General features: G+C 61.0%; 53 protein-coding genes and 1 tRNA gene (2 of these 54 running past the window's edge). 44 read left to right on the top strand and 10 right to left on the bottom strand.

What is annotated here, in order from left to right:
* The 3 genes in view from IDH44_RS05660 to IDH44_RS05650 are tightly spaced (at most 23 nt apart) and all read left to right on the top strand, a layout consistent with a single transcriptional unit that may run on beyond the window.
* A protein-coding gene (locus tag IDH44_RS05660) for a hypothetical protein (RefSeq protein WP_190915521.1) crosses the window boundary here: on the top strand, positions 1-200 show its 3' end. 235 nt of this gene lie to the left of the window's left edge; 200 of the gene's 435 nt are visible here — the last part of the coding sequence; its start codon lies off the left edge, out of view; the stop codon is at positions 198-200.
* 23 nt (positions 201-223) lie between these two features.
* Positions 224-1,180 (top strand): sugar kinase, encoded by a 957-nt coding sequence (locus IDH44_RS05655; protein ID WP_190915519.1) that lies wholly within the window; start codon positions 224-226, stop codon positions 1,178-1,180.
* Position 1,181: 1 nt separating this feature from the next.
* Entirely contained in the window at positions 1,182-1,973 is a 792-nt protein-coding gene (locus IDH44_RS05650; protein WP_317890121.1) for a DeoR/GlpR family DNA-binding transcription regulator, read from the top strand.
* Positions 1,974-2,086: 113 nt separating this feature from the next.
* Here the strand turns inward: IDH44_RS05650 and nagA are convergent, their stop codons facing one another.
* Positions 2,087-3,280, bottom strand: a complete 1,194-nt coding sequence (nagA, locus tag IDH44_RS05645) for an N-acetylglucosamine-6-phosphate deacetylase (protein WP_190915517.1) — start codon at positions 3,278-3,280, stop codon at positions 2,087-2,089.
* Positions 3,246-4,007, bottom strand: coding sequence for a glucosamine-6-phosphate deaminase (gene nagB / locus IDH44_RS05640; protein WP_190915515.1), 762 nt, complete (start codon positions 4,005-4,007; stop codon positions 3,246-3,248). Before nagB ends, nagA begins: the two co-directional genes overlap by 35 nt.
* Before the next feature lie 171 nt (positions 4,008-4,178).
* Between nagB and IDH44_RS05635 the strand changes: the two genes are divergently transcribed.
* Both IDH44_RS05635 and IDH44_RS05630 read left to right on the top strand, forming a co-directional pair.
* Positions 4,179-4,925 carry a class I SAM-dependent methyltransferase gene (locus tag IDH44_RS05635; protein WP_223869387.1) on the top strand — a complete coding sequence of 249 codons (747 nt, stop codon included), beginning with the start codon at positions 4,179-4,181 and terminating at the stop codon, positions 4,923-4,925.
* A complete protein-coding gene (locus IDH44_RS05630; protein ID WP_223869386.1) occupies positions 4,922-5,920 on the top strand; it encodes an MBL fold metallo-hydrolase in 999 nt (332 codons plus the stop codon). The genes IDH44_RS05635 and IDH44_RS05630 overlap by 4 nt, the downstream gene beginning before the upstream one ends.
* A gap of 426 nt (positions 5,921-6,346) precedes the next feature.
* Here IDH44_RS05630 and IDH44_RS05625 read toward each other — a convergent pair whose 3' ends face one another.
* The gene (locus IDH44_RS05625; RefSeq protein ID WP_190915513.1) at positions 6,347-6,886 is read right to left on the bottom strand and encodes a phosphatidylglycerophosphatase A family protein; all 540 of its coding nucleotides are present in this window, start codon (positions 6,884-6,886) and stop codon (positions 6,347-6,349) included.
* A gap of 132 nt (positions 6,887-7,018) precedes the next feature.
* On the opposite strand from IDH44_RS05625, the gene IDH44_RS05620 reads away from it, so the two are divergent.
* From IDH44_RS05620 to IDH44_RS05610, 3 genes are all read left to right on the top strand, one after another.
* Complete coding sequence (locus IDH44_RS05620; RefSeq protein WP_190915511.1) at positions 7,019-8,074, top strand: GerMN domain-containing protein; 1,056 nt, start codon at positions 7,019-7,021, stop codon at positions 8,072-8,074.
* 110 nt (positions 8,075-8,184) lie between these two features.
* Positions 8,185-8,931 carry a ribonuclease PH gene (gene rph / locus IDH44_RS05615; protein WP_190915509.1) on the top strand — a complete coding sequence of 249 codons (747 nt, stop codon included), beginning with the start codon at positions 8,185-8,187 and terminating at the stop codon, positions 8,929-8,931.
* Positions 8,928-9,593, top strand: coding sequence for a non-canonical purine NTP pyrophosphatase (locus IDH44_RS05610; RefSeq protein WP_190915507.1), 666 nt, complete (start codon positions 8,928-8,930; stop codon positions 9,591-9,593). Before rph ends, IDH44_RS05610 begins: the two co-directional genes overlap by 4 nt.
* A gap of 132 nt (positions 9,594-9,725) precedes the next feature.
* Here IDH44_RS05610 and asnB read toward each other — a convergent pair whose 3' ends face one another.
* Complete coding sequence (gene asnB / locus IDH44_RS05605; RefSeq protein WP_190915505.1) at positions 9,726-11,567, bottom strand: asparagine synthase (glutamine-hydrolyzing); 1,842 nt, start codon at positions 11,565-11,567, stop codon at positions 9,726-9,728.
* Between the two features lie 148 nt (positions 11,568-11,715).
* Here asnB and IDH44_RS05600 point away from each other — a divergent pair, with 148 nt between their 5' ends.
* Positions 11,716-12,054, top strand: a complete 339-nt coding sequence (locus IDH44_RS05600; protein ID WP_190915503.1) for a hypothetical protein — start codon at positions 11,716-11,718, stop codon at positions 12,052-12,054.
* A 15-nt stretch (positions 12,055-12,069) separates the two neighbouring features.
* Positions 12,070-12,396: a hypothetical protein gene (locus tag IDH44_RS05595; protein ID WP_190915501.1), complete on the top strand. Its 327-nt coding sequence runs from the start codon at positions 12,070-12,072 to the stop codon at positions 12,394-12,396.
* A gap of 16 nt (positions 12,397-12,412) precedes the next feature.
* On the opposite strand, the gene IDH44_RS05590 is transcribed toward IDH44_RS05595, so the two are convergent.
* Complete coding sequence (locus IDH44_RS05590; RefSeq protein ID WP_190915499.1) at positions 12,413-13,312, bottom strand: YihY/virulence factor BrkB family protein; 900 nt, start codon at positions 13,310-13,312, stop codon at positions 12,413-12,415.
* Positions 13,313-13,476: 164 nt separating this feature from the next.
* On the bottom strand, positions 13,477-14,445 hold the full coding sequence (locus tag IDH44_RS05585) for an MraY family glycosyltransferase (protein ID WP_190915600.1): 969 nt from the start codon (positions 14,443-14,445) through the stop codon (positions 13,477-13,479).
* A gap of 219 nt (positions 14,446-14,664) precedes the next feature.
* Between IDH44_RS05585 and IDH44_RS05580 the strand changes: the two genes are divergently transcribed.
* From IDH44_RS05580 to IDH44_RS05570, 3 genes are read left to right on the top strand one after another with little or no spacing between them, the layout of a single operon-like run.
* Positions 14,665-15,132 carry an Lrp/AsnC family transcriptional regulator gene (locus tag IDH44_RS05580; RefSeq protein ID WP_190915497.1) on the top strand — a complete coding sequence of 156 codons (468 nt, stop codon included), beginning with the start codon at positions 14,665-14,667 and terminating at the stop codon, positions 15,130-15,132.
* 16 nt (positions 15,133-15,148) lie between these two features.
* Positions 15,149-15,814, top strand: a complete 666-nt coding sequence (locus IDH44_RS05575) for a chromate transporter (protein ID WP_190915495.1) — start codon at positions 15,149-15,151, stop codon at positions 15,812-15,814.
* The gene (locus IDH44_RS05570) at positions 15,802-16,332 is read left to right on the top strand and encodes a chromate transporter (protein ID WP_190915493.1); all 531 of its coding nucleotides are present in this window, start codon (positions 15,802-15,804) and stop codon (positions 16,330-16,332) included. Before IDH44_RS05575 ends, IDH44_RS05570 begins: the two co-directional genes overlap by 13 nt.
* A gap of 3 nt (positions 16,333-16,335) precedes the next feature.
* On the opposite strand, the gene IDH44_RS05565 is transcribed toward IDH44_RS05570, so the two are convergent.
* From IDH44_RS05565 to IDH44_RS05555, 3 genes are all read right to left on the bottom strand, one after another.
* A complete protein-coding gene (locus IDH44_RS05565; RefSeq protein WP_190915599.1) occupies positions 16,336-17,286 on the bottom strand; it encodes an ABC transporter permease in 951 nt (316 codons plus the stop codon).
* Positions 17,287-17,324: 38 nt separating this feature from the next.
* Positions 17,325-18,848, bottom strand: a complete 1,524-nt coding sequence (locus IDH44_RS05560) for a sugar ABC transporter ATP-binding protein (RefSeq protein WP_190915491.1) — start codon at positions 18,846-18,848, stop codon at positions 17,325-17,327.
* A 96-nt stretch (positions 18,849-18,944) separates the two neighbouring features.
* Complete coding sequence (locus IDH44_RS05555) at positions 18,945-20,096, bottom strand: sugar ABC transporter substrate-binding protein (protein WP_190915489.1); 1,152 nt, start codon at positions 20,094-20,096, stop codon at positions 18,945-18,947.
* A gap of 222 nt (positions 20,097-20,318) precedes the next feature.
* On the opposite strand from IDH44_RS05555, the gene IDH44_RS05550 reads away from it, so the two are divergent.
* From IDH44_RS05550 to hemB, 19 genes are all read left to right on the top strand, one after another.
* A tRNA-Arg gene (locus IDH44_RS05550) sits at positions 20,319-20,395 on the top strand.
* Between the two features lie 196 nt (positions 20,396-20,591).
* Entirely contained in the window at positions 20,592-21,524 is a 933-nt protein-coding gene (locus tag IDH44_RS05545; protein ID WP_223869384.1) for a hypothetical protein, read from the top strand.
* A gap of 86 nt (positions 21,525-21,610) precedes the next feature.
* On the top strand, positions 21,611-22,912 hold the full coding sequence (gene tig / locus IDH44_RS05540) for a trigger factor (protein ID WP_190915487.1): 1,302 nt from the start codon (positions 21,611-21,613) through the stop codon (positions 22,910-22,912).
* Between the two features lie 244 nt (positions 22,913-23,156).
* Positions 23,157-23,744, top strand: coding sequence for an ATP-dependent Clp endopeptidase proteolytic subunit ClpP (gene clpP / locus IDH44_RS05535; RefSeq protein ID WP_190915485.1), 588 nt, complete (start codon positions 23,157-23,159; stop codon positions 23,742-23,744).
* Positions 23,745-23,769: 25 nt separating this feature from the next.
* The gene (gene clpX / locus IDH44_RS05530; protein WP_190915483.1) at positions 23,770-25,023 is read left to right on the top strand and encodes an ATP-dependent protease ATP-binding subunit ClpX; all 1,254 of its coding nucleotides are present in this window, start codon (positions 23,770-23,772) and stop codon (positions 25,021-25,023) included.
* Positions 25,024-25,128: 105 nt separating this feature from the next.
* Positions 25,129-26,235 (top strand): flavodoxin-dependent (E)-4-hydroxy-3-methylbut-2-enyl-diphosphate synthase, encoded by a 1,107-nt coding sequence (gene ispG, locus IDH44_RS05525; RefSeq protein ID WP_190915481.1) that lies wholly within the window; start codon positions 25,129-25,131, stop codon positions 26,233-26,235.
* A gap of 161 nt (positions 26,236-26,396) precedes the next feature.
* A complete protein-coding gene (gene lonB, locus IDH44_RS05520) occupies positions 26,397-28,103 on the top strand; it encodes an ATP-dependent protease LonB (RefSeq protein WP_190915479.1) in 1,707 nt (568 codons plus the stop codon).
* 35 nt (positions 28,104-28,138) lie between these two features.
* Positions 28,139-30,478: an endopeptidase La gene (lon, locus tag IDH44_RS05515; protein WP_190915477.1), complete on the top strand. Its 2,340-nt coding sequence runs from the start codon at positions 28,139-28,141 to the stop codon at positions 30,476-30,478.
* Between the two features lie 19 nt (positions 30,479-30,497).
* On the top strand, positions 30,498-31,085 hold the full coding sequence (yihA, locus tag IDH44_RS05510; protein WP_190915475.1) for a ribosome biogenesis GTP-binding protein YihA/YsxC: 588 nt from the start codon (positions 30,498-30,500) through the stop codon (positions 31,083-31,085).
* A 196-nt stretch (positions 31,086-31,281) separates the two neighbouring features.
* A complete protein-coding gene (locus tag IDH44_RS05505) occupies positions 31,282-31,917 on the top strand; it encodes a non-ribosomal peptide synthetase module (protein WP_317890120.1) in 636 nt (211 codons plus the stop codon).
* Positions 31,918-32,008: 91 nt separating this feature from the next.
* Positions 32,009-33,628: a helix-turn-helix domain-containing protein gene (locus IDH44_RS05500; RefSeq protein WP_190915473.1), complete on the top strand. Its 1,620-nt coding sequence runs from the start codon at positions 32,009-32,011 to the stop codon at positions 33,626-33,628.
* 98 nt (positions 33,629-33,726) lie between these two features.
* The gene (locus IDH44_RS05495; protein WP_190915471.1) at positions 33,727-34,770 is read left to right on the top strand and encodes an ABC transporter substrate-binding protein; all 1,044 of its coding nucleotides are present in this window, start codon (positions 33,727-33,729) and stop codon (positions 34,768-34,770) included.
* 219 nt (positions 34,771-34,989) lie between these two features.
* Positions 34,990-35,388, top strand: coding sequence for an adenosylmethionine decarboxylase (gene speD / locus IDH44_RS05490; RefSeq protein ID WP_190915469.1), 399 nt, complete (start codon positions 34,990-34,992; stop codon positions 35,386-35,388).
* 236 nt (positions 35,389-35,624) lie between these two features.
* Positions 35,625-37,010, top strand: coding sequence for a glutamyl-tRNA reductase (gene hemA / locus IDH44_RS05485; protein ID WP_190915467.1), 1,386 nt, complete (start codon positions 35,625-35,627; stop codon positions 37,008-37,010).
* A gap of 52 nt (positions 37,011-37,062) precedes the next feature.
* Positions 37,063-37,884, top strand: coding sequence for a cytochrome C assembly family protein (locus IDH44_RS05480; protein ID WP_190915464.1), 822 nt, complete (start codon positions 37,063-37,065; stop codon positions 37,882-37,884).
* A gap of 188 nt (positions 37,885-38,072) precedes the next feature.
* On the top strand, positions 38,073-38,723 hold the full coding sequence (locus tag IDH44_RS05475; protein ID WP_190915462.1) for a precorrin-2 dehydrogenase/sirohydrochlorin ferrochelatase family protein: 651 nt from the start codon (positions 38,073-38,075) through the stop codon (positions 38,721-38,723).
* Between the two features lie 2 nt (positions 38,724-38,725).
* On the top strand, positions 38,726-39,670 hold the full coding sequence (gene hemC / locus IDH44_RS05470) for a hydroxymethylbilane synthase (RefSeq protein ID WP_190915461.1): 945 nt from the start codon (positions 38,726-38,728) through the stop codon (positions 39,668-39,670).
* A 4-nt stretch (positions 39,671-39,674) separates the two neighbouring features.
* Positions 39,675-41,234: a uroporphyrinogen-III C-methyltransferase gene (gene cobA, locus IDH44_RS05465; RefSeq protein ID WP_190915458.1), complete on the top strand. Its 1,560-nt coding sequence runs from the start codon at positions 39,675-39,677 to the stop codon at positions 41,232-41,234.
* A complete protein-coding gene (hemB, locus tag IDH44_RS05460; RefSeq protein ID WP_190915456.1) occupies positions 41,234-42,232 on the top strand; it encodes a porphobilinogen synthase in 999 nt (332 codons plus the stop codon). The genes cobA and hemB overlap by 1 nt, the downstream gene beginning before the upstream one ends.
* On the opposite strand, the gene IDH44_RS05455 is transcribed toward hemB, so the two are convergent.
* The gene (locus IDH44_RS05455) at positions 42,229-42,903 is read right to left on the bottom strand and encodes a Crp/Fnr family transcriptional regulator (RefSeq protein ID WP_190915454.1); all 675 of its coding nucleotides are present in this window, start codon (positions 42,901-42,903) and stop codon (positions 42,229-42,231) included. The genes hemB and IDH44_RS05455 overlap by 4 nt on opposite strands.
* Before the next feature lie 85 nt (positions 42,904-42,988).
* Between IDH44_RS05455 and hemL the strand changes: the two genes are divergently transcribed.
* The 12 genes from hemL to mreC all read left to right on the top strand — a co-directional run.
* Positions 42,989-44,293 carry a glutamate-1-semialdehyde 2,1-aminomutase gene (gene hemL / locus IDH44_RS05450; RefSeq protein WP_190915452.1) on the top strand — a complete coding sequence of 435 codons (1,305 nt, stop codon included), beginning with the start codon at positions 42,989-42,991 and terminating at the stop codon, positions 44,291-44,293.
* A gap of 24 nt (positions 44,294-44,317) precedes the next feature.
* Positions 44,318-45,217 carry an RluA family pseudouridine synthase gene (locus tag IDH44_RS05445; protein WP_190915450.1) on the top strand — a complete coding sequence of 300 codons (900 nt, stop codon included), beginning with the start codon at positions 44,318-44,320 and terminating at the stop codon, positions 45,215-45,217.
* A gap of 113 nt (positions 45,218-45,330) precedes the next feature.
* The gene (locus tag IDH44_RS05440) at positions 45,331-46,737 is read left to right on the top strand and encodes a LysM peptidoglycan-binding domain-containing protein (protein WP_190915448.1); all 1,407 of its coding nucleotides are present in this window, start codon (positions 45,331-45,333) and stop codon (positions 46,735-46,737) included.
* Between the two features lie 444 nt (positions 46,738-47,181).
* Positions 47,182-49,842, top strand: a complete 2,661-nt coding sequence (locus tag IDH44_RS05435) for a valine--tRNA ligase (protein ID WP_190915446.1) — start codon at positions 47,182-47,184, stop codon at positions 49,840-49,842.
* A gap of 30 nt (positions 49,843-49,872) precedes the next feature.
* Positions 49,873-51,246, top strand: a complete 1,374-nt coding sequence (locus tag IDH44_RS05430) for a bifunctional folylpolyglutamate synthase/dihydrofolate synthase (RefSeq protein WP_190915444.1) — start codon at positions 49,873-49,875, stop codon at positions 51,244-51,246.
* Positions 51,247-51,253: 7 nt separating this feature from the next.
* Positions 51,254-52,666 (top strand): UDP-N-acetylmuramate--L-alanine ligase, encoded by a 1,413-nt coding sequence (gene murC, locus IDH44_RS05425; RefSeq protein ID WP_190915443.1) that lies wholly within the window; start codon positions 51,254-51,256, stop codon positions 52,664-52,666.
* A 140-nt stretch (positions 52,667-52,806) separates the two neighbouring features.
* Positions 52,807-54,276: an SPOR domain-containing protein gene (locus IDH44_RS05420; protein ID WP_190915440.1), complete on the top strand. Its 1,470-nt coding sequence runs from the start codon at positions 52,807-52,809 to the stop codon at positions 54,274-54,276.
* Between the two features lie 117 nt (positions 54,277-54,393).
* The gene (locus IDH44_RS05415) at positions 54,394-54,639 is read left to right on the top strand and encodes a DUF4321 domain-containing protein (protein WP_317890119.1); all 246 of its coding nucleotides are present in this window, start codon (positions 54,394-54,396) and stop codon (positions 54,637-54,639) included.
* Positions 54,640-54,667: 28 nt separating this feature from the next.
* Positions 54,668-55,285, top strand: coding sequence for a Maf family protein (locus IDH44_RS05410; RefSeq protein ID WP_190915591.1), 618 nt, complete (start codon positions 54,668-54,670; stop codon positions 55,283-55,285).
* Positions 55,286-55,351: 66 nt separating this feature from the next.
* On the top strand, positions 55,352-56,041 hold the full coding sequence (gene radC / locus IDH44_RS05405; RefSeq protein ID WP_190915438.1) for a RadC family protein: 690 nt from the start codon (positions 55,352-55,354) through the stop codon (positions 56,039-56,041).
* A 64-nt stretch (positions 56,042-56,105) separates the two neighbouring features.
* Positions 56,106-57,137 carry a rod shape-determining protein gene (locus tag IDH44_RS05400; RefSeq protein WP_190915436.1) on the top strand — a complete coding sequence of 344 codons (1,032 nt, stop codon included), beginning with the start codon at positions 56,106-56,108 and terminating at the stop codon, positions 57,135-57,137.
* Between the two features lie 117 nt (positions 57,138-57,254).
* Positions 57,255-57,671, top strand: the beginning of a protein-coding gene (gene mreC, locus IDH44_RS05395; RefSeq protein WP_190915434.1) for a rod shape-determining protein MreC. It continues 501 nt past the right edge of the window; the window shows 417 of its 918 coding nt (coding positions 1-417); its start codon is at positions 57,255-57,257; its stop codon lies beyond the right edge, outside the window.

Genomic DNA, 57,671 nt, shown 5'->3' with positions numbered 1-57,671 from the left:
TCATCGTCTTGTTCCTGGCGATCGCAGCCGTGGCGGGAATCATGACGAAGCCGATCAAGCGGATCTCGTCCTCCATCGAGTCGGGTCAGAGTGCGAGCGCGGATATTCGCAAGGCGCAGACGATGAGCGTCATCGTGCTGGTGCTGTATCTGGTCATTCTGTATCTGATGAAGTATCCGATGTTCAAAGACATTGCGTAATGCGTGGCAAGGGGGATGTGTAGATGGATAGGCAATCACCGGACCTGGTCACCTTCGGCGAGACGATGGCGCTGTTCATGCCGGCGAACGCGCGCAGCCTGGACCAAATGGGCACCGTCGTGCAAGGCTTCGGCGGGGCCGAGAGCAACGTCGCGATCGGCGTAGCCCGGCTGGGCGGATCGGTCGGCTGGTTCGGGGCGCTCGGGCGCGATCCGTTCGGCACGATGATCTACAAGACGCTGCGCGGCGAAGGCGTCGACGTCTCGCGCGCGCGACTCGTCGAAGGCGAGGAGACCGGCGTCATGTTCCGCGAGCAGGTGGCGGGACGATTGGCGGTGCATTACCGCCGCAAGCACTCCGCCGCGAGCCGCATGGGGCCGGAGGAGCTGGACGCCGATTATATCCGCGGGGCGAAGCTGCTGCATGTGACCGGCATCACGGCAGCGCTAGGCGAGCGCGCGCTGGAGGCGGTGCGTCAGGCGGTGGCGATCGCCAAGGCAGCCGGCGTCAAGGTCGTGCTCGATCCGAATCTGCGGCTCAAGCTGTGGAGCGCGGAGGAGGCGGCGCGGGTGCTGCTGCCGCTGGCGGAGCAGGCGGATTATTTCATGCCCGGCTGGGACGAGCTGCAGCTGTTGTACGGCACCGAGGACTTTGACGAGGCGGCGGCCCGGCTCGGCCGGCTGCAGGCGGTCTCGGTCGTCAAGGGTGTCGGCGAGCGCACGGTGATCGTGGAGGGCGAACGGCGCAGCGAGGTGCCGTTCTATCCGGCCGAGCGCATCGTGGATACGGTCGGAGCCGGCGACGGCTTTTGCGCTGGCTTCCTCGCCGGCGTGCTGCGCGGCATGTCGGCGGTCGAGGCGGTGCGGCTCGCGAGCGTGTGCGGCTCGCTGGTCATCCAGTCGCACGGCGACTGGGAGGCGCTGCCCGATTGGCAGACGGCCAGCAGCCGGCTGAGCGGCCAGGCTGCCGTGGAGCGCTAGCGTGGCCGGCGCACAGCTGTCCAAGGGACAGCGGCGGCGCAGCGAGCTGATGACGCTGCTCAAGCAGCAGGGGCGCATCACGATCGGCGAGATCGTGGAGCGCTTCGGCTGCTCGGAGGCGACCGCGCGGCGCGATCTCGAGGCGATGGAGAAGACCGAGACGCTCATCCGCACGATCGGCGGCGCCATGTACGACGGCATGAACACGGCGCGCGACCTGCCCTTCGACGAGAAGACCGGACTGTCCTATCTGGAGAAGGAGCGCATCGCGGCCAGTGCGGCATCGCTCGTCGAGGAGGGCGATGTGGTCGGCCTCTCCGGCGGGACGACCAACTACCTGATCGCCAAGCTGCTCAAAGCGCGCAAGGGCATCACGGTGGTCACCAATGCGGTCAATATCGCGCTGGAGCTGGCCGGCAGCGACATCCAGGTCGTCGTCACCGGCGGCATCATGCGGCACAACAGCTACGAGCTGTGCGGCCCGCTCGGCGAGGCGATGGTCGGTCACCTGCACATCGGCAAAATGTTCATCGGCATCGACGGCATCTCCGCCGCCGGCGGCATCACCACGTATTCCGAGCAGGAAGCGCATATCGCCAAGGTGCTGATCGCGCGCTCTCGTCATACGTATGCTGTCTTCGACCACACGAAGGTCGGGCGAACCTCGCTGTTCTCGATTGCCCCTCTGCGCGAGCTGCACGGGCTTGTAACCGACGCAGCGCTGCCGGAGGAGCTGTCCGGCGCAGCGGCGAGCGCGGGCATCGAGGTACAGCTTGCACTGGCGGAGCGCTAGCCCGCCGGAGCAGAGCAGGGAGCAAATAGACGCAAAACAAGGGCAGTACGACAGGCCATCCATCATTCGATGACTTGTCGTACTGCCCTTTTCGTCTACGCGGTCTGCTGCGCTCAGCCTTCCGTGACGGACCGGCCGCCGACCCACGTCCGCCGCACCTCAAGCTCGGGGCTCGCCCAGACGAGGTCGGCGCGCTTGCCGACCGCGATGCTGCCCGTATGTCCGTCGATGCCGAGGCGACGCGCCGGGTTGCCGCTGGCCATCCGGCTCGCGTCCGGCAGCGATACGCCCACGACGCGATGCATGTAGCGAATCGCACCGATCATCGTCAGCGTGCTGCCGGCCAGGTTGCCGCCCTGAGTCAGGCGAGCCTCGCCTGAGCGGACGGTGACGTCCAATCCGCCGAGCGCGTACTGGCCGTCGCCGAGGCCGGCCGCCGACATCGCATCGGTGATCAGCACGAGCTGCTCGGGCGGCTTGACGCGGGCGAGCAGGGCGATCACAGCCGGATGGACGTGCAGCCCGTCCGCGATCAGCTCGGCGCAGATCGCATCGGTCGTCAACACGGCACCGGCCGTGCCGGGCTGCCGGTGATGCAGCGGCGTCATGGCGTTGAAGGTATGGACCGCCTGGCTGAGCCCGTGCCGGACGGCCTCGACGATCGTGTCGTAGTCGGCGTCGGTGTGACCGGCGGCGGCGATGATACCCGCCTCGTGCAGCGCGGCGACGAACGGCAGCGCGCCCTCGGCCTCCGGTGCCAGCGTCACCTGACGGATCAAGTCCGGCCATTGCCGCTGCCATTGTGCGAGCCATTGCGGCCGGGGCGGCGAGATATGGGCCGGATTCTGGGCGCCGGGCCAGCGCGGACTGATGAACGGTCCTTCGAGATGGACGCCCAGCAGCTGCGCGTAAGGCATCTCCGCCTCGCGGTAACGGGCGGCGCAGTCCAGGACGGCTTCGATGTCCGCTTGCGGGGCCGTCATCGTCGTCGCCAGCATGCCGGTCGTGCCGTGTCCGGCATGATAGCGGGTGATGGTGTCGTACGCTTGGGGCGTCGCATCCATGAAGTCGGCGCCGTGGCCGCCGTGCACATGCATATCGATGAAGCCGGGCAGCAGATAGCCGCCCTCGCCGTCGATGACGACGTCGGCTGCGTCGGCGAAGGCGGCAACCTCCGGCGTGCCGACGTGCTCGTGAATGGCGGCGATGACGCCGTCTTGGACAGTCAGCGCGCCGAGCGAGATGATGCATTCTTCTGCGACAAGGTTCAGGTTATGAATATGCCAGGTACGGGGATGAGAGGTCATGGTCTTGCAGCTCCTTTCCGGCTGCGCGATCGAGCAGCACCGTCACGGCGGCATGCGTCTGCAGCAGCGAGGCGGGGCAGGACGTCGTAATCGGCCCCGTCAGCGCCTCTCGCACGATGGCGGCCTTGTCCGCGCCGCGTACGACGAGCAGGATCGACTTGGCGCGCAAGATCGAGCCGATACCCATCGTAATGGCGCGCTGCGGCACATCCGCCGACCGCTCAAAAAAACGCGCGTTGGCTTGTAAGGTCTCCTCTTGCAATTGTACGACATGGGTGCCGCTTCGCAAAGCCTGGGCAGGCTCGTTGAAGCCGATATGGCCGTTGTGCCCGATGCCGAGCAGTTGAAGGTCGACCGGGGCAGCGGCGAGCATCCGGTCGTACTGCCGGCATTCGGCTTCCAGATCGTCGGCCATGCCGTCGGGCAGATGGACCTGTTCGCGCGCGATGTCGATATGGTCAAAAAAGCGGGTGTTCATATAATAAGCATAGCTCTGGTCGTGCTCCGGCGGCAAGCCGACATATTCGTCCAGGTTGAAGGTCGTGGCGTGCTTGAAGGATACCGCTCCGCTCTTGAATTGGTGCAGCAGCGCCTGGTAGATGCCGGTCGGCGTCGAACCGGTAGCGAGCCCCAGCACCGGCTGAGCTGTACCGCGGACGGTATCGATGATCAGCGACGCAGCCGCTTGATCGAGCTCATGCTGATGATCAAAAATATGAATGTTCATTGCGTGTCGCTCTCCCTTCCCATTGCGGGTCTTTTCTTCATTATACGCTCTTTTTGATTGGTTAACAATTTAATTTGAATTTTTCGATCACAAAAAAGAAATTAAAAATCATTTTTGCATTTTTGAATGATAGCTCCTATACTTTTTTTATAGTTTGGCGGGAGGGAATGTATGGTGGGGGAATGGTTTGAAAAAAGCTTTGGCTGCGATTATCCGGTCATTTATCGGCATCGGGACTGGGAGGCGGCGGCGCAGGAGGTCGAAGCGATGGCGAGCTGGCTGCGCCTGCGCGCCGGCGCGGCGGTGCTGGACGTCGGCTGCGGGATGGGCCGGCACGCGCTGGCGCTCGCTGCGGCAGGCTATCGCGTCACCGGGGTGGATCTGTCGGAGGAGCTGCTGAACGAAGCCAGAAAGCACGATTCAGAAAAAGCGGTTGCATGGATGCGCGGCGACATGCGCGCGCTGCCTTTGCCGGCGGCGAGTATGGAGGCGACAGTCAATTTTTTTACGTCCTTCGGTTATTTCGAGCCCGAGACGGACAATGCCCATGTGCTGCGCGAGCTGAAACGGGTGCTAAGGCCGCAAGGACGATGCCTGATCGATTTTTTGAATCCGGGCGACGTCGCTTCGCGGCTCGTGCCCTATTCGGAGCGCGTCGACGCGCTGACCGGCTGGACGATTCGGGAGCACCGCCGCATCGAGGACGGCTGGGTGAAGAAGGAGATTGCGCTCGAGCGGCCCGGCGCGCCTGTCCGGCATTATTCGGAGCGGGTGCGGCTCTATGATCTGGACTGGTTCGAGCAGGCCATGGCGGGGGCGGGGCTCGTGCTAGACGAGGTGCGCGGCGATTATGACGGGCGCGTCTACGATCCCGCTACCTCGCGAAGAATGATCCTGATCGGCACGGTGCGCGGATGACGCGGCACGCGCAGACGATGGAGGCGATCGAACTGGGCAGCGGCTGGCTGCAGGTCAAGGTGCCGCTGCCGATGACGCTGCGCTGGGTGAACAGCTATCTGATTCCGTATGCAGGCAGCTATACCTTGGTCGACCCGGGCCTGCACACGGAGCAGGCGGAGCGGGAGTGGGAGGCGCTGCTGGCCAGGCACGGCATCGGCTATGGCGCGATCCGGCAGATCGTGCTGACGCATCAGCATCCCGATCACTACGGCCTGGCAGGCTGGTTCCAGCAGCGCTGCGGGGCGCCGGTAAGGATGTCGCGCCGCGCCCATCGCTATGCCCGGCGGCTGTGGCGTTCGGACAGCGGATTTGCGGCGGAGCTGCGGGCGCTGTTCGGCTTGCACGGCATGCCGGAAGAGGAGCTGGCCGCGATTGAACGGCATCTGGCGAGCTTCTTGCCGCTCGTCGAGCCGCAGCCGCAGGTCACGTATGTCGAGGCCGGCGAGGAGCTGCTGATCGGCGGCCTCCTCTGGCAGGCGATCGATACGCCCGGTCATGCCGACGGCCATCTGTGCCTGTACGAGCCCCAGGGCCGGCGCATGCTGTGCGGCGATCAGGTGCTGCCCCAGATTACGCCGAATATCAGCCTTGTGCCTGGCGAGCCGGACGATCCGCTGCAGGCGTTCCTGGCGAGTCTGGAGCGGCTGCTGCAATACCCCGTCGCCATGGCCTTCCCGGGACATCGCGACCCGTTTCCGGACTTTGCGACTCGCATCCTCGAGCTGCAGGCGCATCATCGCCGCCGTCTGGACCGGCTCGCGCAGTGGCTGACGACACCGGCGACGGGCTATGCGCTGTGTATGCGTCTATTCGGTGAACGGGCGACAGACAGCGCGCACAACTTGCGGTTCGCGATGGCCGAGACGCTGGCCCACTTGCAGCGTCTCGTCTATGACGGTCGAGCCGTGCTCAGACGAGGCGACGACGGGGTGCTGCGCTACGTCGGCGTCTGAGCGCGTCTAGTTGCTCGCTGGCCCGCTAAGGCTCTGGGACTTCGAAAATCGGGGCAACGGTTCGAAGGGGAGAGCTGAGCTCCCGGCGCGCGGGGGGGCCGCGGCGGCAGGACGACGGTCTCGGACGATCATTCGGCCAGTCCGGCTGTCAGCTTCCCGCTGTCAGCTTCCCTCCGGAGGCTGCCTGATTACGGGCTTTCCGTTGCGGAAGCTCTGATCGGCGGCTTTATGCGGCCATCCCTATGGTTGGCAGATTTACGCTGCAAGCGCAGCTTGCTGCAGGTTCACACTGTGAGCGCAACTGTTCACACTGCGAGCACAGTGCAGCCTGCTCTAACGGACGTGGGAGCCGCTTAGTGGGGATAAGGGGCCAGAAATGTACCGGTCTGAGCAGCGGTCGAATTAGCGGCCTGATGTGCCGGAATGCTAGTCCAGCGGCGGATCGGTCACGCCTTCCCGCTCGGCCTGCTTGCGGTGCGCGATGCGGCTGCTCGCCGACGCGGCGATGGCGCCGACGATGTCGTCGAGGAAGGTATGGATCGGTTTGTCCGCTTTTTCATTAAGCTTTTTCAGAATACCGGGCTTGAGCTTGTCGACATAGCCGAAGTTGGTCAGCCCGATGCTGCCGTATACGTTGACGATGGACAAGGCCAGTATCTCGTCGCAGCCGTAAAGGCCTTCGTCGTGCTTGATCATATCCTGCAGCGGCGGCAGCAGCTTGCCTTCTTCCGCCAGGATATCGAGCTGGATGCCGGTCAGCACTGCATTTTGCACCTCGCGCTTGGAGAGGACGGCGTCGACGTTCTCCTCGCATTCCTCGATGGTGAGCTCCGGGAAGTAATCCTTCTGCAGGAACAGCGCCAGATGCGCGATCTCGCGCTTGGTCACGCCCCGCTGCTGAAGCCATTGCTCGGTCGCTTGAGCGACCTTCTGACTGTTGAGACTGTACGCACTCGGGTTGGACATGGAATATGCACCTCTCCTGCTTCGTAGATAGTCGGACAAATCCTGGTCTAAATTACGGACGGGCTCGTATACATAGTACTACAAAACCGAAGCTGTACCAAATGGGTACGATTCGACAGGGAGGTACATGACATGATCCATGCAGCACGGGTTCGCAAGGCGGCGATCGCCGCAATGATGGCAGCAACACTGACGGCTGCGACAGGGTGCGGCGTATTCGGGCAGCAGACGTCGCAGCAGATCGATCCGCCGAGGGCGCAGCCGCCGGGGATCGGCGGCGAGCTCGACCAGGAGACGGTAGCCGTGCCGGACAATGCGGCGCAGGTGACGCTCTATCTGAGCGACCGCAACGGCTATATCGCGCCGGTCACGCTGCTGGCGCCGAAGGAGCAGGGCGCAAGTCTCGAGCAAACGGCGCTGGAAATGCTCGTCCGCGACTCCGATTATACCTCGCAGCTGCCCGACGGCTTCGAGGCGGTGCTGCCGACCGGCACGGAGGTGAACAGCGTGACGGTCGATCCCGAGCGCGAGCTGGCGATTGTCGATCTGTCGGCGCTCTTTACCGGCTACAATGTGCAGGACGAGCGCCGCATCGTCGAATCGCTCACCTGGACCTTGACCGGATTCCCCGGAATTGAAGGTGTCGAGCTGTGGAGCGAGGGCGTGCAGCTGACGGAGATGCCGGTAGACGGCTTCCCGCTCGAGGAGCCGTTGTCGCGCGCCGTCGGCATCAACCTCGAACGGTCGCTCGGCGTGGACGTCAGCCGCTCGATGCCGGTCACGCTGTACTTCTCGGCGGTGTCGCCGCTGGATGAGCAGTACTATGTGCCGGTAACTCGGCTGGTCGAGCGCGCGGACGACGCGGCGCGCGCGGCTCTGGAGCAGCTGGTCGCCGGGCCGGCCCCGCTCACCCCGCTCAGCGGCGTGATGACGCCGGATGTCGAGGTCGCGGAGGTGACGCTGGAGAACGGCGTCGCGACAGTCAATCTCCAGGACGACGCGTATTCGCCGCAGCAGCCGATGCCGGCGGAGATGCTGCAGTCGGTCATCCTCTCGGTGTCGGATATGACGGGCGCGGAGCAGGTCATGATCCAGATCAACGGCCAATCGGACGTCCTGGATACGAATCAGCGCTCCTACAGCGAGCCGGTCGCCCGTCCCGAGGCGATCAACGCGCTCAAGTCGTAATCCCTCCCGTCCCGGCGCGCGTGGACGCGGCGTGATTTTTGCAAGGGACTCTGGTAGAATAATGGGGACCACTTGCAAAAATTCATGCTTAATGGGAGGCCATCAACGCAATGCGAACCGAAGGAAGACTGTCCAACCAGCTCAGACCCGTCAAGATGACGCTGGATACGAATAAATACGCGGAAGGGTCCGTATGGATCGAGATGGGCGATACGAGGGTGATCTGCACCGCCACCGTCGACGAGCGCGTCCCGCCCTTCTTGAAGGGGCAGGGCAAGGGCTGGATCAACGCCGAGTATGCGATGCTGCCGCGCGCCACGCATTCGCGCAATCCGCGCGAGTCGGTGCGCGGCAAGCTGACCGGCCGCACGATGGAAATTCAGCGCCTCATCGGGCGCGCGCTGCGCTCTGTCGTCGATCTGCAGGCGCTCGGCGAGCGCACGATCATGATCGATTGCGACGTCATCCAGGCCGACGGCGGCACGCGCACGACCTCGATCACCGGCGCCTTCGTGGCGATGGCGTTAGCCGTACATAAGCTTAGCCGCAACGTCAAATTTGCCCGCTATCCGATTACCGATTATCTCGCCTCGGTCAGCGTCGGCGTCCTGCAGGGCGACGTGCTGCTCGATCTGAACTACGAGGAAGATTCCAAGGCCAAGGTCGACATGAACGTCGTCATGACCGGGTCGGGGAAATTCGTCGAGGTGCAGGGCACCGGCGAGGACGCGCCGTTCAGCCGGGCGGAGCTCGGCAGCCTGCTGGAGCATGCGGAAGGCGGCATCGCGGCGCTGATCGAAGCGCAGAAGGAAGCGCTCGGCGCGGCGGGGACCCGGATCGGAGCGCAGCGGGCATGAGCCGGCCGGCGGACGTGATTGTCATCGCGACCGGCAACCGGGGCAAGGTCGCCGAGTTCGCCCATGCCTTCGGCGAGCTCGGCATCGGCGTGCGCAGTCTGATCGACTACCCTGGCCTGGAGCCCGCGGAAGAGACGGGCGATACCTTCGCCGCCAACGCGCTGCTCAAGGCGCAAGCGGTGGCGCGAGCGCTCGGCGTCCCGGCGCTGGCGGACGATTCGGGGCTATGCGTCGATGCGCTCGGCGGCGCTCCGGGCGTCTACTCGGCACGCTATGCCGGCGAGGGAGCCGGCGACAGTGCGAACAACGCCAAGCTGCTGGCGACGCTGGCGGAGGGAACGCAGTCGCACGAAGAGGCAGCCGCCTATGCGGCTGCCGGCGGTTACGCTCTTCCGGACGGGGTGCGCGCGCTCAGCCGGGCCCGCTTCGTATGCGCGCTCGCGCTGTACGATCCGGCTAGCGGCAAGGTGACGGCAGTCGAGGGCGCGGCGCCCGGCGTCATCCTCGACCGCCCGCTGGGCGACGGCGGCTTCGGCTACGATCCGCTGTTCTGGGTGCCGCAGCTGGGCTGCACGATGGCGCAGCTGACCAAGCCGCAAAAGCAGGCGATCAGCCACCGCGGCGCGGCGCTCGGGCGTCTGCTGCCGCTGCTGCGTGACTGACAGGCGGGCCGCAGCGGGCACTCCCGGGTGCTTGCGAACAGAGAGACTTGCCCTTGGCCTGCCGCTCGTCAGGCGCTTGGCACGACGAGCCTGCGCGAGGGCGGCAGCCACACCGGCAGCCACACCGCCGCCTCAGCGGACGTAGACGCGGTGTGTGCCGAGCCATTCGTTCATCTGCAGCAGGTACGCGAACAGCTGCGGCCCGGACATGAGCTGGCCGAACCATGGCAGCGGCGAGGACTGATCGGCCTGCAGCAGCTCGCGGATCTTCGCGACGTTGACGAGCGGCAGCAGCGGCGAGGCCGGATTGTCCAGCACCTCCTGGAGTCGGCCTCGTACGGCGCCGAGGTAGTTCGGGTTATGCGTCTTCGGGTAAGGGCTTTTTTTGCGCGTCAGCACGTCGCTGGGCAGCACGCCGCGCAGCGCCTTGCGCAGGATTCCCTTCTCGCGATCGCCGGCGGTCTTGATCGCCCAGGGTATATTCCATACATATTCCACCAGCCGATGATCGCAGAACGGCACGCGTACCTCAAGACCGACCGCCATGCTCATCCGGTCCTTGCGATCGAGCAAGGTCGGCATGAAGCGCGTGATGTTGAGATAGGACATGATTCGCATGCGTCGTTGCTGCGGCGTCTCGCCGTCCAGGTGCGGAACTTCCTTGACAGCGTCCGTATAGCGGTCCCCGATGTAATCAAGCGGCTTCACCCACGAGGCCAGATCGGGTGAGAGCAGCTCGGCGCGCATCGGCGAAGCCAGAGCCCACGGGAACGTGTCGGCATTGAGCGCTTCTTCGCGATGGAACCACGGATAGCCGCCGAATAGTTCGTCCGCGGCCTCGCCGGAAACGGCGACGGTGGCGCCTTTTTTAATTTCGCGGCAAAACAGATAAAGCGATCCGTCGATGTCGGCCATGCCTGGCAGATCGCGGGCGGCGACAGCCGCGCTGAGCGAGTCGACGAGCTCAGGCGTGTCGAATTCGACGGGGTGGTGAACCGTGCCCAGGTGCTGGTGCATGCGCTTGATCCATACCGCGTCGGCATTGGGCTGGAAGGCATTGGAACGAAAATGCTTGTCGTTGTCGGCATAGTCGACCGAATACGTATGCACGGCGCCCTGGCCGGTGCGGGAATAGTAGCGTACCGCCAGCGTTGTCAGCGCACTGGAGTCAAGTCCGCCGGAGAGCAGCGTGCACACGGGCACGTCGGAGACGAGCTGGCGCTCGACTGTATCGGCGAGGAGTTCGCCGACCCGCTTCGCCGTCTGCTCCACGTCGTCGGGATGCGGGCGGCTCTCCAGCTGCCAGTAGGTCCGAACGCGCGCCCCGTTGCGGTCGACCATCATGCAGCGGCCCGGCCGCAGCTCCGCAATTTGCTTGTATACCCCTTGGCCCGGCGTGCGCGCCGGACCGATTACGAACAGCTCAGCCAATCCCTCGGCCCCGATCTCAGGCGGGCAATCGGGATGGGCCAGCAGTGCTTTCGGCTCGGAGCCGAACAGGAATTTGCCCCCGACCGTGCTATAAAAAAGCGGCTTGACCCCGAGCCGGTCCCGTGCCAAAAACAGTTGCTCCCGCACATTATCCCACACCGCGAAGGCAAAGATGCCGTTGAGCCGATCCAAGCAATCCATGCCCCACTCCATATAAGCTTGCAGCAGCACTTCGGTGTCGCAGCTCGTCGTGAACCGCGTCCCACGGCTTTCCAGCTCGCGTCTCAGCTCGGGCGCATTGTACAGCTCGCCATTGTAGACGATGATATAGGGTTGCTCGCCGCGCATCCGTACCATCGGCTGCGCGCCATGCTCCGGGTCGATGACGCTCAGGCGGCGATGACCGAGCGCGCAGTGCGTCGTGATCCAGGTGCCGGAGGCGTCCGGCCCGCGCGGCGCAAGCGTCTCGGTCATCTGCTCCAGCGTGGCGCTCTGCATGGTGAGGTCGGAGGTCCAGTCGATCCATCCGGTAATTCCGCACATGCTGCTTCATTCCTCTCTGTCGAATATTGCAGGGCGTTATACCCGGGTCTCAGAGATATATGCACCGGGCGGGAATAAAATGTCTGCCCGGAGGGGGATGCTATGCGGAAGAGCCGGGTAGCGGCTTGGACGAGGAGGCGAGCAGGACGTGGACGATACGCAGGCGAAGGCAGCACGCAAAACGTATTACGTATCCGTCGGCGCAGGGCAAATTCTTGAGGATCCGGAGGCGGCATCGTACGAGCTGATCATTCGGGCCAACGAAGAAGAATTGAATCGGCTGCAGGAGCTGTTCGAGGAGCTCTCCAGCTGGGATGAGGCAGAGACGTGGCATTTTTCGCTGCATCCGTTCGGGAGCGCGACGCAGCAGCAGATGTCCTCGACGACGCAATTTTTCATTGAAAAAATCTACAACTTGCTGCACGAGCTTGGAACGGATGAGACAAGGGCGCATATTGAATCGATGCATCTGAATGTGCGTGGATAGGGGAGGGCGAGCGGCGTGACGATCGGCAAGGCTGAAGTGCGGCGAGTCCTCAAGCTTGACGGCGTGCTGTGCGCGGAGGTCGAGGTGGCGACCGGCGACCGTCAGGGGCGCACGATGCTCGCCCGGATATGCAGGGGCGACGAGCAGGATTTCGTGCTGCGGCAGGTAGTGCATAACGATGCGGATTACACGGCGGACTGGTACGACAACAACTTGCACCAGGCCTATGCGGCCGTCGAGGCAAGTCATATCGAAGAGGAGGTCGGCATGAGCGGCAAGCAATTCCTGCAGACGATTCTGGCCGACCCTTCTGTGCGCGTCGAACTGAATAGGCTCATTTAGAACCCAAGCCCGTCGTTTACTCGACGGGCTTGTTTTTTCTGAAAAATGGCAGATCGAGGGCGAAGGCCTTGCTGCTCTGCTTGCGCTTGCCCTCGCGGATGAAGGCGAGCGCCGCATTGATTTCGCCGCCGAGCAGAATGATGATGGAGCTTAAGTACAGCCAGATCAACAGCACGATAATGCCGCCGATGCTGCCGTACGTCTTGGAGTAATTGCCGAACTGGCTCACATAGAACGAGAACGCAAGCGAGGTGACGATCCAGCCCAGCGTCGCAAACAGCGAGCCGGGCAATACGTCCCGGAAGGTCAAAAATCGGTTGGGCGTAATTTTGTACAGCAGCATGAACACCCCGACCATAATCAGCAGCGGTATGATATATTGGGCGATCGTCCAGACCGGATCGAAGCCGGACGGATAATTGAGCAAGCGAAACACTTGCTCGCCAATGACTTGTCCGAAAATAAGCATTAGCATGGATGTGATGATGATCAGCGCCAGCACGACGGTCGACAGCAGCGAGATGCCGCGAACCTTCCAGAACGGTCGGTTTTCTTCCTCGTCGTACGCTTTGTTCAGTCCTTTGATAATGGCGTTGATGCCGTTGGAGGCGGCCCAAAACGTGGCGAGCATGCCGACGCTCAGCAAGGTGCCGCTGCCGTTCTCGCGTACTTCATCGAGGATCGTGGTCACCATCGTCGCGGAATCGGCGGGCATAAAGCTGGCTATCGCATCGATGACCTCTTGCTCCGATACCTGCGTGTAGCCGATCACGGTGACGAGGAAGATGAGAAATGGAAAAAAAGCGAGAATCAAATAATACGTCAGTTGCGCACCGAGCGCAGGAACCTCGTCATCCTGGAAGCGGCTATACAGCTCTTGTACGAAATCGCCGAACGAAACGCGGCTTTTTGTCATGGTCTTCCCCCCTGCTCTTGGATCTGCTATTCCTATAGTATGCGACAGTTTATAAAGGGTATAACCGAAACAAAGGGGGCTTGAATCGCGGCTTGGCCGCTGCGGGGCAAACAAAGCAAACAGCCCCGGTCCCGCAAGGTCGGGACCGGGGCCTGCCCCCGCAATCATACCTCCAACAGCAGCAGCACAATCGAGGAGAGGCTCAGACAAGCGCTGATCAGGCAGAGGAAGGCGACGACCTGCTTGGTCGTCAAGCCTGCTCGCAGCAGCCGGTAATGGGCTTGGCTTGCGTCGGCCTGATAGATCGACTTGCCCTGCAAAAAGCGTCTGGCGACGACGAACAGATTGTCGAAGATCGGCACCCCGAGCGCCAGAATCGGGATGAACAGCGACAGGACGGTGGCCTGCTTGAACGCGCCGTCGAGGGCGATGACCGCCAGGACAAAGCCCAGGAAGGTTGCGCCCGCATCGCCCATAAACACCTTGGCCGGCGGCTTGTTAAAGCGCAAGTAAGCGAGCGTGACGCCGACCAGCGCCGCCGCCATGATCGCGGAGCCGCTCTGGCCCATCGCCAGAGCGACGATGAACAGCGTCGCGCCGGAGATTGCCGAGAGCGCGCCTGCAAGGCCGTCCATGCCGTCCGAGAAATTGATGACGGTCGTTACGCCAAATATCCACAGGATCGTCAGCGTGAATTGCAGCCACACCGGCAGCATCACGTACTGCTCGGTGAACGGGTTGAAGAAGCCGCTGAACTTGATGCCCGCCGCATAGACGAGCACGGCGGCCGACACCTGCACGAGCAATTTCGGCAAGGCGGGGAAATCCTTGCCCTTGGTCTTGAACCAGTCGTCGAGCGTGCCGATCGACAAAAGCAGCACGCCGCCGCCGAAGAGTGCGGCCGTCTCCCACGATAAATCGCGGGCAATCAGCACATAAGCGGCAAAAAAACCGACAAATATCGCATAGCTGGCGGTGAGCGGAATCGGCTCGCGGTGCAGCTTGCGCTCTACGCCGGCTCTGGGCTTGTCCACAAAATCAAGACGAAAGGCGAGCCGGCTAAGCGGGGGGATCAGCACGTATACGACGGCAAAAGCAATGAGCAAGGTCAAAAGGTAAAGAATTGTTCTCACCACCAAAGGAAGATGAAATCTGGAATTTCGCTTTTTTTCGCTAAGCTTAATTATAATAAAGAGTCCGTCCATTGTCGAATTAAAAAACCTACAGGAATCAAGGAGGATGGTTGTTTTCGAAAATAAATCAAAATTTAATTTTTAATTGCAAATCGAAAGAGAAATGATATAATTTATTTCGAATTGAACGAATACGGAATGGAAGGGATTCGAAGGAATATGGAAAATGGAGGAAATCCCGTGCTGGATGACATTGATCGCCGACTGCTCAGCGCATTGAATGCCAACAGCCGGACTTCTTACACCGAGCTTGCCAAGGAGGTCGGGCTCTCGCGCGTAGCGGTGCAGGGGCGCGTAACGGCGCTGCAGGAGAGCGGCGTGATCGAACGATTTGCCTGCATCATCAATCCGGAGAAGCTGGGCATTACGGTGTCCGCGTTTTTTAACGTGGAAGCGGAGCCTGCCAGCCTGATGGAGATCGCGGATCGGCTGGCGGAGGAGCCCGAGGTGACGAGCCTCTACCATATGTCCGGTCCGAGCAAGCTGCATATGCATGGTTTGTTTGCCGGCAACAAGGAGATGGAGGCGTTCCTCCAGCATCGCTTGTACAACTTGCCGGGCGTGCGGAGCGTGGACTGCCAAGTGCTGATCAAGCGCTACAAAAGCCGCATGGGGATGCGGCTATAAGAAAGGATGGACCTACATGGGAGAAGAAGCGGGCGGAGCGCTGACCGCAAAAGAGGCAAAGCCGATTGAAAAAACTGCGGCGGCAGTGCGGTACAAGGAGCTGTGCATTGCGCTATTGCGCACCGGGCTGGTCGGTTACGGCGGAGGGCCAGCGACGATTCCGCTCATTCGCCATGAGGCGGTGACCCGCTTCAAGTGGATGGACGACGACGAATTCGGCGAGGTACTGGCGATTGCCAATACGCTGCCGGGACCGATCGCGACCAAGCTGGCGGCGTATCTCGGGTACCGGCTGTGCGGCTGGCCCGGCGGCGCAGTGGGGGTGGCGGCGCATATTGTGCCGACGGGAGCGGCGATGATCGGTCTGTATGCGTTCATGGCGTTTTTTCAATCGTCCCCGATTATTCAGGGCATGATCGCCGGCGTCGTGCCGGTGGTCGCGGTCATGCTCGGGGTCATGGCCTATGAATTCGGAGAGAAGGCGGTGAAGGGACTTGGCTTGTGGCTGGGCGTCGGGCTTTTTGCCGGTGCGTTCGCCTTGCTGCAGCTCGCGGGTCTGCACCCGGCGATTGTCATTTTTGCCTATTTGGTCTACGGCGCGTTCCATCATCGGGTCAAGGCGCGCTGGAAAGCGCGTCCCAGGCGGCCCGATCGCGAGGGGGGACTGCCATGGAATGGGTAGAGCTTTTTATCCGCTTTATGCTGGCGAATATTTTCGGCTACGGCGGCGGACCGGCTTCGATCCCGCTCATGTATCGCGAGGTCGTCGACCATGCCGGCTGGATGAGCAGCACGGAGTTCTCGAATATGCTGGCGCTCGGCAACGCCCTTCCCGGACCGATCGCCACCAAGATCGCGGCATTCGTCGGCTATGACGTCGGCGGCTGGCTCGGCGCGACGGCAGCGCTGCTCGGGACGGTCGCACCGTCGGCGATCGCGCTCATCCTGCTGCTCAAGCTGCTGCAGCGCTACAAGCAATCGTCTTCGGTGAAGGGGATGACGCTGCTCGTGCAGCCGGTCATTGCGGTGATGATGCTAATGGTGACGTGGACCAGCCTGCGCGAGTCGGTGCTTACGATCGGGTTCTGGCAGTTTGCCGGAATCGCGGCGGCGGCGCTTTATTTGATGAAATTTCGCGGCATCCATCCGGCGCTGCTGATCGTGGCGGCCTTTGTATACGGCGGGATCTTTTTGTCCTAGTCTCTAGCGGCTGCGTCGGTAATACGTGAGCGCCAGCGCCAATGCAAGCACCGAGCCTTTGACGATGTCCATTGCATAATAGGAGACGGACAGCATGACAAGGCCGTTCTGCAGCAGACCGATCAATACCGCGCCGGCGAATGTGCCGAGCGCATTCGGCTTGCCCGCCCCCAGCACGGAATAGCCGATAAAGGCCGCCGCTACCGCGTCCATGAGATAGGGGGCGCCGGAGCTGACCTCCGCACTCAGAATGCGGGCGCCGAGCATCATGCCGCCAATGCCGGCGAACAGGGCCGACAGCAGATAGGCCATTAACCGATAGCGCGACACGGCAATGCCGGATAGCTCGGCCGCTTCGCGATTGCCGCCGATCATATACAGATAGCGGCCCTGCTTGGTATAGGTCAAGCCGACATGGACGAGCACGACGATGACGAGCATGATGACGATGATCCAGGGCACCTTGCCGAGCGTGCCGAAGAGGGTGGGAATGACGCCTTCGGCGTAGCTGCCGTCGGACATGATCATATTTTGCGAGACTGTGGCGCCGCGCGTATACGTCATCGCCACGCCCTGGAAGACGAACATCGTGGCGAGCGTCATGAGCATGTCCTGAATTCTGAAGTTAATGACGAGCAGGGCGTTCACCAGCCCGACCAGAAGACAGAAAAATATTGTAACGGCTACGGCAACGCCAAGTCCCTGACCGTGCCAGACGAACATCGAGATCACGATGGCGTTGCCGATCGAAGCGGTGGAGCCGATCGAGAGGTCAAAGCCGCCCGCCGCCAGCGAAATCGTCAAGCCAATGGCGATAATGGTCACAACCGCAATAGAACGAAAGATGTTGATCATATTGTCTCCGGTCAGGAATCTGTCCGTAGACAGGCTAAATACAGCGACAATCAAAACGATGGTGATCAATGTGCCGTAGTTGTATAAAAAGTGCAGCATCCGGCTGCCGAAGCCGGGCTTAGCCGCAGTTGCCGTCTTCACGTTGCTCCGCCTCCTGTGCTGTAGAACAGCAGTTCTTCTTCTGTCGTCGCCGCTGTTTCCAGCTCCTTGACGATTTTTCCGTCGTACATGACATAGACGCGATCGGTGATGCCGACGATCTCGGATAGCTCACTGGTGGCGTACAGCACGCACTTGCCGCGTTGGGCCAGCTCGTCCACGAGCTGGAAAATGTCTCGCTTCGCTCCGACATCGACGCCTTTGGTCGGCTCGTCGAATAGATACACCGCCGCGTCGGCGAGCAGCCATTTGCCGATTGCGATTTTTTGCTGGTTGCCGCCGGACAGATTGCCGGCCCTGGTCTGCGCGCTCGGTGTCTTGATGCCGAGACGACCGATCATGGCTTCGGCCGCACGGCGCTCCCGCCCGCGTCGTATCCAGCTCCCGACCAGGCTGTAGCGACCGAGTGTGGGGACTGTCAGATTGGCCCCGACCGACTCTTGGACCAGGATGCCTTCTTTGCGCCGTTCCTCGGGGACGAGGGCAAAGCCTCGGCGCACTGCTTGATAGGGCGTTCGGGCGCGCGCTGACGCTCGCCCGTCGAGGACGACCTCGCCCATCGCGGTGCGAGAGGCGCCGAACAACGCCCGGCATAGCTCGGTCTTGCCGGCGCCGACGAGTCCGGCGAGACCGACAATTTCGCCTTTGCGAATCGAGAGATCGATTGCGTCGAGCCGTCCGGGGTCCCGCAGCTGACGCACCTCGAGGAGCGGCTCTCCGATTCGCCTGCTGGACCGGGGGAACTGCAGCTCCATGCGGGCGCCCAGCATATGCTCCACGATCTCTTCCTGGCGCAGCGCCTGCAGACGCTCGCGCAGCACGAAGCGGCCGTCCCGCATGATCGTAATGTCGTCGCAGATGTCATACAGCTCGGGCAGCCGGTGCGAGATAAAAATGATGCCGACGCCGCTTGCCTTCAGCTCGCGTACGAGTCGAAACAGCTCGGCCGTCTCTGCGCTGCTCAGCGGGGCTGTCGGCTCGTCGAGCACAAGATAGCGGCATTCGAGGGAGGCTGCGCGGGCAATGAGCACCATTTGCTTCTCGGCCAAGGTAAGGTCCTGAACAAGCTTGCGCGAATCGACCCGGACCTGCAGCCGGTCGAGCTGCTGCTGCGCGCTGCGATGCAGCGTGCGCCAGCGCACGAGATGACGGCCCTTCATGTCGTGAACGAGCTGCTCGAGCATCAGGTTTTCGCCGACGCTCAGGCTGGGAATCAGCGCAGTGTCTACTTCTTGATAGACGACCTGGATCCCAAGCGTCTTGGCATTGCGAGGCGAGCGAATTGCCGCGGCAGCGCCATCGATCTTGATCGTTCCGGTGTAATGATCGTAAGCGCCGCCCAATATTTTCATCAGGGTTGATTTGCCGGCGCCGTTGGCGCCGATCAGCGCGTGGACACGGCCGCGCTCGGCGCAAAAATGCATGTCCTTCAGCGCCTGCACACCCGGAAAAGCGATCGAGATGTCCTGCATTTCCAGCTTGCCGGGCTGCTTCTCCGTCATCGCTCATTCTTCCTTTCATTTAAAATCGACAAGGCGCTCCCTCCCCGGGGGGAAAGGAACGCCTGCCGTGCCATACGGGCTTGCCGTGCGGTGGCTTTATTTTTCGTTTGCTTCTTTCAGCGCTATCATCCAATCTTCCTCGAATGCATCCGATATGCCCCAACCGGGAATCAGCTCGGCGAGGTTGATCATGTTGACAGGCTCGTCCGATTGCGCCAACTGCTCGCGCGTAATGAGCGACGGTTCAAGATTGTACGTGGCGGGCGTCTCCTCGCCGGCAATTTTTTTGGCCAGCAGGCGGACATTGACGGCGCCGATCATTTTCGGGTCGACGGCGGCGGTGGCTTCCCAGGAGCTGTTCTCCTCTTGCATGAGCTGCAGGTCGAGGCCCGAGACGTCGATGCCGTAAATTTTGATTTCATTGCGATTCGCTTCTGCAATCGCCCGTGCCGCTCCTTGCGCAAAAAAGTCCCACGTAGCGAAAATGGCGTCAATTTCGCCCTTCGGATACTTCGTCAGCATTGCGGCCACGGCGTTCTGGGTCTGTACGCTGGTGTCTTCGGCGGCGACTCCGAAGCGGGCCAGCTCCGTGATGCCGGGATGCTCGGCCAATACTTGCTGATACACGGCGTTGCGTCGCACCATCGGCGGGAAGCCGTCGACCCATAGATACAGAATGTTGGCGTCTTCGCCCTGTTCCTCGACCAGCTTGTCCAAGGCGAGCTGCGCGAGCTGCTCGTCGTTCTGGGAGGTCATGGTCACGCCTTCGATAGTGCCGATCTCGGCGGCCGAGTCGAACGTGACGACCGGAATGCCTTTATCGACGAAGTTTTGCACGCCTTCGACCGAAGCCTGGTCGTCGCCGTGGGAAATGATGACGCCATCGTAGTCGCCGTCGGCGGCTTGCGCGATAGCGTCGTGAAATTCGGCAGCGTTGCCGCTGGCGGCAAAGGTGTCGACTTTGAAGCCGAGCGCTTCGCCTTCCTGCTTGGCTCCGGCCAAAAATTGCGCGGTATGATCATCGCCGCCGATTTTCCGGATCACCATAATTTTTATTTCGTCCTTGTCGGCAATGGCGACAGGCAGATCGAGCTCGCTGGCGGTCGAGGATTCGGAGTGGCCTGCCGCGTTGTCGTCATTGCCGGAACCTTTGTCGTTTCCGCCGTTGTTGGCCGCTTGACCGCAGCCGGCTACGAGCAGGACCAGAGCAAGCAGCAACAGCACTACTGTTTTTGAAGTCCTTTGCATGGTGTGTTTCTCTCCTTTTTTCTGTCTATCTTTAATCATAAGTTATCCTATAGGAATTTGTCATAATCGTCAATCTCAATTTTCTCATTCGACAACATTCGACCCTTGCTATTCTAGCATAGCGTTCATTTACATTCCATCGCTATTTTCGACTGCCAATCCGGGATTGCTTTTTTAAAAGCGGCGTGGTAAAATGGCCTAGGTTTTTCGATTTGATGATTGGTCCCAGTAGCTCAGTTGGATAGAGCAACGGCCTTCTAAGCCGTCGGTCGGGGGTTCGAATCCCTCCTGGGACGCCAAGTCGACTTTACATAAGGCCTGGAGCAGCCATGATTGAAGCCGCCAGAGTCCCTGTTCGTACGGGATCGGCGGCTTTTTGCGGCAAACGGCAAGGCGATTTTTGCTTTGGCTGACGCTGTGCTATAATCAGAGCGTACATAAGCAAGCTCAATAACCGCAAATGGCAGGTCCGGCGGGACAAAAGGGCGGTGAACCATGATGACAACGACCAATACGCCACACGATAAAGCCGGCAAAGAGAATGTATACCTATTCCCCAAAATGCTGGATCATTATCAGGTACAGCTCACTCGCATGCTGGAAGCCGAACGCTACGGCGATGCGCGCGACTTGCTGCGCTTCCTGTTGCAATGCCAAGGTGAAGAGCAGCGGCATTACGAAGAATGGGAAAATCTGTTGAATTGGCTCGACATGGCCTTTCCTTCATCGGACGGCGGCCGGGACGAAGAAGCCGCGGATGAAAACGAACTGCGGCGGCAGGCGCTCGATCCGGGCGAGCAGGACGAATCATACGTCCAGCAAGTGCTATATATAATGAAGCATCATCCGATGATCGATCAGCAGTTGCTCGCGCTGGAACGCGCCGCCTTGCTCCGGCACCCGGAGGTGGACGGCGAGCTGCTCGGCTGGCTGTCCGAGACGGAGCTGCACCCTGTGCTTCAGTTCAAAGTGCTGCAATGCCTGCGCAAGCGCGGCGTATCCGGACGGGTGAAGCTGCAGCGGCTCGGCGAAGAAAGCGAACTGGAGATCGAGCTTACGCCGCTGGGCTTGGAGGACTTCCCGGCGCCGGTGCAGCGGATCGTCGAGCGCGTGGAGCAGGTAACCGAGCCGATCGATCCTACGCTGCCGCATTTTGCGCGCGAGCTCTGGAAGGAATGCTTGCAATTTTTGTATGGCACGACGACTTATGGCTGGATGCTGCACGACGACGAGGAATCGATTGATTGCTTCGCCGCGTCGCTGCACTTGACGCTGCTGCTCGTCGTCCACGGCACAGCCAATGACGACGAAGTCCGCGATGCTTACGGCATTACGGACGCGCTTCGTTTTCGTTACGAGCAGGCGAGCCGCGTGCTGCGACAGGTCGCGGATGCGAGCCGGGGCAAGGAGGACGACTCCGAGCCTTGAAAATCAAATCGATGTTGTTTATAATGGAATGGTTTATGATCGGAAAATAAGTGCGGACACGTATTTTTGGAGGGGAAAAGCATAAAATGAAAGCAACATGGGAAAAGATAGAACAGAACGTCGGCACGCTCGACGTTGAGGTGGAAGAGTCGCGCGTCAAGGACGCGCTGGATCAAGCGTTCAAAAAAGTCATGCCGAAGGTCAATGTGCCCGGCTTCCGCAAAGGAAAAGTGCCGCGCGGCATTTTCGAATCGCGTTTCGGCGTCGAGAGCCTGTATCAGGACGCCATCGACATTTTGCTGCCGGACGCCTATTCCGCGGCTGTCAGCGAGACGGGCATCCAGCCGGTAGACCGTCCGGAGATCGATGTCGAGCAATTCGCCAAGAACGAACCGTTCAAATTCAAAGCAAAGGTCACGGTCAAGCCGGAAGTGGAGCTGGGCGAGTACAAAGGTCTCGAAGTTCCCGCAGCAGAGGCCGAAGTGACCGACGAGGAGCTGCAAGCCGAGCTCGAGCGTCTGCAGGAACGTCATGCCGAGCTCGTCGTCATCGAAGAAGGCGAGGCGGCCAAAGGCGATACGACGATCATCGATTTCGAAGGCTTCGTCGACGGCGAAGCGTTCGAGGGCGGCCAAGCGGAGCGCTACACGCTCGAACTCGGTTCGGGCTCGTTCATCCCGGGCTTCGAGGAGCAGTTGATCGGCATGAATATCGGCGACTTCAAGGACGTGGAAGTGAACTTCCCGGAGGAATACCACGCCGAGAATCTGGCCGGCAAGCCGGCAGTATTCAAGGTCAAGCTGCATGAAATCAAACGGAAAAGCCTGCCCGAGCTGGACGACGAGTTCGCCAAGGACGTCAGCGAATTCGACACGCTCGAGGAGTACAAGGAAGATCTGAAGGCCAATCTGAAGGAGCGCAAGCTCAAGGAAGCCGAGCAGGCGCGCGAATCGGCAGTCATCGAAAAAGCGGCCGAAGCTGCCCAGGTCGAAATTCCGGAGGCGATGATCGCCTCAGAGACGGATTACATGCTGAAGGACTTCGAAAATCGTCTGAGCCAGCAAGGCATGAACCTGGAGCTCTACTATCAATTCTCCGGTCAGGACGAGGCGGCGCTGCGCGGACAGATGCGCGCAGACGCGGAGAAGCGCGTACGCAACAACCTCGTGCTGGAGCAGATCGCCAAGGCGGAAGGGATCGAGGTATCCGAGGACGAGCTGAGCGAAGAGCTGGAGAACATGTCCAAAATGTACAACCGTCCGGCAGAGGAACTGCGCACCATCTTCACCGGCAACGGCAATCTCGCCAACCTCAAGGAAGATCTTGCGCTTCGCAAAACGATCAAGTTTTTGATGGAGCACAGCAAGACGGCTACCGAAGTCTCCTAGCCGAGCTTGCTGCAGGGCGCAATGGATACTGCCGTCCTTTGGCGGCGGCGCAAGTTTCGTTCCGCCAAATTTGCTCGCTTTGAACATAACGACAAGGCACGTGCTTTCCGTACGTGCCTTCTTTTGAAACGCGTTATACATAATTTGCAAGCCGGCGCGCAGCGCCTTCGGAAAAATGACATTGCATCCCGAACATGTTAAAATGGAGGGGCACGCAAGTCAATAAAGAAAAGAGGTTGGTCGCATGAATCTAGTGCCGATCGTAGTCGAGCAAAGCAGTCGCGGGGAGCGCTCGTACGATATTTATTCCCGCCTCCTCAAGGATCGGATTATCTTTTTGGGCAGCGCCATCGATGACGAAGTTGCCAACGTCATTATCGCGCAGCTGCTGTTTCTGGCGGCCGACGACCCGGAGAAGGATATCCACTTGTACATTAACTCACCCGGCGGATCCGTAACGGCCGGAATGGGCATATTCGATACGATGCAGTTCATCAAGCCGGACGTATCGACCATCTGTGTCGGCATGGCGGCCAGTATGGGCTCGTTGCTGCTGACGGCGGGCGCCAAGGGCAAGCGGTTCGCGCTGCCCAACAGCGAGGTCATGATTCACCAGCCGCTCGGCGGGGTAAGAGGACAGGCGGCTGATATCAAGATCCACGCCGACTGGATTCTAAAGACGAAGCAGAAGCTGAACCAGATCTATGTGGACACGACTGGCCAGCCTTATGAAAAAATCGACCGCGATACCGATCGCGACTATTTTATGAGCGCGGAAGAGGCGCATGCTTATGGCTTGATCGACCGTGTGGTGACATCGCCAGAGGGTTAACCATTTCCAGTAAAGAGGTGATTGCATGTTTAAATTCAACGACGAGAAGGGCCAGTTGAAATGCTCGTTCTGCGGCAAGTCGCAGGACCAGGTCCGCAAGCTCGTTGCCGGTCCCGGCGTATATATTTGCGATGAATGCATCGAGCTGTGCACGGAAATCGTCGAAGAGGAGCTCGGCCAAGAAGAAGAGCTCGATCTGAAGGATATTCCGAAGCCGCAGGAAATCCGCCAGATTCTCGATTCCTATGTCATTGGACAGGAGCAGGCGAAAAAATCGCTTTCCGTAGCGGTTTACAACCACTACAAGCGTATTAACTCGCAAAGCAAGGTTGAGGATGTGGAGTTGCAAAAAAGCAATATTTTGCTGGTCGGTCCGACCGGATCGGGCAAAACGCTGCTTGCGCAAACGATGGCCCGTATTTTGAATGTTCCGTTTGCCATCGCCGACGCCACTTCGTTGACCGAGGCCGGCTATGTCGGCGAGGATGTCGAGAACATCCTGCTGAAGCTCATTCAGGCTGCCGATTACGATGTTGAAAAGGCTGAGCGCGGCATTATTTACATCGACGAGATCGACAAGGTCGCGCGCAAATCGGAAAATCCTTCGATCACCCGCGATGTATCCGGTGAGGGCGTGCAGCAGGCGCTGCTGAAAATTTTGGAGGGAACAGTTGCCTCCGTACCGCCGCAGGGCGGACGAAAGCATCCGCATCAGGAATTCATTCAGATCGACACGACGAACATATTGTTTATTTGCGGCGGCGCGTTCGACGGTCTGGAGCAGCTGATCAAGCGCAGAATCGGCAAAAAGGTGATCGGCTTCCACACCGGCGAAGGTCAGAAAGATCTGAAAAGCGGCGAATACCTTTCGCTCGTGCTGCCCGAGGACCTGCTCAAATTCGGTCTGATTCCCGAATTCGTCGGCCGTCTGCCGGTCATCTCGACGCTGGAGCCGCTCGACGAACAAGCACTGATTCGTATCTTGTCCGAGCCCAAAAACGCACTGGTCAAACAATACCAGAAGCTGTTGGAGATGGATAACATCAAGCTCGACTTCGAAGCTGGCGCGCTCGAGGCAATCGCGGAAGAAGCGATCAAGCGCAATACCGGCGCCCGCGGTCTGCGGGCGATCATCGAAGGCGTCATGCTCGACGTCATGTACGAGGTGCCTTCGCGCGACGACGTCAATACCTGTCTCATCACGCGCCAGGTGATCGAGGAGCGCATCATGCCGGAGCTGACGAGCAAAAAAGGCAAGAAAAAAGAGGAGAGCGCCTAATCCGGCGCGATCCGTTAGACATCATTTCGCCATTGTTCCACCCTTTGCTGCGGATTTGCTGCCCGCTCGCGGGTGGACTTTGGCGTTCATGGGAGAGATCAGCGAATGTACTTGCGTAAAGATACCGTGCCGGTGAAGGTCGGGGACTTGACGATCGGCGGCAGCGACGAGGTCATCATTCAGAGCATGTGTACGACCAAGACGGCCGACGTCGAGGCGACGGTAGCTGAAATCCTGCGTCTGGAGGAAGCCGGCTGCCAGATCGTACGAGTGACGGTCAACAACATGGAGGCGGCCGAAGCGATCAAGGCGATCAAGGCACGTATCCACATTCCGCTTGTCGCGGACATTCACTTCGACTATCGTCTGGCGTTGGCAGCCATCGAGAACGGTGTGGACAAGGTGCGGATCAATCCCGGCAACATTGGCCGGCGCTCCAAGGTGGAAGAGGTCGTCAAGGCCTGCAAGGCCAAGGGCATTCCGATTCGCATCGGGGTCAACGCCGGCTCGCTTGAGAATCATTTGCTCGAAAAGTACGGCTATCCGACGCCGGAAGCGATGGTCGAAAGCGCGCTGTTCCATATCGGCATTTTGGAGGAGCTCGATTTTTACGATATTATCGTCTCGCTCAAGGCATCGGACGTGCCGATGGCAATCGCGGCATACAGCATGGCCGCCGAGGTCATCCGCTACCCGCTCCATCTGGGCATTACGGAGGCCGGCACCTTGAATACCGGCACGATCAAAAGCTCGGCAGGCATCGGAGCGCTGTTGTCGATGGGGATCGGCAGCACGGTGCGGATCAGCCTGAGCGCCGATCCGGTCGAGGAGGTCAAGGTCGCGCGGGAGCTATTGAAGACATTCGGACTGATCACCAACGCCGCGACGCTCATCTCCTGTCCGACCTGCGGACGTCTCGATATCGACCTGTTCTCCATCGCCAACGAGGTCGAGGCGTACATCGCAAACGTCAAGGTGCCGATCAAGGTGTCCGTACTGGGCTGCGCGGTTAACGGACCGGGCGAGGCCCGCGAGGCCGATATCGGCATCGCCGGGGCGCGCGGCGAAGGCATGCTCTTCCGTTATGGCGAGATGATTCGCAAGGTGCCCGAGGCCGAGATGCTCAGCGAGCTCAAAAAAGAGATCGACGAGATCGTGCGCGTCTACGAGGCGACCGGCGAGATCCCCGGGCGCAAGCACCAGGCGGTATAAGCCGTCCCAATAAAGAGTCCTTGCTTGTGCAAGGACTCTTTGCGTCCAAGCGGCCTTTTAGAGCGGTCGCCATTGTTCCAAGCGGCACGGTTAACCTTTCCGGCACAAGGCAATACTACCAATTATCAGAATAAGGTAGGGTGTCGGGAGGAGTGGCAAATATGAATTTGACAATGATTGTGATGGTCGTGCAGGTCTTTTTTGCAATTGTGATCGGGCTGTACTTCTGGAACATGCTGCGCGGACAGAAGACGAACCGCACGGCGGTGGACAAGGAATCGCGCAAGGAAATGGATAAGCTGCGCAAGCTGCGCTCGGTGTCGCTGACCAAGCCGCTGGCGGAAAAAACGCGTCCCCAGGCGATGCAGGACATTATCGGTCAGGTGGATGGCTTGCGCGCGCTCAAGGCGGCGCTGTGCAGCGCCAATCCGCAGCATGTCATCATTTACGGACCGCCAGGCGTCGGCAAGACTGCGGCTGCGCGTGTTGTATTGGAGGAAGCCAAAAAAAATGCGGCTTCGCCATTTAGCCAAGAGGCGAAATTTACGGAAATCGATGCGACTACGGCGCGCTTTGACGAACGAGGCATTGCCGACCCGCTGATCGGCTCGGTGCATGACCCGATTTACCAAGGGGCCGGAGCGATGGGCGTGGCGGGTATCCCGCAGCCCAAGCCGGGCGCGGTCACCAAGGCGCATGGCGGCATGTTGTTCATCGACGAGATCGGCGAGCTCCATCCGGTGCAGATGAACAAGCTTCTCAAGGTGTTGGAGGATCGCAAAGTATTTTTGGAGAGCGCCTACTACACCTCGGAGGACAACAACATTCCGGGGTACATTCATGATATTTTTCAAAACGGTCTGCCCGCGGATTTTCGACTGGTCGGGGCGACGACGCGTTCGCCGCAGGAGATCCCGCCGGCGATCCGTTCGCGCTGCATGGAGATTTATTTCCGGCCGCTGCTGGCCTCCGAGATCGAACAGATTGCTTCGCATGCCGTGCGCAAAATCGGCTTCAAGCCTTGCCCCGCCGCTGTCGAGGTCGTGGCGCGCTATGCGACCAATGGTCGCGAGGCGGTCAACGTCGTCCAGCTCGCGGCCGGTCTGGCGATGTCGGAGGAGCGCGACGAGATGACGGGCGCCGACATCGAGTGGGTCGTCAACAGCAGCCAGATCCCGCCCCGTCCGGATCGCAAGGTGCCGACGGCGCCGCAGGTGGGCTTCGTCAACGGCCTCGCGGTATACGGTCCCAATATGGGAACGCTGCTGGAGATCGAGGTAAGCGCCATTCGCGTCGCAACGGGGACTGGCCGCTTCACGATCACCGGCGTCGTCGACGAGGAAGAGCTCGGCGGAGGCCAGCGCACGCTGCGCCGCAAGAGCATGGCCAAGGGCTCGGTCGAAAATGTGTTGACCGTGCTGCGGCGGCTCGGCTTTGCTCCGGACCGCTATGACTTGCATATCAACTTTCCGGGCGGGACGCCGATCGACGGGCCGTCGGCGGGCGTGGCGATGGCCACGGCGATCGCCTCGGCCATTCGCGGCGAGACGATCGACCATACGCTGGCGATGACGGGGGAGGTTGGCATACACGGCAAAATCAAACCCGTCGGCGGCGTGCTGGCCAAGGTCGAAGCCGCGTTGCAGGCCGGCGCCCGCCGCGTGCTGATTCCGCAAGACAACTGGCAAGCGATTTTTGCAGATCTGAAAGGGGTGGACGTGCAGCCGGTCGAACGGATCGAGGATGTGCTGCGCATCGCGCTTCCGGCTTGCGATCTGGAGGCGCTGAGCGCAGAGGCGGCGGCGATTCGCAGCGACGTTTTTGCCCGCTCCGGCGTATCCTATTTGCAGGCGGATTCCGCAGAATGATAAAATAGACCCATAGAGACAACGGAGGTGCTGGTATGGGACCAGGAAAATGGAAGGCGAAACGCTTGCCCCTGCTGCCACTGAGAGGGCTTCTGGTATATCCCAGCATGGTCCTTCATCTGGACGTCGGACGAGAGAAGTCGGTGCGGGCGCTGGAGCGGTCGATGGTCGAAGACCATATGATTCTGCTCTGCTCGCAGTCCGAGGTAGATATCGAAGAGCCTAGCCGGGAGGACATCTACCGGCTAGGTACGATTGCCAGGGTGAGACAGATGCTGAAGCTGCCCAACGGCACGATCCGCGTGCTGGTGGAGGGGGTCATGCGCGCAGAGGTTCAAGAGTATCTGCCGAACGAGCAATTCTACGAGGTGAACGTCAAGGAGCTGCCCGAGGAAGAGTCGGACGACCCGGAGACCGATGCGCTCATGCGCTCGGTACTCAGTCAATTCGAGCATTATATCAATCTCTCCAAAAAGGTCACGCCGGAGACGCTGGCGGCGGTATCCGATATCGACGAGCCGGGCAGACTGGCCGACGTCATCACCAGCCATCTGTCGCTGAAGATCAAGGATAAGCAGGATATCCTGGAGACGGTCCAGGTGCGCCCCCGTCTGGAGCGGCTGCTCGACATTCTCAACAACGAGCGCGAAGTGTTGGAGCTGGAGCGCAAAATCAATCAACGCGTCAAAAAGCAGATGGAAAAGACGCAAAAGGAATATTACTTGCGGGAGCAAATGAAGGCCATCCAGAAGGAACTCGGCGAAAAAGAAGGGCGTGCCGGCGAGATCGAAGAACTGCGCGCCCAGCTCGGGGAAAAGGGCGTCCCGGACGCCGTGAAGGAAAAGGTCGAGAAGGAAATCGACCGGCTGGAGAAAATGCCCTCCACGTCGGCCGAAGGCGGCATCATCCGCAATTATATCGATTGGCTGCTCGCGCTGCCTTGGCAAAAGCAAACCGACGACAACCTGGACATCGCGCGCGCGGAAGATATTCTGAACGAGGATCATTACGGTCTGGAGAAGCCGAAGGAACGCATCCTGGAGTATCTCGCGGTGCAAAAGCTCGTGCAAAAACTGAAGGGTCCAATTCTCTGTCTTGTCGGACCGCCCGGCGTCGGCAAGACGTCCATGGCACGCTCGATCGCTCGCTCGCTGGGGCGCTCGTTCGTCCGCGTATCGCTCGGCGGCGTGCGCGACGAGGCTGAGATTCGCGGCCATCGCCGCACGTACGTCGGCGCCATGCCCGGTCGTATCATCCAGGGGATGAAGACTGCCGGTACGACGAATCCGGTCTTCTTGCTCGATGAGATCGACAAGATGGCGATGGATTTTCGCGGCGATCCGGCTTCGGCGCTGCTCGAGGTGCTCGATCCCGAGCAGAACAATACGTTCAGCGATCATTTCGTCGAAGTGCCCTACGATCTGTCCAACGTCATGTTCATCACGACGGCGAATGTGGTCCACAACATTCCGCGTCCGCTGCTGGACCGGATGGAGGTGCTGCAGATCCCGGGCTATACCGAGCTGGAGAAGATGCAGATCGCCCAGCGCTATCTCATTCCCAAGCAGCGCCGGGAGCACGGGCTCGAGGAAGAGCAGCTGCGCATCGGCGAGCCCGCCTCGCTGCAGATTATTCGCGAGTACACGCGCGAATCCGGCGTGCGCGGACTCGAGCAACAGGTGGCGGCGGTCTGCCGCAAGGCGGCCAAGGAGATGGTCGCCAGGCCCGATACCGGGGCGATCGAGGTCGACGCGGAGCTGCTCAAGTCGTGGCTCGGTCCGGCCAGGTTTCGCTACGGCATGGCCGAGGTCGAGGATCAGATCGGCGCCGTAACGGGGCTGGCATGGACGGAGGTCGGCGGGGACACGCTCGTTATCGAGGTGACCGTCATGCCCGGCAGCGGCAAGCTGACGCTGACTGGCAAGCTCGGCGATGTGATGAAGGAATCCGCGCAAGCGGCCTTCAGCTACACGCGTTCGCGTGCCGTCGAACTGAAGATCGATCCGCAATTTCATGAGAAAAACGACATCCATATCCACATTCCGGAGGGCGCCATTCCCAAGGACGGCCCTTCCGCAGGCATCACGATGGCGACGGCGCTGATCTCCGCCTTGACCAACCGCTTCGTCAACAAGGAAGTCGCAATGACCGGCGAGATCACGCTGCGCGGCCGTGTGCTGCCGATCGGCGGGCTGAAGGAAAAATCGCTGGCCGCCCACCGCGCCGGAATTCGGACAATTGTGATGCCCAAGGAGAACGAACGCGATCTGCGCGATATCCCGGACAGCGTGCGCGAGGAGCTCGCTTTTATTCCGGTGGCGCATATGGACGAGGTACTGCGTCACGCCTTGACGACGGCAGCCGAGGTGCATTGAAGGTAGCATTGGAGGAACCATGAAAATTACAGCAGCCGAGTTTATTATTAGCGCGGTGCAGCCGCATCAGTTTCCGGAAGACGCCTTGCCAGAGATTGCGCTGGCAGGGCGCTCCAACGTCGGCAAATCGTCGCTGATCAACAAAATGATCAACCGCAAAAATCTCGCCCGCACGAGCTCGCAGCCGGGCAAAACGCAGCAATTGAACTATTACCGAATCAATAACGAATTTTATTTTGTCGACTTTCCCGGCTATGGCTACGCCAAGGTGTCCAAGGAAGAACGGCGCAAGTGGGGCGTCATGATCGAGTCGTTCCTCAAAACGCGGGAACCGCTGCAGCTTGTACTGCAGATCGTCGATATCCGGCATGCGCCGTCGACGGACGATCAAATGATGTACGGCTGGTTGAAGCATTACGGCCTGCCGGTCTGCATCGTGGCGACCAAAGCGGATAAGATTCCGCGCAGCAAATGGGACAGACACGTCAAGGTTGTGAAGGAGACGCTCGAGGCCGACCGCTCGGATCCGTTCGTCTTGTTTTCATCCGATACGGGAATGGGTAAGGATGAGCTATGGGGACAGTTGCTGCAAAAAATACGCGGATAAGTGAGCAAGTGCCCGAACATCGCATTGAATTGCGAGCATCCAGCATGTTGCCGACGCTGGAGCATGGAATGCGGCGGAATTTTCGCAAATATGCTGGAAAATCGCGTTCGGTGAGCAGGAATTAAACGCAATGATGGCGTATACTATTACGTAGGCAGATTTATTTCATCATTGGGGTAAGGAATACGAGGTCGGAGTGACGCGTTTTACGGTCAAGTTTAAAGAATTGAGGGAGATTTGTATGGCTCAGCGGATAGCCACCGAATACGTAAAAGCCTGTCTGCGATTAACGGAAGAAGAGATGTCCAGATTTGTTCGATTCTTTGGCGATCAGCATGTGCGCCTTCAGGTACGTGTCCTGGAAGGCGGCAACCAGGAGCTGGTGCTCGAGGATGAGGCAGGGAAGGAAGAGGTCCGTCTTACGTTCGAACGTCAGAAAGATGTCTACGTAGGTGTGCTTTCCTGTCGGCTGGTGCATCCGAAGCTGACGAATGCGCTGCGGAAGGCCATGTCCATGTTCAAGGGCGACGCCATTGTCAACCGCATATATCCGAGTTATACGATGATCTATTATTATACCGGCGGCGCAGTGCGCAAAATTGTCGAGCAGTCCCGAGGCGCAGCCCGAGTGGTCTTCGAATTAAAGGACACCATCGGCGAGCTGGAACGGAGATTTAGGAGCACTGGAGTCGAGCAAGACATTGTCCGGATTAAGCAGGCGATTAACGAACTGCTTGATCTGCGCAATCAGACGCAGCATGCACGAGAGCTGGCAGCCATCGACGATCGGCTGCGCAAGCATGCCCAAGCGTTGTTTGTTTTAGAAGCCTGATGGGTCCAGCTTAGGATTGAGCCGCGAATGCGGCTCTTTTTCTTATGCAGACAATGGAGGTCGCCCCGCCTCGGAAAGGGAAGTGCTAACCATGAGAGAGTCACGAAATAAGACGGCGGTGCATCACCTTTTTTCCGAGCTGGTTCATTATTGCATTTTGGAAGAGCTTCATTTGCCGGAGCGGACGGATCATACTGTCGTGGTCATCGCCGGCGGTATGGGAACGGTAACTGTGCAGGGCCGTAAAAATCCGATTTCCGCGGGCAGCTGTTATTATGCCTGGCCAGGCATGCATCTTCAAATTCAGCCTTTTTTCAACGAGGTATCGGCTTATGCATTTCATTTTGATCGTGTCGAACGGCGAAGCAATGCCGGTGGACAAGAGCGGGGCTACATGATGCGTCCCGACGGCGCCGCTCCGTGGGGCGAACTGACGCCACGGGAGCCCGAGCGACTAATCCGGCTTACGGTCGAATTGGCCCGGATTATGTTGGCGGAAGGGGCGGTGACAGACGTCGAGCGCGAGCGTATGTTTTCCGAATGGTTGTTCGAACTGCTGCGTCCGGCGGCGGACGTTCAGCGTCAGGGCGAACAGGGTGAGCAAGCGGTTCGTCGAATCGTGGGCTTTGTGGAGACGCATTATCATCTTGAGTTAAGGCGGGATGAATTGGCAGAGATTGCGGGACTCAGTCCCGAGTATTTTTCCGTCGTATTCAAGCAAGTGAGCGGCAAGAGTCTTACTGACTACGTGACCGAGTTGCGAATCAGGCATATGAAAGAACGCCTTTTGTTTGGCGAATCACGGCTCGGCGAGCTGGCGAGAGAAGCGGGGTACAAGGACGAATTTTACGCCAGCCGTCGCTTCAAGCAGGAGGTCGGACGATCTCCGAAGCAGTACAGTCAGACGGACAAACGTATCGTCTCGTTGAACCCGCATTTGACAATGCACTTGCTGGCACTGGGCGTGATTCCGGCTGCAACGCTCGCCTATCCCTGGGGATTCGGCAACGACTACGACGCCATGCTTAACCGTGGCAAGTGCGAGGTTCGGGATTGGGCGGACGGTTTCTCCTATGCGGAGCTAGCGAGTCTGCGACCGGAAATGATTGTGACGATTGACAATATAGAGCCCGATCTGCTGCGCGACTTTCGGCGGCTAGCTCCGACCCTGGTCGTGCCTTGGTATCTTCGGGATTGGCGCGGGCATTTTGAGACTTTAGCTTCTGCCGTAAGGCGGAGGGAGCGCAGACGCGAGTGGTTGACGGCTTTCGAGCGGCGGCGAGCGGAATTGGTTCGTTTCCGCTCTGCGCAGGGAGCCGGGGGGCGGGAGACCTGGACGGTCATCAATATCCGCGCGCACGACAATGTGTTGCTGTATTTGAAGCGCGGTATGGGTACCCAGGTCGTGTACGGCGAATTGGGAGGGCATGCGCCTGCACCCGTACACAAGGCGGTCGGGGACCGTTCGTCGCTGGCCGTGGCGCTCAATGATATCCTGCCTGCGTACGAGGCCGATCGCCTCATCGTGGCTGTGGCGCCCGCTCGGGAAGCCAGACAGACGGCACAGGCATTGCTCGACAGTCCGGCATGTCGCGGCTATCAGGCGCGGGGCGGGCGCGTTTTTTTGGCGGAGATGAGCCGTTGGCATGGGTACGACCCGATCTCGATATCATGGCAGCTCGAAGACCTGCGGAAATGGCTGGTCTTATAATAATCCAAACAATACCTTACGAGAGCCTATGGCGACGAACCCTATTTTACTGATAAGCTTTTTACTGAAAATGAGAATCACTATCAGGAGGGGTTTGAGTGAGGAATTTCTTGATCGTATTGCTGACGTCGCTTGCACTCGCACTCGTGCTGTCGGCTTGCGGAAGCGGCGATACGCCGCCGGAATCAGGAGGCGGCGCGGCGCAGGAGAATCATATTGAGCAGATCGCGCCTTCGGCGGACAATGATGATTTGCATCAAGCGGAGCATTCGGACGACGCTGCGGGAGAACCGGAAATGCGGGAATTCGAGCATGGCAAGGGCGTGAGCCGTATCCCGGTGCATCCGGAGCGAATCGTAGCCATTCAATATACCGGAGCCATGTTGGCGCTCGGAGTCAAGCCCGTCGGAGCGGACAACGAATGGGCCCAATACCCGCTGTTGCGCGACGAATGGACGGACATTCCCCATGTTGGAGACCCGTGGACCGGACTGAATCTGGAGAAAATCGTAGCGCTGGAGCCGGACCTGATCGTCACGCATGTGGAGGACACGTACGAGGAGCTATCCAAGATTGCTCCGACGCTATGGATTCCGTGGTTGACGTATGATCCGCCCCAGCAAATCGAACTGTTCGGCGAAATTCTTGGCAGGCAAGAGGAAGCTGCGGCCTGGCTTGAGCGTTTCGAGCACAAAGTGATGCAGACCAAAGCCGAGGTCGAAACGATTATCGATCCTGAAGAGACAGTCGCTATTGTCAATATTCGCCCACAAAATTTGTTTGTTTACGGAAACAAGGCAATGGGCGGCTATGTCATATACGAGCTCCTGGGGCTCAAGGCGCCGCCGCTTATTCGCCGGGAGGTGTTGGACAAGGGGTTGGGGCAGCTTGAAATTTCGCTGGAGTTGTTGCCGACCTATGCGGACGCCAATCGCCTTTTCGTCTCGGTGCTGGAGCAGGAAGGCGGCGCAGAGCGGGCGGAGGAGATCCGCGCCGGCGGTGTTTGGCAAGCTTTGCCGGCGGCGCGGGACAAGCGGATTTCGAGCCTGGATTGGAACACTTTTTTTACGACCGATCCGATCTCAACCATGAAGCAGTTGGATGCCTTTGTCGAATTGCTGCGGGCGCGACAGCCGGATTGACCGGCGAAAGGCGCAAATTTAACATTAAGAATTCAAAAAAACTGTTGCATTTCTGCGCGATAGATGTTATTTTTAGTTTCGTTGAAATGAATAATAGGAACCAGGATTCACTCAGGACATGGAATGTTGCGAGAGACTATTCCCTCGGGTAGTGAATGACGTAGGTCCTAGCGGATGAAATTTTTACACATTTTATTCCTAGGAAGGGGGAACCGAAAGATGGAATATTCAACTTTCGGAAGACACGTGGCTGTTGATACTTGGGGAGTGGATTTTGATCTCCTGAACAGCTCGGAATCATTGCAAGCCCACATGGTGGAGGCTGCCGAAGCGAGCGGTGCTACTGTCCTCTCCGTGCAAGCCAAGCAGTTTGAACCGCAAGGCGCGACGGTACTCGTATTGCTGTCGGAGAGCCATCTCTCCATCCATACGTATCCCGAGAAAGGTTTTGCCGCACTGGACTGTTACACCTGCGGCGAGACGGTGGATCCGCAGTTGGCCATTGATTACATGCTGTCGGTGCTGAAGCCGACGACCGCGCATGCGAAGAAGTTGATTCGCGGCTTGGGCGAGCTCAAGGTTGAAGAACCGACGATGAAGCACGCGGAGCTAGTCTAGTACCGCGCTGCGATAACGACAATGAAAAAATGACTGGCCATGGAGCGTTCCATGGCCTTTCTTTTCATGTTTGGACGGACAAGCGCAAAAAATGTCAAAGCGGCGTATAGCAGCTGCAGGTTTGGGCGCACACTAATTCGGGATTGTTTTCATAATTTTCATATTTGAAACCGAATTGCAGGATTGTCTATGCTATAATGATTGAAGAATACAAACAAGAGGCAGGTGAAACGCGCATGCACATCATTGCAGTCGGGCTGAATCATCGCACGGCACCGGTCGAGGTCCGCGAACGCTTTACGTTTGCCGAGCAGGATCTTCCGCTCGCCATCGAGCAGCTTAAGCAGACGACCAGCATTTTGGAATGTGTCATTGTCGCGACCTGTAACCGGACGGAATTTTACGCGGTTGTGGACCGCCATCAACTGTGCGGGCATTACATTCGCAGCTTCATGGAGCAATGGTTTCATTTACCGCGCGAACAATTTACGAATCACCTGTACATGTACGAGGATGATGGCGCCATCGAGCATCTGATGCGTGTAGCGAGCGGTCTGGACTCCATGGTCATCGGCGAGACGCAGATTCTGGGACAGGTGCGCGACGCATTTTTGCTCGCCCAGCAGCATCGCACGACAGGTACGATTTTTAACATGCTGTTCAAGCAAGCGGTGACGCTGGCCAAGCGAGCGCATTCCGAAACGATGATCGGCGAATCCGCGGTATCGGTCAGCTATGCGGCCGTCGAGCTTGGCAAGCGCATTTTTGGTCAATTCGCCAACAAGTCGGTCATGATCCTCGGCGCAGGCAAAATGAGCGAGCTCACCGCGAAGCACATCTATGCGGGCGGCGCCAAGCGCGTCATCGTCGTCAATCGGACCTACGAACGCGCGGTCATGCTGGCGGACAAATTCAACGGCGTGCCGTGGTCGATGGAAGAGGCCGTGCGTCAGCTGCACGAGGTCGACATCGTCATTAGCTCTACCGGTGCAGAAGGCTATGTGCTGAGCCGCGAGCAGGTGGAGCAGGCGATGTACCGGCGCAAATCGCGCCCGTTGTTCCTGATCGATATTGCCGTGCCGCGCGATCTCGATCCGGCCATCGGCGCGGTCAACAACGCTTTTTTGTACGATATCGACGATCTTGAAGGCATCGTGGAGAGCAACCTGGAGCAGCGTCGCAAGGAAGCGGCCAAAATTGAAACGATGATCGCAGGCGAGCTGGCCGCATTCAAGCAATGGTACAAGACGCTCGGCGTCATCCCGTTGATCCGTACGCTCCAAGACAAGGCTGCTACCGTGCATCAGGATACGATGGCGAGCCTGCTCAACAAGCTGCCCGAGCTCAGCGAGCACGAGCAGAAGGTCATTCGCAAGCTGACCAAAAGCATTGTCAATCAACTGCTGCACGATCCGATTCTGCGCATCAAGGAAATGGCGGACGACAAGCATTCCAAGGAAGCGATGGACATGTTTGTGAAGCTGTTTGCGCTCGAGGAGCCGCTGGCGCAAGCGGCCGAGACCGAACGGTCGGCCAAGCCCGCGGCGCAGCCGCCCAGAACAGAAGCCGGCCGCGAACGCCCGCATACCGTGGTAAGCGGGGCTGCGCCCGTACACATTTGAGCCGATTGCTTGAGAGATTGGCCTTTGGCGCGAAGGAATTGGGGAGGCCGCCATGCATCTGCAAACGATTCTTTATCACATGATGATTTATATCTACGCCCTGAGCCTGCTGTTTTATTTCTCCGATGTCGTCGACGCGAGCGGGAGAGCAAAACGGACCGGCACAGGGCTGCTTATTTTCGTATGGATCATGCAGACCGGCCTGCTCGTGCAGCGCATGATTATGGATATGAGCGCTAACGTGGTCACGCTCTTCGATTATTTGTTTTTCGTCTCCTGGCTGCTCGTGACGGTATCGCTTGTCATGAGCCGCTTTTTTCGAATTGAGTTCCTGGTTTTTTTTGTCAACGTGTTCGGCTTTGCGATTGTGACCTTGAATCTGTTTAGCCGCCCGGACGCACAGATCCAACTGGCGACTTGGGCGTTGGTGCGCGAGCTGCTCTATGTACATATCAGCTTGATTGCTTGTGCCTACGTGGTGCTCGCCATCGGCGCTATTTTTTCGGCCATGTACCTGTTCCTGCACCAGCAACTCAAGCGCAAGCACTGGAGCAAGCCGATGCGGCGCTTGCCAAGCCTGGAGTCGATTGACCGCTACGCCTTTCGCTGCGTGCTAATCGGCACTCCGCTATTGATTCTGTCGCTGGCGGTTGCCATCACGTCGATTCTGGTCGAGGGCCGGGCTTTGTTGCTGCTCGACTGGAAAGTATTCACGACGATGATCGGCGTCGGCGTCTACGTCGCCTACTTGCTGAGGCGGACCTTGCTGCTGCAGACGGGGCGTCCGACCGCGATCTGGAATTTGATTGCGTTTTCGGTGCTGGTCGTCAATCTGTTTTTGAATTCGCTCTCCCGGTTTCATGATTGGTCCTAGAAGTGTGGTGAAAAAGTGAGCCGCCGTGTCCGAAATACGTTTCCGACCGCCGTTCCTCCCCAATTTCTTAACTGTAACCACTCAGAGGAAGAAATTGAGGAGCAAAAGGGCGGACGCTTTGCTTCTCCAACGCATTTTCGGCCACTCTGGCACTTTATCACCGCACTTCTTAAGAGGGGGTATAACAGTTGCCGGACTATTATCCGATGATGCTGGATGTGCGCGGGGCCCGCTGCGTCGTGGTAGGGGGCGGCGCGGTGGCCGCGCGCAAGGTTCGCGGATTGCTGGCGGCCGGGGCGTCCGTGCATCTGATCGCACCGGAGCTGGGGGCGCCGCTAGCGGATCTGCTGCGGCAAGGGTCTGTGACCGCTTCGCAAAGGGAATACCAGAGAGGAGATCTGGCAGGGGCCGGGCTCGTTTTTGCGGCGACTGCCGATGCCGCGGTCAACGCCGCCGTGGCGAAGGACGCCAGAGGCGCGGGCCTCTGGGTCAACGTGGCCGATGACGGCCCGGCTGGCAGCTTCGTCACACCCGCGGTCGTGCGGCATGGACCGCTCGTGCTGGCCGTCACGACAGGCGGCGCCAGCCCGGCGCTGGCCGCGCGCATTGCCGGAGAGCTGGAGACGCGCTACGGCGCAGCTTACGGCTGCTTCGCGCGCTGGCTGGGAGAACTGCGCGCCCATGTGCGCATGACGGACATGCCGGAGCAGGAACGCCGCCGCCTGCTGCGCGAAGCGCTGGACGCACCGCCGGAGCTATGGCGGGACATGCCCGAGGACGAGACGACCTGGATGCGCGTCATCGAACGCTTGCAGGATGGTCTGAACAGGAGGATATAACTATGGACAAGCAACCCAAACGCACCATCGTCGTCGGCTCGCGCCAAAGCGCGCTGGCGCTTACCCAGACCGAGCAGGTCATCGCCGATCTGAAAAAGCTCAGCGAGGCGCACGGGCTGAACCTGGACTTTGAAATTCGCAAAATCGTCACAAAAGGCGACCGGATCGTCGATGTCACCTTGTCGAAGGTAGGGGGAAAAGGGCTGTTCGTCAAGGAAATCGAGCAGGCGCTGCTGGATGAGACGATCGACTGCGCCGTGCACAGCATGAAGGATATGCCCTATGAACTGCCGGAGGGGCTGACGAACGGCGCGGTGCCGCCGCGCAAGGACGCGCGCGACTGCCTGATCACGAGAGGGAATGTCGGGTTCGCCGAGCTGCCGCAAGGGGCCAAGGTCGGAACGAGCTCGCTGCGCCGCTCCAGCCAGCTCAAGCACGCGCGCCCGGACCTGCAGGTCCACTGGATTCGCGGCAATATCGATACCCGCATGCGCAAGCTGGAGACCGAGGGCTTCGACGCCATCGTGCTTGCCGCCGCCGGGCTCGAGCGTATGGGCTGGGTCGAGCGAATCTCCGAATACGTCTCGGAGGAGCTCTGCGTGCCGGCTGTCGGGCAGGGCGCTCTGGGCATCGAATGCCGCGAAGCGGACACGCGGCTGCGCGAGCTGCTGGCGCTGTACAACGATCCGATCGCCGAACGCGCGGTGCGGGCCGAGCGCAGCTATCTCGGGTCGCTGAACGGCGGCTGCCAGATTCCGATCGGCGCGTATGCGACCGTAGGCGAGGACGGCAAGCTCGAGCTGACGGGGATCGTCGGCTCGCCGGACGGCGCGCAGCTGCTCAAGGAGCGGGGCGAAGGCGACGACCCCGAAGCGCTCGGGCGCAGCGTGGCCGAGCGCCTCATCGCGCGCGGCGCGGATCGCATATTGGCCGAAGTAAGGGGATGAGAGAGTGGACAAGGGGATCGTATATCTCGTAGGGGCCGGACCCGGCGACCCGAAGCTGATCACGCTGCGCGGGCTGGAATGCATCCAGGCCTGTGACGTCATTGTGTACGACCGGCTGGCCAGCCCGCGGCTGCTTCGCTATCTCAAGCCGGGCGCGGAGCGCATCTATGTCGGCAAGCTGCCGGACCGGCACACGATGAAGCAGGAGGAAATCAACCGGCTGCTGGCTGATTTGGCGCTGCAAGGCAAGGTCGTCACGCGGCTCAAGGGCGGGGACCCGACGATCTTCGGCCGCGTCGGCGAGGAAGCCGAGCTGCTGCATGTCCACGACATTCCCTACGAGATCGTGCCGGGCATTACCTCGGCCATTGCCGTACCGGCCTACGCGGGCATTCCGGTCACGCATCGCGAGCTCGCCTCGTCGCTCTCGATCATCACCGGACACGAGAGCCCCGATAAGCTGGACCGGTCGATTCACTGGGACAAGGTGACGAATGCGACGGGCACCCTGATCTTCCTCATGGGCGTAGCCAAAATCGGCTATATCACACAGCAGCTGATGAAGTACGGCAAGCCGGCCGCGACGCCGGTCGCGCTCATCCGCTGGGGGACCCGCGTGGAGCAGGAGACGCTGACCGGGACGCTCGAGACGATCGAAGCACAAGTGCTGGCCGCCGATTTTCGGCCGCCGGCCGTTATTGTCGTCGGCGAAGTCGTGCGCCAGCGCGCGCAATTGGCCTGGTACGAGCGCAAGCCGCTGTTCGGCACGCGCGTGCTCGTCACGCGCGCCCGCACCCAGGCGAGCGAGCTCGTCCAGCGCATTGAGCAACTGGGCGGCGAGCCGCTCGAATATCCGGTGATCGAGACGCGCGCGCCTGCCGATGCCGCGAGCGCCGCTGCCATCGAGGCGGGGCTGCGCGAGCGGCGCGCCTACGATTGGCTGATTTTCACCAGCGTCAACGGTGTCGAGTACTTCTTCCGCTGGCTCGGACGGCTCGGTCTCGATATCCGCCGCTTCCACGCGGCGGCTGTGGCGGCGGTCGGACCGGCTACGGCAGAGGCGCTGCAGCTGCGCGGCGTGCTCGCCGAGGTGCTGCCGGGCCGATACGACGCGGAGGGGCTGCTGGAGGCGCTCGGCGATCGTCTGACTCCGGGACAGCGCGTGCTGCTGCCGCGCGGCGACCGCGCGCGCGCGGTGCTGCCCGATACGCTGCGCGCCCGCGGCCTGGAGGTCGTAGATCTGCATGTGTACGAGACGGTACTGGCCGAGCATCAGGACGAGGATGCGCTGCAGATGCTGGAGCGCGGAGAGGTCCATCTGGTCACCTTCACGAGCTCCTCGACGGTGACCAATCTGCTGGAGCTGCTGCGTCGCCAAGGCGCTTCCGACCCGGCTGCGCCGCTCCGCGCGGCCGCAATCGCCAGCATCGGGCCGGTGACGACGAAGACGGCGCTGGAGGCCGGACTTCAGGTAGATGTGGAAGCGGCAGAAGCGACGATTGACGGACTGATTCATGCGATGATCGGGCATGTGGCCCGCACGAGAACAAAGGAGGAAGCCTGATGAAATTCCCTGTCGTACGCCATCGACGGCTGCGCCGCACGGCTGCGCTGCGCAGCATGGTGCGGGAGACGCAGCTGGACACCCTCGATTTGATCGCGCCGATTTTTGTGACCGAAGGCCATGACGTAAAGGAAGAGATCGCCTCGATGCCGGGCGTCTATCACCTGTCGCTGGATCGGCTGGAGGATGAGATTCGCGAGATCACGGAGCTCGGCCTGGGCGCGGTGCTGCTGTTCGGCGTGCCGGACAGCAAGGACGCGGTCGGCTCCACGGCCTACGCGGAGGACGGCATCGTGCAGCGGGCCACGCGCGCGATCAAGGCGCAGGCGCCGGACCTGCTCGTGGTGGCGGATACTTGCCTCTGCCAGTTCACCGATCACGGCCACTGCGGCGTCGTGCATCAGGATCCGGGAGGCGGCGGAGCGGTCATCGACAATGACGAGTCGCTCGCGCTGCTGGCGAAGACGGCGGTGTCGCAGGCGCGGGCGGGCGCGGATATCATCGCGCCGTCGAACATGATGGACGGATTCGTGCATGCCCTGCGGCAAGGGCTGGACGAGGCCGGCTACACGCATATTCCGATCATGTCCTACGCGGTCAAGTACGCTTCGGCATTCTACGGTCCGTTCCGCGACGCCGCTCATTCGACGCCCCAATTCGGCGATCGTCGCACCTATCAGATGGACCCGGGTAACCTTCGGGAGGCGCTGCGCGAAGCCCGCGCCGACGCCGAGGAAGGCGCCGACATGCTGATGGTCAAGCCGGCGATGGCTTATCTGGACGTGCTGCGGACGCTGCGCGAGCATTTCGAGCTGCCGCTGGTGGCGTACAACGTTAGCGCGGAGTACGCGATGATCAAGGCAGGCGCGAGCAACGGCTGGCTCGACGAAGAGGCGGTGGCGATGGAGCTGCTGCTGGGCATGAAGCGCGCGGGAGCGGATTTGATCATTACGTACTTTGCCAAGGATGCGGCCCGCTGGATGCGCCGGCGCTGCTAGTTCGCTTGCTGCGCCGATGCGAGACGGGCCAGGTCGAGGACGACGCCCGCGCGGTCGATCAGGAGGATGCCCTTCGCTTGGCAGTCCCGCACGACCTGGCGGAGGGCCGACTCGGGCACGCCGGCCATCTGCGCCAGCTCGTCGAAGTTAAGCGGCAGCGACATGGTGATGCGTGCGCCGCTGCGCGCGCCGTAGCGGTTCATCAGGCGAATCAGACTTTTGATGACGCGGGTGCGTGCGTCGAGGAAGGTCAGGTCGGAGACGTGCTCGTTCGTATCCCGGAGGCGCCGGCACAGCTCGGCCATGATGCCCCGGGCGATGTCGAAGTGCTCCTTGAGCAGGCGGTGAAAGCTGTCCTCCGTGATCGCCAGCAGCGTGCAGTCCTCCAGAGTCTGAGCCGACGCTGAGCGGGGAAGACCGTCGATGAGCGACAGCTCGCCGAAGCTGTCGCCTGCCCGAATAAGGGCGATCATCTTTTCGGCGCCGTCGACGCGGGTGAAGATTTTGACGGAGCCCTTAAGCACGATATAGAAGGTAGCGCCGTGGTCTTTTTCATAGAACAGCATAGTGCCGGCTCTGTGTACGGATTGCCGGGCAATTGACAGGATGTGCTGCAATTGGGCGTCGGTCAGACGCTCGAACAGCGCATTCATTTTCAACAGCTCGATCATGAGGACTCGCTCCTTGTCCATATGGCAATGTTTGACTGTAGTGTATCATAACGATTCGACAATAAACAGATGGATGTGATGAAAAATGACGCAGCAACACCATGAACGGCGTGAGACCGCCAAATCCCGGGAAGCGTTCGCCCGGGCGAAGCAGCTCATCCCCGGGGGCGTAAATTCCCCCGTTCGCGCCTTCAAATCGGTCGGCCTGACCCCGGTCTATGTGGCGCGCGGCGAAGGGGCGCATATCGACGACATCGACGGCAACCGCTATCTGGACTATGTCCTGTCCTGGGGACCGCTCATCGCCGGGCACGCGCATCCGGAAGTGGTCGCAGCCGTGCAGCGCACTGCGGCCGATGGCACGAGCTTCGGCGCGCCGACCGAGCTGGAGACGCAGATGGCGGAGCTCGTCGTGGAGCGGATGCCGTCGGTGGAGATCGTGCGCATGGTCAACTCCGGCACGGAGGCGACGATGAGCGCGCTGCGGCTGGCGCGGGGGTACACGAGCCGCACCAAAATCGTCAAGTTCGAGGGCTCGTACCACGGCCATGCCGACAGTCTGCTGATTAAGGCAGGCTCGGGCGTGGCCACGCTCGGTCTGCCGGACAGTCCCGGCGTACCGGCGCAGGTGGCGGAGCATACGATTACGGTGCCTTACAACGATCTGGAGGCGGTCAAGGCGGTGTTCGAGCAGCTCGGCGAGCAGATTGCGTGCGTCATCGTCGAGCCGGTGGCGGGCAATATGGGCGTCGTGCCGCCGCTGCCGGGCTTCCTGCAGGGCCTGCGCGATGTGACCGCCCAATATGGCAGCCTGCTCGTGTTCGATGAGGTCATGACGGGCTTTCGCGTCGGCTACGCCAGCGCCCAGGGGCTGTACGGCATCACGCCGGATCTGACCTGCATGGGCAAGGTGATCGGCGGCGGCCTGCCGGTCGGCGCCTATGGCGGACGCCGCGAGATTATGGAACAGATGGCGCCGTCCGGACCGATCTACCAAGCGGGTACGCTGTCCGGCAATCCGATCGCGATGGCCGCGGGCTACACGACCCTGAAGCTGATGACGCCGGAGGCGTACGAACGATTGGAACGGCTCGCGGCAGCGCTTCAGCTCGGCCTGGAGAACAATGCCCGCAAGCACGGCGTACCGTGCACTTTCAACCGCGTCGGCTCGATGCTGTGTCCGTTTTTTACCGAGCAGCACGTGATCAACTACGCCTCGGCCAAGACGGCGGATCTGGAGCGCTTCAAGGCGTATTTCGCCACTATGCTTGAGCTTGGTGTCAACATTGCGCCGTCGCAGTTCGAAGGGATGTTCGTCTCTACGGCGCATACCGAGGCGGACATTGCCCATACGATCGCCGTGCACGACGAAGCGCTGCGCCGGCTATAACCGCGCGAACAGGAGGCGTCCGCAATGGAGACCACCGAAGCAAGACGCAAAGGCGAATGGCTGGAGCTCCGCGTCAGCCGGACGCCGGAGTCGGCGCATGCGGCGCGCCTGACGCTGCTGGCGGCGGGGGAGCTGCCGGGCAAATGGCTGAATCGGCTGTATGCCGCCGGCGGGATTCGCGTCGGCGAGGGCTGCATCGGCCTGCGTGTTTTTGCGGACAGCGAGCTCTCCGCCGAGCCGCTCTACGGCCGCGCTGCGGCAGCCGCGGGAACGCTGGTGCCGATCCTGCACGAGGACGACTACTGTCTCGTCCTGGACAAGCCGGCCGGCATGGCCGTCCATCCGAGCGGGCCGGCGCATGGCGGCACGCTCGACGAGCAGGCGCTGCGCCATATGCTGCGCACCGGACAACGCGTGCGCACACGCCACATCCACCGCCTCGACGACGATACGTCGGGGCCGGTGCTGTACAGCAAAAACGACCTGGCGCAGTGGAAGCTGGACGAAGCGATGCGCGCCAAACAGATCGACCGCGTGTATTTGGCGCTCGCGCACGGCCGAATCGGTCCGAATCGTGGCACGATCGATCGCCCCATCGGCCGCGACCGTCATCACGCCGCCCGTCGCCGCGTCTCCTCCTCGGGGGACGCGGCGACGACGCATTACGAGGTAGTGGAGCGCTATGCCGATACGACGCTCGTGCGGGCCTGGCTGGAGACCGGGCGCACGCACCAGCTTCGCGTGCATTTCAGCTCGCTCGGCCATCCCCTTGTCGGCGATGCCCTGTACGGCGGCGCACCCCGGCAGGGGATACGTGCGCAAGCGCTGCACGGCGAAGTGCTGCGCTTCCCGCATCCGTGGAGCGGCGCACGCATCACGGTATGCGCCGCCTCGCCGCGCTGGCTGGCTGCCTTGAGCCGGTAGCGAACTCTAAATAGTAGGCATGCTCTCTCTTTCCCGGCCATATAGATAATAGTGAACCGCCGGCGGACCGCGGGCAGCGGTCCGCCGCGAACGCTGAGAGGGGAGGACGAGAGGTGCTGAATCAATCGAACGGTTTGCGTTTTGACGTATATGAACGCGTGCACCTGCCTGACGACGTAGCGGCCATCGAAGAGCTGGAGGAGATCGAGTTGACGCCGCATATTCAAGCCACCGACCGGGGGCAGCAGGTGCTGCTGCGCGGCAATTTGCTCTTGACGGGGCTCTATGCGCCGCAAGGCGAAGCGGGGGAGTCCCAGCCGCTGGAACATTGGATTCCGGTCGAGATTACGCTGCCGATGAGCCGGGTGCACCGCATGGAGGACATCACCGTCGAGATCGATAATTTTGACGTCGACTTGCTGTCTTCGCGCACCTTGAACATTACCGGAGTGCTGTCGCTGGGAGGGCTGCAGGTCGAGAACACGGCGGTCGAGCCGATCTGGCAGGAGGAGCCGATTACCGCTGTCCATCGCGCTGCCGCGGCGGACACCGCCGAGCCCGCGGAATCCGAAGCGGTGGGAGCGGACGATGCGCGAGCCGGAGAGGCGTCCGAGACGAGCGAGGAGCCGGAATACAAAGCGCCTCCCGCACCCGAGCCGGAGTCGGAGCTGCGAGGCGCCGCCTCCGGCTCGGAGCCGCCGGCTGCCGCCGAACCAATAGCCCCGACGGCACAGCGGGACCTGCCTGCGGCAAGCGCTCCGCAGGAGGCTCCGCACGAAGACCCGGCGCCGTCGCTGCGCGAGCCCGCTGACGGCAGGCCGGACGGGCCATCAACCGAGGCGCCGCCGCCCGCTTCGTCCAGGCCGAAAGAAGCGGCTCAAGCCAATTCCGGTCCGATGGCCTGGACGGCCTTCGGCGAGCGGGACGAGCGTGAGCTTCCGCCGACAGGCGGCATCCCCGGCCTGGACCCGTCCGCAGCGCCGGAGGACCCGCCGGCCGAGACGGCGCAGCCTCTTGCGGAGGCCGTGCAGGCTGCAGAGGCGGCCGAGCCGCCGAACGAATGGACAACGCCTGCCCCGGCAGCGACTCCCGAGGACGCGCCGCCCCAGGAGTCGGAGCCGCAGGGTATGAAAATCGCGTTCTCCGGCAAGCGCCCCGAGTCCGGCCAACAGGAGAAAGAGGGCGTCGGCATCATGACGCTGCTGCATTCCAATCGCCGCGAGCAAGAGGCGCGCTCGACTGCGCAGCAAGCCGAGGCCCAGGCGCAGGCGGCGCAGGTGGAGGAAGAAGCGGCCGCGCTGCCCGGCGGGGAAGAAGTGGAGTGGAAGCGTCTCTTCCTGGGACGCGAGCCGGAGAATGAATTCCGCACCGTGCGGTTGTGCATCGTCCAGCGCGAGGAGACGCTGGACGCGATTGCGACCCGTTACGAGCTGAACCCGCGCGAAATCGCGCTGTACAATCGACTGGACGATCAGACGGTCAACGAAGGACAGATTTTGTATATCCCGCGCTCCGGTTAACCGGCAAGCGCAGTCTATCGCCGTGTTTCGTCGAATCCGCAGACGCCGCCAGGGGTCTGCTTTTTTTATGAGTCGATGGGAGCGTCGCTTCCCATTGACTCTTGCTCCCAAGACGGGTATGATAGAGCTAATTATTGCTCATTTTGGCTAACGACGTTGATGGGGAATGTGCGCAGCGAAGCCTTCAGAGAGCGGGACCGGTACGCTGTGAGGTCCTGCAGGATGTAGCTGTGGCCGGTCGCCCCGGAGTTGCTTGCTTCAGCGGATGTCGATCCGTGTCAGCAGGCCGGCTGCAGCCGTTATCTGTTGAAGTGCCGCGCCAGGAGGTCCGAGATCGGGCTTTGCCGGTGGCGGAACAAAGGTGGTACCACGGAAGCTGAAGCTTTTCGTCCTTTGGGCGAGGGGCTTTTTTTATTTTTTGAGATGATGGAGGGTGCTGAAAAAATGGCGGAACCGAATGCGACCGGCGCGATGCCGACCACGTACGATCCGAAGGCGGCAGAACAGAAGTGGTATGACTATTGGATGAAGGGCAACTATTTCGAGGCGGGCCGCCGTCCGGACGCGCAGCCTTATACGATCGTGATCCCGCCGCCGAACGTGACGGGCATGCTGCATATCGGGCATGCGCTCGATTTTACGCTGCAGGATATTATGGTCCGGACCAAGCGCATGCAGGGCTACGACGCGCTGTGGCTGCCCGGCAGCGACCACGCGGGTATCGCGACGCAGACCAAGGTGGAGCAAAAGCTGCGCGAGGAGGGAGTCAGCCGTTACGATCTGGGCCGCGAGGCGTTCCTGGAGCGCGTCTGGGATTGGAAGGAAACCTATGCCGGCACCATCCGTGCCCAGTGGGCCAAAATGGGCTTCTCGCTCGATTATTCGCGCGAGCGCTTCACGCTGGATGAAGGGCTGTCCAAGGCGGTCCGCGAAGTGTTCGTCAAGCTGTACGAAAAAGGGCTCATCTACCGCGGCAAAAAAATCATCAACTGGGACCCGGCCGCCAGAACGGCGCTGTCGGATATCGAGGTGGAATACAAGGAAGTGCAAGGCCGTCTTTACCACTTGCAATACCCGCTCAAGGACGGCGGCGGCTCGATTACGGTGGCGACGACGCGCCCGGAGACAATGCTCGGCGACACGGCGGTAGCCGTCCACCCGGAGGACGACCGCTATCAGCATCTGATCGGCCAGAAGCTCGTGCTGCCCATCGTCGGCCGCGAGATTCCGATCATCGCCGACGAATATGTCGAGCGCGAATTCGGCAGCGGCGCCGTGAAGATCACGCCTGCGCACGATCCGAACGACTTTGAGATGGGGCTGCGGCACGAGCTGCCGCAGATCATCGTTATGGACGAAGGCGGCGTCATGAACGAGGAGGCCGGGCCGTATCAAGGGCTCGACCGCGCCGAGTGCCGCAAGCGAATCGTCCAGGACCTGCAGGCGCAGGGCGTATGCACGAGCATCGAAGAGCATGTGCATCAGGTCGGACACAGCGAGCGCAGCGGCGCTGTCGTCGAGCCGTATTTGTCGACGCAGTGGTTCGTCGCCATGAAGCCGCTCGCGGACCGCGCGATCGAGGCGCAGAAGGCCGGCGAAGGCGTCCGCTTCGTGCCGGATCGCTTCGAGAAAATATACTTGCAATGGATCGAGAACGTGCGCGACTGGTGCATCTCCCGTCAGCTCTGGTGGGGGCACCGGATACCGGCCTGGCACTGCGCGGATTGCGGACGCATCCATGTCGCGCACGACGCTGTCGCCGCATGCGAGCAGTGCGGAGGGGCGAATCTGACGCAGGACGAGGACGTGCTGGACACCTGGTTCAGCTCGGCGCTGTGGCCGTTCTCCACGCTCGGCTGGCCGGAGCAGACGGCGGATCTGCAGCGCTTCTATCCGACGAGCCTGCTCGTAACGGGCTACGACATTATCTACTTCTGGGTGGCGCGGATGATCTTCACGGCGCTGGAGTTCACCGGCAGCGTGCCGTTCCGCGATGTGCTGATGCACGGGCTCGTCCGGGATGCCGAAGGCCGCAAAATGTCCAAATCGCTCGGCAACGGCGTCGATCCGCTCGAGGTGATCGAGCGCTACGGCGCCGACGCGATGCGCTTCATGATCTCGACCGGCAGCACGCCGGGACAAGATCTGCGCTTCCGCTGGGAGAAGGTCGAACAGGCGCGCAACTTTGCCAACAAGATCTGGAACGCCTCGCGCTTCGTGCTGATGAATCTGGAGGGCGTGACTGCGGAGCAGATCGACATTGCGGTGCCGCTTGGCACGGCCGACCGCTGGATCCTGCACCGGTTGAACGAGACGTCGCGCGAGATCACGCGGCTCATCGACAGCTACGACTTCGGCGAGACGGGCCGCGTGCTCTACAATTTCATCTGGGACGACCTGTGCGACTGGTACATCGAATTCGCCAAGCTGGCGCTGTACGGCGAGGACGAGGCGGCCAGGCGCGCCACGCAGTCGGTCCTGGTGTATACGCTCGATCGCACGCTGCGCCTGCTGCATCCGTTCATGCCGTTCATCAGCGAGGAGATCTGGCAGCATCTGCCGCATGAGGGCGAGACGATCGCACTCGCTGCCTGGCCGCAATACGAGGCGGCGCTGGAGTCGCCGGACGCCGTCGCGGAGATGGAGCTGCTGATGGATGTCATTCGCGCGGTGCGCAACATCCGGGCCGAGGTCAATGTGCCGATGAGCAAAAAAATCGAGCTCCTGATCAAGTCTTCGGACGAAGCGAGCGAAGCGATTCTGATGCGCAACGCCGAATACGTACGCCGTTTTTGCGGCACCTCGCTGCTGGAGACGGATCGGGCGCAGGCTGCGCCGGAAAAGGCGATGACCGCCGTCGTGACCGGCGCCGAGCTCTATCTGCCGCTCGCCGGACTGATCGACATCGGCCAGGAGATCGAGCGGCTGGAGAAGGAATTGGCCCATCTGAGCAAAGAGGTCGAGCGCGTGGAGAAAAAGCTGGCCAATGCCGGCTTTGTGGCCAAGGCGCCGGCCCGGGTCATCGAGGAAGAAAAAGCGAAAATGCAGGATTATGCGGACAAGCGCGGCAAAGTCGTCAAGCGGATCGCCGAGCTGCGCGGCTAGTCGAATCGGCAACGGAAGAAGGAAGAGGCCATGAGAGAAACGGAAAAAGAACGCGAGAGCGGCCGGCCTTTCGGCTCCTACGAGGAGGCGAGCGGCTGGATCGAGGGCTTGGTGCCGCTGGGCATCCGTCCCGGATTGGAACGAATCGAATTGCTGCTCGATCGGTTGGGCAACCCGCATCGCCGGCTCCAGTTCATTCATGTCGCCGGCACCAACGGCAAAGGCTCGGTGTGCGCGTATTTGACAAGCGTGCTGCGCGAGGCCGGCTACGATGTCGGCACCTATACCTCCCCATATTTGACCCGGCTTACGAATCGTTATCAGTATAACGGGAGCGATATCGGGGAGCAGGATTTGCTGGAGCTGGCTTGCGAGCTCAAGCCGCATGTCGATGCGGTGGCGGCCACCGAGCTTGGCTCGCCGACGATGTTTGAAGTGTCGACGTTGTTGGCGATACTGTTCTATGCAAGGCGCGCGTACCCCGATTATGTCGTATGGGAGACCGGCCTGGGCGGCAGGCTCGATGTGACCAATGTAGTCAACCCGGTAATCTCGGTGATCACCAACGTGGGGCACGACCACATGGACATTCTCGGCGACAGCCTGCTCGCGATCGCCAAGGAGAAGGCCGGTATTATCAAGCCCGGCGTCCCGATCGTCAGCGCGGTCAGTCAGCCGGAGGTGCGCGAGCTGATGCGCGAGACGGCGGCCGCCCGCCGCAGCACGCTCTATCTGCAGGACGAGCAGTTCCGCACGGTGCTGCGCGAGGCGCGTCCGGGCGAGCAGGTATTCAGCTTCGAGGGGCCGTTCCGCGCGCTCGATCCGCTGCGCATCTCGCTCAGCGGGGCCCATCAGATCGACAACGCAGCCGTGGCGGTCATGGCGCTGGAGGTGCTGCGTCAGTACAATGCGCTGATTGTAGAAGACGAGGCCATGGCACGGGGGCTGGCGGACGCCGCTTGGCCCGGGAGGCTGGAGATGATCCGGCAGGAGCCGCGCATTCTGCTGGACGGCGCCCACAATCCCGAAGGGGCCGAGGCGCTGGCTGCGGCGCTGCGCAGCACGTACGAATACGGCGAGCTGCACCTAATGCTGGGAATGCTGGCAAATAAGAATCATCGGGAGACGTTAAAGCATATACTACCACTAGCGAAGACGGTCATTGCCACGGAGCCGGATTTCCGCAAGCGTCTGAGCGCCGAAACGCTGGGCGAGCTGGCGGAGGAGATCAGGGGCAACCATGCGTTCGAGCTGATCGTGGAACCGGATTGGCGCGCCGCACTGCAGCGGCTGGAGGCGATTGCCGCGCCGAGTGACCTGGCCGTCGTGACCGGGACGCTTTACCTGATCGCTGATGTTCGTTCCCGTTTGCTGAATAATACGGAATCTGAAAAAGGTTGGTGAAACGTCTTTGAACACGGCGGAGCACGTTCACTTTATTGGCATTGGCGGCTACGGCATGAGCGCAATCGCCAGAGTCATGCTAGAGATGGGGTACCGGGTGACCGGATCGGATGTGGCTAGCCAGGAGCTCACGCAAAAGCTGGCCGCCGGCGGCGCACGCATCTATATCGGACATCAGGCGGAGCATGTGCAAGGCGCCGACCTGGTCGTCTATTCCACCGCTCTGGCGGCCGACAACGTCGAGCGCCGCGCGGCGCAGGAGCATAACATTCCGATTATTCACCGGGCCCAGATGCTCGCCCGGCTCATGAACGCGGGACGGGGCATCGCAGTGGCGGGCGCGCACGGCAAGACGACAACCTCGTCGATGATCGCGCTGGTGATGGAGAATTGCCGGCTCGATCCGACCTATATCATTGGCGGCGAGCTTGTCAATGTCGGGACGAACGCAAAGGCCGGCAAGGGCGAATACGTGGTGGCGGAGGCGGACGAAAGCGACGGCTCGTTTTTGGAATACCATCCGGAGCTAGCGATCGTCACCAACATCGAAGCGGACCATCTGGAGAATTACGAGGGCAGCTTCGACAAGCTGAAGGCCGCGTACGTGCAGTTCCTCGCGCAGATCAAATCGGGCGGTCGGGCGATCGTCTGCGCCGACGACGAGAATATCCGCGCGCTCCTGCCGGCGCTGCGCGAGCGCCTGCTGGGCGGCGTGCGCACGTACGGCATCGACGCGGACGCGGACTACGCGGCTGCGAATCTGGTGCTCGGCGATCGCAGGGTGCGCTTCGACGTCCGCAGCGGCGCGCAGCTGCTCGGCACGATCGAGCTGCCGGTTCCGGGCCGGCACAATGTGTACAACGCATTGGCTACGGTTGCGACCTGCCTCGAGGCGGGCGTCGCTTTTGCTGACATTGCCGCCGGACTGCGCGAGTTCCGCGGCGCGAAACGGCGCTTTCAGGTGCTCGGGGAGGAGCACGGCATCCTGGTCATCGACGATTACGCTCATCACCCGACCGAGATTCAGGCGACCATCAGCGCGGCCAAGGCGACCGGGCACCGCATTATTGCGGTATTCCAGCCGCAGCGTTACTCGCGGACCTTTTTCCTGCTCGAGCAGTTCAGCCGTTCGTTCGGCGAGGCCGACGAGGTCATCATCACCGACATCTACTCGCCCGCCGGCGAGCGTCAGATCGAAGGCGTCAATGCGGAGCGGCTGGTCGAGCTGATTCGGACCAACAGCCATGCCGCCGCTCGTCATATTCCAACCAAGGAGCAGGTATTGGAGCATCTGGAAGGCCGTGTCGAGCCGGGCGATCTCGTCTTGACGATGGGCGCAGGCGACATCTGGCGCGTTGCCGTGCAGCTGGCGGACACGCTGCGGGGACGCAGCGGCGCCGGTACCGGCACTGCACCTTGATTTTTTGCAAATGAATTCGCGGAACGAAACGCCTGCATCGGTTACTGGACCGAGCGGGCGTTTTCGCGTTTATACTCATATCTCTCTTATGCCTTTCATAGAGTAGTAGTATAAGACAGAAGGCAAGGAGAGCGATACAAATGAGTGCCAAAGCGCGCATGACGTTTCGATTTGATTCGCGTCCGGAGGCCGGCCCGGCTATCGAGGTCGAGCGCTCGGAGCGGCCGTCGTCCCAGATGAAGAGCAAGTCCGCCGCACCGCTGGAAGGTTCGCGGACGGCGCATTTGCAGGAGGTTCGGAGCGAGGAGCGCCCGGAGAAAAAAGGGAAAGCCGTGAACCTCGAGCCTCCCAAAGTCGTCTCCTTGTTTGAAGAACAATTGACTTTTGCCGAACCGCAGCCTTGGATCAGCCCGTTCCAGGACGATCCGGCCGCGCTGGAGCGCCTCATTCGGGAGGCGGACGGCCAGCGGCCCGAGCCGCAGCAAGCGGCGTCCTCGGACAAGCGGCCGATGACGGCCGCCGATGTATACGACGAAGTCGCGCTGGGCGAGTCGCCCGGCGCAGTTCATCATACGAAGGACGCGCCGCCGGAGACGCTGAAAGGCGCACAGGCGGCGTATGGTGAACCGCATGGCGAGACGAATGGCGTGCCGTATGATGGGCAGACTGCGTACGCCGCCCATCCAGATTATTATGCCGCACTGTCCGAATATCCCGTCCACGGCGCATCAGGCGGCGGCGCCGGGAGGAGGCCGTCGTCCGGCTATCGCCATGCGCCTGCAGCGCCGGGCTCGTGGCTCAAGGTTGCCGTCTCGATCGTCGGCGCCATCGCCACAGGCGCACTGTTCGGCTATATGGTGCTCTGGCTGTTCGGCGGCGGTATGTGGCAGCCGGACAACGCAGCCGCACCCGCGAGCGGAACGGAGCAGCCCCCAGCGGAAGAAGCGACGAGCGCTGCGAACGATCCGGCGGACGCGGGTGCGCCGCTGACGGTGGCGGTGCAAGTGCCGGCCCAGACGTATCAGCTGCTGCAGTTCGGCGTGTTCAGCCAGAGCGAGGGCATGGAGGCTGCGCTCGATCAGCTGCGCGCACGCGGCTACGCCGCCGCGGCGGACGAGCCGGGCGATTACCGGGTCTACGCCGGGATCGGCTCGGGCGAGCAGGACGCCAAGCTGCTCGCGACGCAGCTCTCGGGGCTGGAGGTTTTTGTCAAGCCACTGACGTTGCCGTCGCTGAGCGAGGCCGCTTATGCAGGCAGTCCGGCTACGCTGAGCGATTATGCCGCGCTTACTGACGAATGGGTGCGGCTGACGGCCGATCTGACGATTGCCCATCTGAGCAAGGCCGAGCCGCAGCCGCTCAGCGAGCAGGAGCGCGCGGCGTGGCGGGAGGCGCGAAGCGATTGGGAGCAAGCCCGCGCAGCGGTGTTTGACGGACTTGACGACGCGGGACAAAAGGCGCAGGAAAAGACTGCCGCCGCATGGTCGTCCGTTGCGAAATCGCTTGAGGCCTATGAAGCCAGCCCGTCCCGCGCGCATCTTTGGTCCGCGCAGAGCGCGCTGATGGGCGCGGTGCTGGCCCAAAAACAATGGCTGGAGGAAGCATTGTAAAGACCGTGCAAGCAACGTATAATAAAAAACGGAGTCAAACTTTCATGGTCCATGCCCTGATTGAGGAATGAGGATTAACGGTCGCGTTTTGCGGCCAGAGCATGGCGAGGGACGTTGATGATGAAAAAAAACGCTTGGGTATTGCTTTTGCTTATCGTGCTTGGGCTTGTCGGGGGCGCTCTGGTCGCCATGTGGCTGGAGAGCGTGCCCGGACTGTCGTTTCTTACCCGTACTGCCGACTTGAGCTGGTCGCCGGCGGCGGATCTGCTCGTTGTCGGTTTTGAGCTGTCTATTCGGATCGAAATCAGTCTGCTGAGCATTATCGGCGCTATCGTCGCAGTATGGTTGTATCGAAAAATGTAGATTGCGAGGTGCCGGCGTGCAGAACGAAATGCGCAAGCGGGGGACAAGCTATGACTGTGTGGTGCTGGCCTCCGGCTCGCCGCGCCGGCAGCAATTAATTCGTCAGATGAATATGAAGCTTCCGATCCGGATGCTGCCCACCGACGCCGACGAGTGCACGCCGCAGGATTGGACTCCGCAGCGCGTCGTGGAACAGCTCGCGCTGCGCAAGGCGCGGGCCGCCCGCGGACTGCTCGCTGCAGAGGAAGGCGGGCAGTGCCCGCTCATCATCGGCGCCGATACAATTGTGGCGCTGGGCCGCGAGGTGCTCGGCAAGCCGGAATCGCCGGTCCATGCCGAGCAGATGCTCGGCATGCTCCAGGGCCGGGAGCACAGCGTGTTGACGGGGGTGGCTTGCCTCGGGTCGAACGGCTCGGAGCGGGTCGCTTCGCGCTCGACACGCGTGCGCATGCTTTCGCTGGCGCCGGATCGCATCCGGCGCTATGTCGAGACGGGAGAGCCGATGGACAAGGCCGGCGCATATGCGATTCAGGGCTTCGGCGCCGTCTTCGTGGACGGGATCGAGGGCTGCTATTTCAATGTCGTCGGCCTGCCGTTGTCGCTGCTGGCGGACATGCTTGCCGAATTCGGGATCGATACCGTTTAGACGCACATCCACTATCCAACGGCATGCGGGCGATGTCCCGGTGCAGAAAGAGCAGGTACCTTACACATGGAGACGCATCGCCTTGTTTTGCGCGATGTCCCCAAGGATGAACGACCACGAGAACGTATGCTGCAGCACGGGGCTGAAGCGCTTAGTCATGCCGAATTGTTGGCCATTTTGCTTCGCACGGGTACAAGAGACGAGTCTGCGGTCCACCTGGCCGGTCGCGTACTGAGCATCGGCGGCGGCCTGCGCGGGCTCGCGGATCTGGGCGTGCAGGAGATGACGCGCATTCGCGGGATCGGACAGGCCAAGGCGCTGCAGTTGCAGGCCGGGATCGAGCTGGGACGCAGGATGGCGCGCAGCACGCGCGAGCAGCGGCCGGTCGTGAGGCGCCCGCAGGATGCCGCCGATTACGTGATCGAGCGGTTGCGTTATTTGCAAAAAGAACATTTTGTTTGTCTGTTTTTAGATACGAAAAATCAGATTATCGGACAGGAAACGCTCTCGATCGGCACGCTGAACGCCGCTCTGGTGCATCCGCGCGAAGTATTTCGCGCGGCGATCCAGCATGGCAGCGCTTCGCTCATTTGCGTGCACAATCATCCGAGCGGCGATCCGACGCCGAGTCCTGAAGATATTCGCATGACGGCCCGGCTGGTCGAAGCCGGCGAGCTCGTCGGCATTGACGTGCTTGACCATTTGATCATCGGCGAGCACGGGTTTGTCAGTTTGAAGGAGCAAGGAAGCATGTAATATACTAGAGCTTGGCGTATTCTGAAAGCGGAGAATTCGCTACCTAACGAAAGGAAGATCGAACATGTTTGGCAGTTTCTCGAAGGATCTAGGGATCGACCTTGGGACGGCGAATACGCTTGTCTACGTCAGAGGCAAAGGCATTGTCGTCAGAGAGCCGTCCGTCGTCGCCTTGCACACGGACACCAAGACCATTACGGCTGTCGGCGAGCAAGCCAAAAAAATGATCGGCCGCACACCCGGCAACATTCGCGCCGTGAGGCCGATGAAGGACGGCGTCATCGCCGACTTTGAAACGACGGCCACAATGATCAAGCATTTCATTCGTCAGGCGCAAAAGCAGCGTACGCTGCTGCCGCATCATCCGAACGTGATGGTGTGCGTGCCGTCCGGCATTACGGCCGTGGAGCAGCGCGCGGTCGAGGATGCCACGAAGCAAGCCGGCGCGCGCGAGGCCTACATTATCGAGGAGCCGTTCGCGGCTGCGATCGGCGCCGATCTGCCGGTCTGGGAGCCGACGGGCAGCATGGTCGTGGATATCGGCGGCGGGACGACGGAGGTGGCGGTTATCTCGCTCGGCGGGATCGTGACCAGCCGCTCGATTCGCGTGGCCGGCGACGAAATGGACGACGCGATTATTCAATATATCAAGCGCATGTACAACCTGATGATCGGGGAGCGGACCTCGGAGCAGCTCAAGATGGATATCGGGTCGGCGCTCCCGACAAGCGCGGCCGAATCGATGGAGATTCGCGGGCGCGACCTGGTCACAGGCCTGCCCAAGACGCTGGCGATTACCGCTGAGGAGATCACCGAAGCGCTGACCGACACGGTCAATTCGATCGTCGAGGCGGTCAAGGTGACGCTGGAGAAGTGCCCGCCCGAGCTCTCGGCGGACATCATGGACCGCGGTATCGTACTGACCGGCGGGGGCGCGCTGCTGCGCAATCTGGACAGGCTGCTGGCGCGTGAGACGGGCATGCCGGTCATTGTGGCGGAGAATCCGCTCGATTGCGTGGCGATCGGCACCGGCCGCGCGCTCGAAAATATTCATATGTTCAAAGGCCGCGGCTCCAGCTCGCGCGGCAAGCGATGACGCATTCCGCCGGCCCCCACAGGCAGCCCGGCCCGGCGGCGCGCGGCGCTGCCCGCACGGCCCCGCTGCAGGATCGAGGACGAAGAGTGAGGCGGGTGATCCAGGCTGTTTAAATTTATGGGCAACAAGCGGCTTTTTTTGCTGTTGATCGGGCTGATCTTGTTTATTGCCATTATGGGCTTTTCGCTGGGCGAGCGCCGCAACCTCACCTGGCCGGAGCGCTTTGTCAATGACACGGTAGCTTATGTGCAGCAGTGGTTCTACCGACCCGCCGGCTATTTTGCGGGTTTGTTTGAAGATGTTCGCACCATGGGGCAGATTTATGACGAAAACGAGCGGCTGCGGACCGCTCTGGCCGCTTACGCCCGCGACAAAAACGCGTACGACCGGATGAAACTGGAAAATGAGCGCTTGATGGAACGGCTTGATTTTACCGAAGCGCAAAAAACGAAAAACGACTACGAGTATATTTTCGCGCACGTGATCTCGGCCAGCCCGGATCCATACAACCGTACGATCAAGCTGGACGTCGGC

The organism is Paenibacillus sabuli (genome assembly GCF_014705605.1).
GTDB lineage: Bacteria > Bacillota > Bacilli > Paenibacillales > Paenibacillaceae > Paenibacillus_D > Paenibacillus_D sabuli.
Note: the sequence above shows the minus strand (reverse complement) of the source record. Positions and strands in the feature narration are given on the sequence as shown.

What these genes read in the sequence shown, in the direction of transcription:
- IDH44_RS05655 (WP_190915519.1), top strand. Translation starts at nt 224, where the DNA reads ATGGATAGGCAATCACCGGACCTGGTCACCTTCGGCGAGACGATGGCG.
- ispG (WP_190915481.1), top strand. Translation starts at nt 25,129, where the DNA reads ATGTACTTGCGTAAAGATACCGTGCCGGTGAAGGTCGGGGACTTGACG.
- IDH44_RS05635 (WP_223869387.1), top strand. Translation starts at nt 4,179, where the DNA reads ATGGTGGGGGAATGGTTTGAAAAAAGCTTTGGCTGCGATTATCCGGTC.
- asnB (WP_190915505.1), bottom strand. Translation starts at nt 11,567, where the DNA reads ATGTGCGGAATTACCGGATGGATCGACTGGACCTCCGACCTCACCATG.
- clpP (WP_190915485.1), top strand. Translation starts at nt 23,157, where the DNA reads ATGAATCTAGTGCCGATCGTAGTCGAGCAAAGCAGTCGCGGGGAGCGC.
- IDH44_RS05410 (WP_190915591.1), top strand. Translation starts at nt 54,668, where the DNA reads ATGCGCAAGCGGGGGACAAGCTATGACTGTGTGGTGCTGGCCTCCGGC.
- hemA (WP_190915467.1), top strand. Translation starts at nt 35,625, where the DNA reads ATGCACATCATTGCAGTCGGGCTGAATCATCGCACGGCACCGGTCGAG.
- IDH44_RS05400 (WP_190915436.1), top strand. Translation starts at nt 56,106, where the DNA reads ATGTTTGGCAGTTTCTCGAAGGATCTAGGGATCGACCTTGGGACGGCG.
- hemL (WP_190915452.1), top strand. Translation starts at nt 42,989, where the DNA reads ATGACGCAGCAACACCATGAACGGCGTGAGACCGCCAAATCCCGGGAA.
- IDH44_RS05630 (WP_223869386.1), top strand. Translation starts at nt 4,922, where the DNA reads ATGACGCGGCACGCGCAGACGATGGAGGCGATCGAACTGGGCAGCGGC.
- IDH44_RS05430 (WP_190915444.1), top strand. Translation starts at nt 49,873, where the DNA reads ATGAGAGAAACGGAAAAAGAACGCGAGAGCGGCCGGCCTTTCGGCTCC.
- IDH44_RS05560 (WP_190915491.1), bottom strand. Translation starts at nt 18,848, where the DNA reads ATGACGGAGAAGCAGCCCGGCAAGCTGGAAATGCAGGACATCTCGATC.
- IDH44_RS05445 (WP_190915450.1), top strand. Translation starts at nt 44,318, where the DNA reads ATGGAGACCACCGAAGCAAGACGCAAAGGCGAATGGCTGGAGCTCCGC.
- IDH44_RS05610 (WP_190915507.1), top strand. Translation starts at nt 8,928, where the DNA reads ATGAGCCGGCCGGCGGACGTGATTGTCATCGCGACCGGCAACCGGGGC.
- IDH44_RS05480 (WP_190915464.1), top strand. Translation starts at nt 37,063, where the DNA reads ATGCATCTGCAAACGATTCTTTATCACATGATGATTTATATCTACGCC.
- IDH44_RS05555 (WP_190915489.1), bottom strand. Translation starts at nt 20,096, where the DNA reads ATGCAAAGGACTTCAAAAACAGTAGTGCTGTTGCTGCTTGCTCTGGTC.
- nagB (WP_190915515.1), bottom strand. Translation starts at nt 4,007, where the DNA reads ATGAACATTCATATTTTTGATCATCAGCATGAGCTCGATCAAGCGGCT.
- IDH44_RS05575 (WP_190915495.1), top strand. Translation starts at nt 15,149, where the DNA reads ATGGGAGAAGAAGCGGGCGGAGCGCTGACCGCAAAAGAGGCAAAGCCG.
- yihA (WP_190915475.1), top strand. Translation starts at nt 30,498, where the DNA reads ATGAAAATTACAGCAGCCGAGTTTATTATTAGCGCGGTGCAGCCGCAT.
- IDH44_RS05415 (WP_317890119.1), top strand. Translation starts at nt 54,394, where the DNA reads ATGATGAAAAAAAACGCTTGGGTATTGCTTTTGCTTATCGTGCTTGGG.
- tig (WP_190915487.1), top strand. Translation starts at nt 21,611, where the DNA reads ATGAAAGCAACATGGGAAAAGATAGAACAGAACGTCGGCACGCTCGAC.
- IDH44_RS05565 (WP_190915599.1), bottom strand. Translation starts at nt 17,286, where the DNA reads ATGCTGCACTTTTTATACAACTACGGCACATTGATCACCATCGTTTTG.
- IDH44_RS05620 (WP_190915511.1), top strand. Translation starts at nt 7,019, where the DNA reads ATGATCCATGCAGCACGGGTTCGCAAGGCGGCGATCGCCGCAATGATG.
- speD (WP_190915469.1), top strand. Translation starts at nt 34,990, where the DNA reads ATGGAATATTCAACTTTCGGAAGACACGTGGCTGTTGATACTTGGGGA.
- IDH44_RS05455 (WP_190915454.1), bottom strand. Translation starts at nt 42,903, where the DNA reads ATGATCGAGCTGTTGAAAATGAATGCGCTGTTCGAGCGTCTGACCGAC.
- IDH44_RS05625 (WP_190915513.1), bottom strand. Translation starts at nt 6,886, where the DNA reads ATGTCCAACCCGAGTGCGTACAGTCTCAACAGTCAGAAGGTCGCTCAA.
- nagA (WP_190915517.1), bottom strand. Translation starts at nt 3,280, where the DNA reads ATGACCTCTCATCCCCGTACCTGGCATATTCATAACCTGAACCTTGTC.
- IDH44_RS05435 (WP_190915446.1), top strand. Translation starts at nt 47,182, where the DNA reads ATGGCGGAACCGAATGCGACCGGCGCGATGCCGACCACGTACGATCCG.
- lonB (WP_190915479.1), top strand. Translation starts at nt 26,397, where the DNA reads ATGAATTTGACAATGATTGTGATGGTCGTGCAGGTCTTTTTTGCAATT.
- IDH44_RS05545 (WP_223869384.1), top strand. Translation starts at nt 20,592, where the DNA reads ATGATGACAACGACCAATACGCCACACGATAAAGCCGGCAAAGAGAAT.
- rph (WP_190915509.1), top strand. Translation starts at nt 8,185, where the DNA reads ATGCGAACCGAAGGAAGACTGTCCAACCAGCTCAGACCCGTCAAGATG.
- radC (WP_190915438.1), top strand. Translation starts at nt 55,352, where the DNA reads ATGGAGACGCATCGCCTTGTTTTGCGCGATGTCCCCAAGGATGAACGA.
- IDH44_RS05420 (WP_190915440.1), top strand. Translation starts at nt 52,807, where the DNA reads ATGAGTGCCAAAGCGCGCATGACGTTTCGATTTGATTCGCGTCCGGAG.
- hemB (WP_190915456.1), top strand. Translation starts at nt 41,234, where the DNA reads ATGAAATTCCCTGTCGTACGCCATCGACGGCTGCGCCGCACGGCTGCG.
- IDH44_RS05500 (WP_190915473.1), top strand. Translation starts at nt 32,009, where the DNA reads ATGAGAGAGTCACGAAATAAGACGGCGGTGCATCACCTTTTTTCCGAG.
- IDH44_RS05590 (WP_190915499.1), bottom strand. Translation starts at nt 13,312, where the DNA reads ATGACAAAAAGCCGCGTTTCGTTCGGCGATTTCGTACAAGAGCTGTAT.
- IDH44_RS05570 (WP_190915493.1), top strand. Translation starts at nt 15,802, where the DNA reads ATGGAATGGGTAGAGCTTTTTATCCGCTTTATGCTGGCGAATATTTTC.
- hemC (WP_190915461.1), top strand. Translation starts at nt 38,726, where the DNA reads ATGGACAAGCAACCCAAACGCACCATCGTCGTCGGCTCGCGCCAAAGC.
- lon (WP_190915477.1), top strand. Translation starts at nt 28,139, where the DNA reads ATGGGACCAGGAAAATGGAAGGCGAAACGCTTGCCCCTGCTGCCACTG.
- IDH44_RS05580 (WP_190915497.1), top strand. Translation starts at nt 14,665, where the DNA reads ATGGAAAATGGAGGAAATCCCGTGCTGGATGACATTGATCGCCGACTG.
- clpX (WP_190915483.1), top strand. Translation starts at nt 23,770, where the DNA reads ATGTTTAAATTCAACGACGAGAAGGGCCAGTTGAAATGCTCGTTCTGC.